This window comes from Clostridium sp. Marseille-QA1073, from assembly GCF_054863625.1.
Map to the genome: position 1 here is coordinate 1 of NZ_JBSVQM010000026.1, position 56,130 is coordinate 56,130.

A 56,130-nucleotide genomic window follows, 5' to 3' on the forward strand; every position below is an offset into this window, starting at 1 on the left:
AAATATTTCAACTAGTTAATTAATTATCGCTAAGTTTGTTAATTAACTAACTTAATTTAAGGGGGGTGGAAAAATGGCTGAAATTAAAACAAATATAACTAGAAAACCTAAAAAGAAAAAGGTAAATCAAATTCCTTTTGGAGTAGCACTTTTAATTGCTATTGGAGGAGTAGGATTCTTTATGGCTAACAATTCACCTAAATCTGCTCTTATGTGGGTTTTTGGTGTTACAGCGGGGTTTACACTTCAAAGATCAAGGTTTTGTTTTACAGCTTCATTGAGAGATCCAGTTCTAACGGGAGGAACTTCGTTAACTAAGGCAGTTGTAATCGCAATTGCTACTGCTACAGTTGGATTTGCTGCTATACAATATGCAGCAGCTTCAAAAGGAGCACCGGTGCCAGGAAATATATCACCTATAGGTGTACATGTAGCTGTTGGTGCTATTATGTTTGGGATAGGAGCAGTGATTGCAGGGGGATGTGCTTCAGGTACTCTAATGAGAGTTGGAGAAGGTTTTACAATGCAAATGTTATCGCTAGTATTTTTTATTATCGGATCACTATGGGGAGCAAAGAATTTTGGTTGGTGGTCAGATAGGTTTATGCCTGAAAAAGGTGTATTTTTACCGGATGTAATGGGATGGCCATTAGCAATATTTTTACAATTTGCACTATTACTAGGAATTTATATATTTGCAGACTGGTTTGGAAATAAGAAATCAAATGAGTAATCAAAAATTACAATAAATTTTAAGTAAATTAATAATTAAAGGGAGGAATTTATTATGGCAGAATTAAGATTAGATTGTTTAGGTGAGGCTTGTCCAGTACCGCTAATTAAAACTCAAAAGAAAATGGACAATATGAAAGTAGGAGAGGTTGTTATAGTTGAAATAGATCATAGCTGTGCTATGAAAAATATACCAGAGTGGGCAAGAAAAGAAGGACATAATGTTGATATAGAAGAAGTAGATGACGGTCAATGGGAAGTTTATATTGAAAAGACAAAATAGTTTTCCCTTAAAAATTAATATGGGGTGAATTTTATGGATATTAAAAAGAACGTTTACTATAAAAAATTTTTAAAAGACCCATGGTCATATACTGCTGGAGCAGTTGTTTTAGCACTTATAAATATTGCAATGTTTGCGTCTACTGGTAAGGCGTGGGGGGTAACAACTCCACTTTCTTATTGGGCAGCTTGGCTATATCAATTAATAGGTGGTCATCCAGAAAAATGGTTTTACTTTCAGCAAAAGGGTCATGCTGCAGCTTTAAGTGCAGGTTTTTTAAATGATCCTCATTCTATTTCTAACATTGGAATTATAGTTGGTGCATTTTTAGCTACATTGCTTGCATCTCAATTTAAAATAAAGAAAATAAAATCATGGAAACAAGTAATAGCAGCAGTATTAGGTGGACTTCTAATGGGATATGGCGCAAGAATTTCTTTTGGATGTAATATAGGAGCGTTATTTAGTGGAATTGCATCTATGTCTCTTCATGGTTGGATGTATTGGATATTTATATTTATTGGCGCATGGATTGGAAGTAAACTATTAGTTAAATATTTTATGTAACATATTGTGGTGGCTTAATGCCACCATATGTTTTAACTATCTATATAATAAGTAGAATTTATAGGCAGTGGGGAGGAATTTATAGTGGAGAAAAAACATGAATATTATGATGTAGTAATCATTGGTGGAGGAGCCTCTGGTTTAACTTCAGCAATATATTGTGGAAGAGCAAGACTTAAAACTCTTTTAATAGAAAAATCCTTAGTTGGTGGACTAGCTACTTATACAAATGAGATGGCAAATTACCCAGGTTTTCCAGAAGGAACCACTGGAACAGAACTTATGAATCTTTTTCATAAACAAGCTAAAAATTTTGGAGTTAACTTTAAACTAACAGATGTTAAAGCTGTTAATCTTCAAGGAAAGGACAAATTAGTAGAAACTTTTAGAGTAACTTACCATGCTAAAACTGTTATCATATCTACTGGAGGAAAGCCAAGACTAACTAATGCGGTTAATGAAGAAAAATTCCTATATGACAAAGGTATATCTTTTTGTGCTACTTGTGATGCAGCATATTATACAGATAAGACTGTTATGGTTATTGGAAGTGGCGATGCAGCGATAGAAGAAGGAATGTTTCTCACTAAATTTGCAAAAAAAGTTATAGTCTCTGTAATTCATGATGAAGGTATTATGGATGCAAATAAAATAGCTCAAGAACAGGCCATGAAAAATCCCAAAATGGAATTTATGTGGAATACTATAGTAAACTCTTTTGAAGGAGAAGATAGATTAAATAAAGTTATTTTAAAAAATACTAAGACTGGGCATTTATCAAATGTTTCAGTAGATGGATGTTTCTTATTTATAGGTTATGTGCCTAACACTGAGATATTTAAAGAGCAAATTACTTTAACTAAACAAGGTTATATTACGACAAATGAAAAAACGGAAACAAATATTGAAGGTGTATTTGCAGTAGGGGATGTTAGAGATAAATTTCTAAAGCAAGTTGCTACAGCAGTTGGAGATGGTGCTATAGCAGGAGTTGGGGCAGAAAAATATATCGCAGAATCAGAAGTGTTTGAAAGTGAAATTATGCAGAGTGAAAAAATAGGATTAATATATTTATGGTCTCCAATTGATGAAGAGAGTCGAACATTGCTTACTGAAATAGAAGAAGTAGAAAAAGAAATGTCAGACATAGTTAAAGTAAGCAAAATTGACGTTTATAAAAATGCAAGTCTTGCTTCAAGGCTTGGTACTGTAGAAGCACCTCTTTTAATATATACTAAAAATGGAGAGATTGTAGCACAGGATAAAAATATAACTAAAGAAAATATTGTTGATATAGTTAAAGAATATATAGTTTAAAAGTTTTGAAGGTAATTAGTATAATATGTAAACGTAATAGACTCATAATTATGGAATTTCATAGTTATGAGTCTATTTTATATATCTTTTCTAAGAAGTTTTATTATAGTTTAAAAGTATATATTAATTTAAGAATAATAATATTGTTAATTTTTTGTATTTAAAATTAAAGATTTGTAAGCAAGATATTATTTTTATGGATATATACTAAATTTGATACATATAATTAAATAAATATAAATAGGTAGTAATTTACTTTTATGATAATTTGTGAAGCTTTTCTGTAATAAATAATAGAAGAAAATATATAAATTTTTAAGGATAAATTGGAACTTATAAATACTAATAAATGATAATTTTATGAGAAAACTGAAAAATATAAAATTAAGATTTAAGTAAAAACCATATAAAATTGTTTAGAAATAATTTTAATTAATGTATATAAAACACCTGTAATTGATGATTTTTGCTCTGTAAAGATAGAAAATTTACTAGTTACATCAACCACCTAAAATATAAAATTCTAAAGTTTTATTTTAAACTCTGAGGGAAATAAAATGTATCCCTTCAGAGTTTCAAATATATTTTACTTTAAAGAGGGGGTAAAAAAATGAAATTAAAAAAATGGCTTAGTATTTTGACAGCTATTGTGATGGCAGGATCTGTACTAGCATTTTCTGGTTGTAGTAAAGACTCTGATAGTGGGGAAAAAACAGAGCCCAAAAATACAACAGAAGTAACTGAAGGTAAAAAAGATGAGGAACAATATTTAAAAACTATATTATTTGACCCTCAAACATTTGACCCTAATGAATGTCAAGATACATCTTCCCATACAATACTTGCGGCAACTCAGGAAGGGTTAGTTAGGGCAAAAGTTGTAGATGGGAAGGATGTACTAGAACCTGCAGCAGCAGAAAGCTGGTCCGTTTCTGATGATGGGCTTATTTATACTTTTAAAATAAGAGACATGAATTGGAGTGATGGAGTAAAACTTACTGCTCAGCACTTTGTGGATTCTTATAGAAGAATATTAGATAAAAACAATGCATTTCCTTATGCGTATTTTTTATATGATATAAAAGGTGCAGAAGCATATAATAAGGGAACAGGGAAAGTGGAAGATATAGGGGTTGAAGCTAAGGATGATAATACCTTAGTTATAACACTTGAAAGACCAACTGTTTACTTTGAAAAGAAATTAGTCCATTCATCTTTCTATCCAATTAGACTTGATATTATTGAAAAAGGCGGAGAAAATTGGAATACAGATTATACAAAACAAGTTTATTCTGGACCTTATAAAATAACAGATCTAATTAAAAATAATTCATTAGTTTTAGAAAAAAATGAAGATTATTGGGATGCAGAAAATGTATTTATAGAAAAAGTTGAAATGAACAAAATTGATGAATTTTCAACTCAAGCTCAATTGTTTGAAGCTCACGATTTAGATGTCACAGGTTCTACACAAGAGTATATCAAAAAGTGGACAGAAATGGCTGAAGAAGGTAAATTCCAAGCAGCAACAGGAGAATCACCAGGTAATTGGTATTTCGGATTTAATGTTAAAGGCGGTCCAAGTGGAATAATGAGTAATAACAAAATAAGGCAAGCGGTATCATTAGCAATAGATAGAGAAGATTATGTGAATACACTTAGTGGAAGATTTACTCCTGCTTATGCTTTTGTTCCAAAGGCTATAGATATAGGGGAGGATAACTATAGAGAAAAGGCTACAGAGTCATTGAAAGAAATGTCAGATGAATATAAAAATAATCCTGAAAAATTACAAGCATTATTTAAAGAAGGACTTAAAGAGTTAGGAAAAGACACTAAGGATTTAAGTCAAATAAAACTTAAATATCTTGCACGTGGAACTACAAGTGCTTCTAAACAAGAGCATGAATGGTATCAACAACAACTTGAAAAGAATTTAGGTGTAAAAGTAAATGTTGAAGTCGCACCTGACTATGGAATTTGGAAAAAAGCAGTAGCTGATTCAGATTACGATATTTCATTCTTTGGATGGAGTGCAGATTTCAATGATCCAATAAATTTCTTAGATATGTTTGAAACTAATAATGGTAATAATGATATAAAATTCAGCAATGCAGAATATGACAAGATATGCAAAGAACTTTTAACAGAAACAGATCAAGGCAAGAGATTAGAAAAACTTCAAAAGCTTGAAGATATATTAGTGAAAGAGGAAGCTGCAGTATCACCACTATATTATACAGATACAAGGAGATTTACACAAAATTATGTTAAGAATTTTATGACTCCTAAATTTGGACCAGATTACGAGTGGAGATGGGCATATACTGAAGGTAGAAATTAACAATATATATGCACAGGGTCTAAAAAGTCCTGTGCATTAATTAAATAAGGAGGGTGCTTTATGATTCGTTATACCATTAGAAGGTTTTTAGAGATGCTGCTTATACTATTTATAATAGCAACAGCCACATTCTTTCTGCTTGAAGCAATTCCTGGAGATCCACTTATGCAAAAAGTTGAAAGATTGCCAGATAATATAAAAGAAGCAATGTATGAAAAATATGGATATAATAAGCCTGCTGGTGAGAGATATTTAAAAACTATGAATGGAATATTACATGGAGATTTTGGACAATCAATAGTTTATCCAGGGCAGACTGTCAAATCTATAATAAAAGAAAAACTTCCTGCATCTGCAAGACTTGGTATACAACAAGTTGTAGTAGGACTTAGCTTAGGACTTATATTAGGAATTCTTGCTGCAATGAATAGGGGAACATGGATCGATCGTACCATAGTTACCCTAGCAATACTATTTATATCTGTTCCAAGTTTTATTTTTGCGCTAGGGCTTCAAAAAATATTTGCAGGAAATTTAAAATGGTTTCCAATAATAGGCTGGCCTAAAGGCAAAGACTTATGGTTTGGAGGATGGAAATACACAATTTTACCTACACTTTCTGGATGCTTTGGATATATTGCATCTTATTCAAGACTTTTAAAGACCTCTATGTTAGATGTAATCAATCAAGATTATGTATTAACGGCTAGATCTAAGGGATTATCAAATAGAAAAGTAGTAACAAGACATATACTTAGAAATTCTTTTATACCATTAGTTACCTATTTACCTATGACATTAGCATTATGTATAACAGGCGCTTTCTTTATTGAAAGAGTGTTTTCAATACCAGGACTAGGGCTTTACTATATAACAGCAGTACAAGCTCAAGATTTACCAATGGTTATGGGACATACCATAATCATCACAGCAATGTATATTATATGTATATTTATAACAGATATTTTATACACTGTGGTAGATCCAAGAATTAGAATTACTGGTGGAAAGAGATAGGGAGGGGAGCTGTATGGCTGAATTTAAGGCTGATGATTTTAAAGTAATTGGATGTGAAAATGCAGACAATGATGTCATTAATAGACCTAATATAAGTTATTTTCAAGATGCTTGGAGAAGACTGAAGAAAAATCCTGTGGCAATGACTTCTTTAGCAGTGTTAATACTTTTAATGATTATGGTTATAGTAGGACCATATATCAATGGAAAAGAATTCATAAAAATGAATAGTGAATTAGGAGACTTACCTCCTTCTGCAAAACATTGGTTTGGTACAGATAGAACAGGAAGAGATTTATTTTCAAGAGTTTGGTTTGCTGGCAGAATATCTATTGCCATAGGGGTTGTAGCAACTATAATACAAGTAGTTTTAGGATCACTATATGGCGGAATAATGGCATATTTTGGCGGATGGGTTGATGAAGTTATGATGAGAGTAATAGAGGTAATAACAAGTGTTCCAGAGCTATTGTTAATAATTCTTATGACGATGGTATTCGGTAATGGTTATATACCATTAACTATTGCTTTAACCATTACTTCATGGTGTGGTACAGCTAGGCTTATAAGAGGGCAGTTAATGCAGTTAAGAGAGTGTGAGTATGTTTTAGCAGCACAGGTTTTAGGAGCATCTCCTAGGAGAATTATAGTAAAACATTTTATTCCTAATACCATAGGAGTATTGATACTAAATATAGCATCTAGTATACCATCATATATTTTTGCAGAGGCAGGTCTTAGTTTTCTTGGTATAGGACTTCAAGCTCCAAATACAAGTTGGGGTTCACTTATAGCTTATGGAAGAGATGTTATGGCATTTTATCCAACGCAACTCTTATTTCCATCACTTGCACTATGTATTACAGTACTTGCCTTTAACTTGCTTGGTGACGGTCTTAGAGACGCACTTGATCCAAGACTTCGTCAATAATAGGAGGGGAAATTATGAAAAAACAATTGGAAGTTAAGAACTTAAGAGTATCATACCACACCTATGCTGGGGAAGTTCAATCAGTTAGAGGTATGTCCTTTGATGTAGACAAAGGAGAATGTATTGCAATAGTTGGAGAGTCAGGATGCGGTAAAACGGTTACAGCAAAATCTATAATGGGTTTAATTCAATCTCCGCCAGGAGAAATAAAAGAGGGCAGTGAAGTTATTTATAAAGGTAAAAATATATTAAATTTTTCAGAGAAGCAATGGCAGGATTTTAGAGGTGAAGAATGCAGTATGATTTTTCAGGACGCATTGACGGCTCTAAATCCAACTATGAAAGTAGGAAAGCAAATTGCTGAAAATTTAATGATTCACAGAAAATTAAGTAAGGCAGAAGCATTGAATGAAGCTAGAAGAATGTTAGAGTTAGTAGGTATACCTAATGCAGATAAGAGAATTAACCAATATCCCCATGAGTTTTCCGGGGGGATGAGACAAAGGGCTATGATTGCAATAGCACTTGCCTGCAGTCCTAGTATACTTATAGCAGACGAACCAACTACGGCTTTAGATGTTACCATACAAGCTCAAATAATAGATATTTTAAAAAATCTGCAACAAAAACTAGGAATGTCTATTATATTAATTACTCATGATCTTGGGGTAGTGGCAAATTTAGTTAATAGGATATTTGTTATGTATGCTGGTAAATTAGTGGAGAAAGGAAGCTATAAAGAGATATTTTATAATCCTAAGCATCCTTATACTTGGGCATTGCTTAAAGCGGTACCAAGGCTCGATAGTGAAAACGATGAAGAGTTGGTATCAATACAAGGTACACCGCCAGATTTAATCAAACCTCCTAAAGGATGTGGATTTGCCTCAAGGTGTAAATATTGTATGAATATATGCTTAAGGGAAGAACCGCCATTAACAGAGTTTGAGAAAGAACATACTGCTTCATGTTGGATTTATCATCCAATGGCTCCTAAAGTAGAGAATGGTTTTAAAGTGGAGGTGTCTATTAGTGGAAGCAAAGAATAATTTAATAATGGAGGTTAGAAACCTTAAGAAATATTTTAAAGTAGGTAAAAACGCTATTTTAAAAGCAGTAGATGATGTAAGTTTTGATATATATGAAGGTGAAACTATAGGACTTGTTGGAGAATCAGGATGTGGAAAAACAACCTGCGGAAGAACCTGTACAGGAATGTATAATAAAACCGATGGAAGTGTTATCTATAAAGGAAAAGATGTACACAAAATAGCAGGAAAAGAAAAGAAGCTTTTTGCTAAAGAAGTACAAATAATTTTTCAAGATCCTTATGCTTCTTTAAATCCAAGGATGACTGTTGGAGATATAATAGCTGAAGGTATAGATATACACGGATTAGCAACAAATTCTAATGAAAGAACAGAAAGAGTAAATGAGCTATTAGGATTAGTTGGACTTAATAAAGAACATGCTAATAGATTTGTTCACGAATTTTCAGGAGGCCAAAGACAAAGAATAGGTATAGCAAGAGCCTTAGCAGTAGAACCTAAATTTATAATGTGTGATGAACCAATATCTGCTTTAGATGTATCTATACAGGCACAAGTTGTAAATCTTTTAAAGAGATTACAAAGGGATATGGGGCTTACCTATTTGTTTATTGCTCACGATTTAGCTATGGTTAAGCATATATCAAATAGAATTGCAGTTATGTATCTTGGAGCTGTTGTGGAGTTTACAGCCAGCAAAGAGTTATATAAAAATCCAGTTCATCCATATACTCAAGCACTATTATCTGCCATACCAATACCAGATCCTCTTGTGGAAAGGTCAAGAGAAAGAATTATGCTTGAGGGGGATGTACCTAGTCCTATCAATCCGCCACAAGGATGTAAATTTGCGAAAAGATGTAAATATGTGAAAGATATATGCAGGAATGAAGCGCCAAAACTTAAAGAAGTAGCTCCAAACCATTTAGTGGCATGTCATTTATACTAGTTATTAACTAATAAATAATTAATAAATATGTTGGAGTATTTTATGTGAAAAGGATGGAGATAAGATTCTATTATGAGTAAAATTATGAGCTATTTTAAAGATATAATTAAATCACTTATGGTGGGTATAATTGTTTCTTTAGTATTAATAATAATATCTGGCTTATGCTCTATTTTAGTAAATGGAAACAATATTAAAATCACCTTAGATATTATGAAAAACACCTTATTTATTATAGGAGCATTTGGATTATTGATATTTTCAGGATTTATACTAAAACGAGATTCTAGGAGACCATTAATATATGAGAAACAATGGAAAGAAAAGTTTAGGATAATTCAATTTCAAAATGTATTAATGTTCATAGCTATAATGATTTTATGCTTTGGAATAATATTAGATAGAATTATTTATTATTTTTAATTTTGTAGTTCAATTCATGTGAAGTCCATAACTAGTCAATATATTAACTGGTTATGGTTTTTACATGAATTATTACAAATATGATTATTTTATTATTCATTAATTTGGCAATGCAGTAAATTTAAGTTAGTACAATTATAAACTTATAATTAAATAAAAAATTAAATTGCATATTAATTAAAACTATGTAAATTCATTGAGTTTTAAGGCCCAGAAGAATTATTTTCTTAGAATTTTAGGAAGTTCTTCTAATAATTTTTCTCTTGTAAAAGCATCTTCAGAATTCCACTTCATATTATCAACAAGATATACATATCCATCTTTAGCAGCAGGTAAATTGTACCACATAGCACTATTCAGCAATTCTTGCTATGGTTTTTATAGATTAACACTATTAAGTATTAATATGAAGATTCAATTTTCTGCATAGAACGATATTAACTTCAGTGATATTTTACTATATTATTGGTTAGAATGAGAAATTTTTTATTGGATATATTGGATAAAATCCTTGATAAGATTAAAATAAGTATCTAAGAATATATAGGAGTGTAATTATTCTTTTTTTAAAAAAAGCGAAAAAGATCAGAAATTTACTTTTAAAGAGTAACTATAAAATAATTGAAATTGTGAATAGAGTTGATTATTCAAATACTAGTTTTAGCAAATATATAATTATAATTTCGTATCTTAAAAATGATAGAGCATTCTTTAGTTTAAAATAAATAATATTTATATTATTTTATCTAATTAATAAAAAAAGATCCTAAATACAAAAATTTAGGATCTTTTTTATGTTATCTTCTTTTCCTATTAATCTTAAAAGATAAATAAATAAGTTTATTAAATCAAGGTAAAGTTCTAGAGCAGCAATTACAGCAAATTTATTTAGATTTTCTTTATCAAATTCATAAGAATCTTGATGTATAAGCTTAATTTTTTGCATATCATATGCAGTTAAGCCGCAGAATAAAAATAATCCTATGTAACTTATTGAATTATAAAGTCCAGTTGAACCTATAAAAAAGTTTGCAATACTTGCTACAATAATTCCTACAAGTGCCATAATACAAATTCTACCGATAGTTGATAAATCTCTTTTTGATGTTAAACCGATCATACTACAACAGAAAAACATTATCGCAGCTATAATAAACACCGTTATAATAGAACTTAAGTCATAAAGAGCAAATATTGTTGCAAAAGTTATTCCACTAACAGCTGAATATAATAAAAACAATGCAAGAGCTGTATTAGTAGAAATATTTTCTAACTGTTTGTTTATTATTACAACTAATCCGATTTCTATAGCACATACTACAAAAAGTGAAGCACCACTAGAATATATTAAATTCATACAAGCTTCACTAGTTGATACTAAATATGCAATAGCAAAAGTTACAACTAACCCCATAGTCATGTAAAGAAATGTTTTACTAATAAATTTGTTTTCACTTTTTTTGTAAGAAACTTCTGTCATAAAAATCTCTCCTTAATATAAATTATATTGAAAAAACAACTAATTGATATGCTTGTTCATTTGTAGAATATTTCCATCGTAAGAATTAATTATAGCTAGATCACTATTTAATTCCTTTTTTATTTGACATTAAATATACCTCTTACATTTGAACAGTTATTTTTTATATACTTAAATTAATTTTACCATTTCTTACATAAAATTTCAATGTTATATAAATTTTTAAATTTATAAACAAATTTTTTCGCTAAATTTTGACTAAATAATACTATAGTAATTGTATAAACTTTGTCAATATAATAGGGAAAATATGATGATTATAGTAAGAAACTTAAAACAATTTAAAATTTATTGAAAAAATCCTTGATAAATTTTAAACTTTTAATTATAATTATAAACGATAAATGTATAAAAAATATTTGAGACATAAAATTATGTGAATTTTTTTTAAACAAAAAAATGAACTATGGATAATTTACTTTAAAATTTATTGAAAACATAATTTTTTCACAATTATGAAATTTATTTTTAGCATTTTTATTTATTCATATTAGGTATTACAATACAATAATACAAATAGTTTATATTTTAAATTTTATATTCTAAAAATTTTTTAATTAAAATTATACTCATATTATTATGAAATTATATTTATAATAATACTTTATACCATTTAATTGAAAGAAATGTTTTTTTTCATATTATGTATACAAATTATTAACAAATTATTAGAATTCTTATAAAATATTGAATTATTTTATTTATACTAATATAATGTATTTATACAAAAATTTTAATTGTGAAAAATATGTAAAATATTTTCATTTAAGTTGACGATTTTTGTTGACAAAAGGAGGAATTTGAATTGACTTTTTTAAGCGGGATTATGAAACTTTCGCCAATTGCAGTTTTAGTAGGTTTGATGATGGGCGGAATGGATGTCTTAATAGCGGCTCCACTTGCAACTTGCTGGGCTGCAATTATGGCATATGTAACAGAAAAAATCAAATTTAATGAGATTGTAGACTGCTCAGTTGAAAACGTTAAATCTATGCAATTAGTATTCTTTATACTAATGTTTGCGTATGCGATGGCAGCAGCGTTTATGGCGACTGGAGTTGGCGCAGCTATAGTTAATGTAGCTTTAAAACTTGGACTAACAGCAAGAACTGTTGCTGTTACAGGATTTGCGGTTACTGGAATATTGTCAATAGCAACAGGAACATCTTGGGGAACTTTTGCAGCATGTGCACCAATTTTTCTATGGCTTTCTCACATAGTTGGAGGAGATATTCTAGTAACAGTAGCTGCTATAGCAGGAGGAGCTTGTTTTGGAGATAATATAGGATTAATATCTGACACAACAGTTGTTAGCTCTGAGATTCAAAAAGTAGAAATAATTGATAGAATAAAAAGACAAGTTGGCTGGGCTGGTTTGTGTTTCGTTATCGGAGCTATAGGTTTCTACATATTAAGTGTAGTTCTAAATCTTCCAAATGATTCAACTGTTAATGCAGCTTCTGCAATAGATGCAATTCCAAAAGAGGTTTGGGCTACTTTAGGACAAGAAAGACCAGCAGCAGTAGATTTGTTAAATCAAGTTAAAAATGGAGTACCTTTATATATGGTAATACCATTAATCCTTGTTATAATAGCAGCTGCTAAAGGAATATCTACATTAGCATGTTTATCTATAGGTATAATATCTTCATTTATTCTTGGATCATTTGCAGGAACTACTGCATTACCAGAGTTCTTAGAGTTAGTAAAAGGTGGTTTTTCTGAAGCTGGACAAAGTGTAATCGTTATGATGATGTGGGTTGGTGCATTTGGAGGTATAATGGCAAAAATGAAAGCATTCGAGCCAATATCAAAGCTTGTTATACGTATCTCTAAAAATGTTAGACAACTTATGTTCTGGAATGGATGTTTATCAATACTTGGTAATGCATTGCTTGCAGATGAAATGGCCCAAATTGTAACTATAGGACCTATAATTAAAGAATTAGTAGATGATAATGTTGAAGGTAGTGAAGAAGCTATATATGAGTTAAAAATAAGAAACTCTATATTCTCTAGTTCATTAGGAGTTTTTGGATCTCAATTAATTCCATGGCATGTATATTTAAGCTTTTACGTAGCTATTTCAAATGCTGTATACCCATTGTATACATTTACACCATTTTCATTCATTAAATATAATATAATGGCAGTGGTTACAGTAGTATCATTATTATTACTTACTTTAACTGGACTTGATAGAATTATTCCTAAATTTGGATTACCTAGAGAGCCAGAAGTTAGACTTAAGAAGAAAACTAATATTAAATATGACGATAAATCTTGTGATGAGCCAATGAGAGCATCATCATAAAACAAAAGCCCATCTATATTTAAATAGATGGGTTTTTATTTAATTCACAACTTAAAGTAATTCACAATGCACAGTTCACAATTCACAATTATGGATATTTCTCAATGGAAACTGAGAAATTTTGAATTGATTCTTTGTAGCGGCGAACAGTGTTCGCCACATAACTAGAAATTACATTACTAGTCAAAAATCAATTTTAAGAAATTATTTTGCCTAAAAATAATTTCATCCTTAATTGTGAATCATTTTTATTAAGGCGCTCTATAAATAATATTTAAAATATCAGTTTCTTTATCCACCATAACCTTAGCATCGACCTCATACAAAGATTTTATTAGTTCCACAGTTAGAACTTCCTTTGGAGTTCCATAGCTAACAATTTTTCCTGATTTCATAGCATAAATTTTATCACAATATAAAGCCGCAATATTTAAATCATGGATAGCAGATATAACTGTGATACCAAGTTCTTTTACAGTAGCCATGAATTGAAGCTGATATTTTATATCTAAATGATTTGTAGGTTCGTCTAAAATAAGACATTCTGTTTTTTGTGCTAAAGCCCTTGCAAGGATTATTCTTTGCTTTTCTCCTCCCGATAAACTTGAAAAGCTTCGATTAGCATAACTTGACATACCTACCTTAGCTAAAGACTCTTCCATAATTTTGTAGTCTTCAGCATTATCTTTTTCTATAAACTTTTTATGTGGTGATCGTCCCATTAAAACCATATCTGAAACAGAAAAATCAAAATTATAATTATTATGTTGAGACACCACAGCCATTTTTTTTGCACTTTCCTTCATAGAAAAATCTTTGATATTTTTATTATCTAAAAATATAGCGCCTGCAGAAGGTTTTAAAGTTCGATATATACATTTTAAAAGTGTACTTTTGCCACTACCATTAGGTCCTATAATGCCTACAAATTCTTTTTTGTCTGCATGAATGTTTAATCCCTTTAAGATATGATTTTCTCCTAAATAAGCTTCTAAATTTAAAATTTTTACTTCCATTAAGCATTACCTCCAAATCCATATGACTTACTTACCATAAGATATATAAATACTGGAGCACCTATCATGGAAATTAATATTCCTATTGGGAGTTCATTTCCAGGTATTATAATTCTAGATAAAACATCTGCCCAAACCATAAATATAGCTCCTATCAATGCTGATAATATAATAATTCTTTTGTGATCTGTTCCAAATAGCATTCTTGTAAGATGTGGGATAATAAGTCCTACAAATCCAATCATTCCTGATGAGTATACTATAAAACCAATTATTATAGATATGATGATTAGATAAAGTTGGCGATACTTATGTAAATCTGTACCTAAAGTTATAGAAACTTCATCACCAAGTAACATCAAATTAAGTGTTCTATATTGGGTAACAAAAAATAATGTAGCCAATATTACAAGTGGAAAAATTATTATTATATTTTCCCATTTTGCACCGGCAAGACTTCCCATTAACCAATAGGCTATAGTTTGAGCAGCATCTTTATTATTAGAAAAATATACAATAAAACTTGAAAATGCTGAGCACACAGTACTTAATGCCATACCAGCTAAAAGAAGTTTTGTTGAATTAGCTCTTCCATTTACATTTGCAAGGGTTAATACCAGTATTGATATTGCAAAAGCACCTATAAAAGCGCATATACCTACATAATTACTGCCAAAAAAGATACCTACCCCAAGCATAATAGCTAATGTAGCTCCTAGAGATGCACCAGAAGAAATTCCTAATATATAGGGATCTGCTAAAGGATTTTTTACAATTGCTTGCATAATTACTCCGGATATTGAAAGACCTATACCTACAGCAACTGCTAAAATAATTCTTGGAAGCCTTATAAACCAAACAATATCATATACAGGGCCACTTGATAAAAGCTCCGGATTTCCAATGCTAAATAGTTTGTACATTATAATCTCATATACATCTTTTACGGAAATATCTACAGAACCCATAGTTACAGTTATTAGAATAGAAAAAATTAATATAATTACAAGTATAATGGAAACACCTATATAAGCAGGTGTTCCATTAAGTAATCCGTTTTGTGTATTATTTTTATAATTTTTTTTCATTTTATTTATTTCCATATAACTCAGGATATAATCCTTTTGAAATTGTTTTTATACCATCTAGTGTTCTGATACCACTAGAATAAACTTCACTTAACATTATAGGATTAACACGTTTTGATTTTATAGCAGAAACGCTTGAAAGTGCAGGATTGTCAATAATAGATTTTAATGCAGAATCTCTATCAATTTCTTCTCCATAATAAACAGTAAAAATTACATCGGGGTTAAGTTTTACTAAATCTTCATTTCCTATTTTACCATTAGATTTTGCAACTAAATCTGCTCCGACTTGTTTTGCTATGTCTCCACCTATACTATCTTCACCATAAATTCTATATACGCCATCTTTTTGTACTTCTAAAATTACTGCTTTAACAGATTCTTTTCCCCTAACAAAATCTTTAGCCTTGTCTATTTCGCTTTTCATTGTATTAACTATTTCATTAGCTTTATCTTCTACATCAAAAATTTTACCCATGTTTAAAATATCATCATATTCATTTTGTAAAGTATTTGGACTAATAACACCACTGTTTTGAGACATATATGTATTTACATTTCTTTCATGCCAGAATCCTACATCACCAAGTTTTTTCTCACCAAATAGAGAATACCAGCTCAATATGAAATCAGGTTGTAATCCAATAACTTCTTCTTTAGTAGGTACTTTATCATAATATTTTATTTTGCTAAAAGCATCTTTATATTCATCTTTAACATCATGATCTAATCCAGCAGTAGCAATAATTTTATCTTGTAATCCTAATGCAAGTAATGTCTCTATTGAATTTTGATATACTGCAACAACCTTTTCAGGTGATTTTTCAAATGTAACTTTTACAGGTTCTTTAGCATAATTATAAGTTGTAATTGTAACAGGATAATGTGATGAGTGTTTGTTACTATCTTCTACCTTATTTTCTGTCTTAGGTGTAGTTTCTGTATTTTTATTGCTACATCCAGTTGCTCCCAATACCATGAGCCCCACTAAAATTGTACTTATTATTTTTTTCATTTAATTTTTCTCTCCCTTGTACATTTATTAATATTTTTAATGAGTACCTTCTACTACTTCTATATGATGCTTTTCAAATATTGTCTTTATTTCTTTAGTTCTTTGACTTTCACATTTAACAACACAAACACCAAAATGAAGTTTTTCTACTCCTGCTTGTTTCAATTTTTCAGCAATATTCATTAAATTTTTATCAGAATTATTCGAACAGGCATCGCAGGTAAAGAAGGATATAAGTTCTAAATTTTCGTTTTTATATGTACTAAAGTGTTTTTCTCTATTATTTAAAGCTTTAAAACATCCCATGGTTGTACATATTCCATTAATCTTTTCACATACCCCAATAGCTATTTTCATCTTTCCCTCCTATAAAATAAACTGTTTCCTCATAAATAATAGCCCTTTAACAACAGTTAAAGGGCTATTTATTCAAAAAATATTTTTTAAACATTTATACCACCCCATCGCTCGTAGAGTTATCAGTACATTAAAATAGGCAGGTCTTCTGGCTTAAGCATCAACATTCCTACAGCCTTCCCAGTTTCCCAGTGGCATAATTGCAGGAACTCATCTATTACAGTGGCGAGACCGCGTGGGATTTTAACCCATCTTCCCTTTTAATCAATAGATATTAAATATCTATTAAACCTACTTCACAATTATTCGATTTTACACACTCATTTTAGCATTAATAATTACATTAAGCAAATATTTTTCGACATTTTATCATAAAAAATTGTTAAATAATATTAAATAATTAAAAGTGAGTAATTTATATTATTTAATTTAATTATGATTTTAATATAATAATGATTTATGTTAATTTATAGAGTTAATAGATTAACTGAGAAAATAGAAGTTATGTTTACAAAGTGAGGTAAATACACTGATGAGATATGAATGTGATAGCTAATAATAAATGTTTTACAATTAGAGATGTAGCATATTAGATTTAAGAATATATTAAAGAAAATTACAGGCGATGAATATCATCACCTGTGGCTAACTACAAGTTAATACAATTTTAATATCCTATTAATAATTGATTCATTAGCATCTCTTGATAATTGAATAGGAAGGGATTCCTGATTTTCATATTTTATAGATACGATTAGTATAATAGTATTTGCAAATTTTTCTCGATTGACTATTACTTTTTCACTAGTTTTAAAATTTACTTCTATTTATTTTAATAATTCTTGTAGATATTTTTCAGCTTTTTCATGATTAGCTTTTGTTACATCGAGAGGTAAGTTGAATAGAGCATTAGCACCATTATAATCAGCATTAGGAGTGATTTCACCAGTTTCTTCATTATAGTTAAAAGCATTTACATCATAGAAACTGCTAGTGCTTATACAAAGATAAAGTCCTCTGTCGGCAAACATTTCAACATCGTCACATTCAATTAATCTATACATAACTCCATCAATTACAAATTCGCTATATCCGCCATTCATAGAGGCTATGTTAACTAACCATGGCTTTTGGCCTTTTATTAGAGAAGAGATAAAAAATGGAACTTTACCATACTCTTCATCTCGGGTGTCAGGCATTTTACTACCATCTTGCTTTGCTATTGACACTACGGCGTAGGTTCTATCTGGACGTATATCCTCTGTATAATTTTCAAAGTCGCTTAAACCTTTACCTGATACGATTCCAAGCAAATTAAAATTATATCCACCTGAAACAATTGATTCATTTATTTTAATTGCATTTTTGCTTTCAAATGCATGAGCAAGTTTTTGATCTCCAAGATGCTCAGCAACTTGTTTTGAAGTGAGAAGATGTAAGGCAGCAAATGCTGTTATAGACATTGCAAGGGTAAGTACAGTAGCGATTAGTGCAACGGATATCCTTTTTTTATAAACTGGTTTCATAATATTACTCTCCTTTAATTGATTTATAATTTTTTGGTTTAAATCTTCACTGGGTTCAACTGTTGGAGAAAGAGCTTGCTTCAACAGTTGATCTAATTTCTCAGAGTTCTTCATATTTACTAACCTCCATTAAATTGTTTTTTAAGACTCTTCGAGCCTTATGAAGCCTGCTTTTTACGGTGCCAAGCGGAATCTTCAGTGCTGATGCTATTTCTTCGTTTGACATTTCAGCAGTATAGTACATATACAAAGGGATTTTTAATTTACTATCCAGCTTATCTGCTGCAGTCCGTATCATAATGCATAGTTCATTGGATATAACTATATTTTCAGGGGTTAGTGTATCCTTGAATACGTAACCATTGTTTATATCTTCACTAAGTTTCTCTATTGGAGCTATTTTTTGTCGCCGGGCATATTTACGGCGATTGTTTTTCCATAGCCCTATTGCAATGGAAATGAGAAATCCTTTAGGATTATTATCTTTATCAATTTTATGGCACAACTCCATCGCTTTCAGAAATGTTTCTTGATATAGGTCATCTGTATCAGGCTGGTTTTTCGTAAGATTGTAACAAAAGCTATAGATGGCTTTACCATGCAACTCAATAAGATTATTTAAATCTGCAATGTTCACGTAAATCCTCCTTTCAGTATAATTAAACTCTCCTTTCTAAATATGCTTTCATATATATATTGTCGCGACATAATAAAAGGTTCATTTTTATGTTTGGAATTAGAAATTTTGTATATTATTCCTTGGTAAAGTATTCTATAAAATTTTCATTGGAGTTGAGCAAAGGATATGTGTTTATCAAAGGTTATATATGATGTCAAATATAAGCATAACATTGTATGGGGGTTAATCAAGTTCTTTATATTATGTTAAATATAGAAAATAGCTAAATAAGAAGAATTTAAAAAATGAAGTAAAAAATTAAATGCTTTTAGAAGAAAATATGAGGAATTACAATTGTAAAAATGACTATAAAGATATAACTATAGATATACCACTCTTAAATTTAATCTATATCTGAAAATAATTAACACTTATTATTATTGTTACTAAAACTACTAAATTCAAAATTCACAGTTCATAATTGTGGATATTTCTCAGTGGTAACTGAGAAATTTAGAATTGATTAATCGTAGCGGCGAACAGTGTTCGCCATATATTATTGAATAAATATTAAACTATGAGACGTATTAAAAAGAACTGGCGAACACTGTTCACATCTACAATAAAACGCTAGCAATTGTATTACTAGCTAAAAAATCCATTAAAGAAAATATTTTGATTAAAAATAATTTCCACCTTAATTGTGCATTGTGAATTGTGAATTGAAATACTCAAGGGTATAGCTATATTTGCTATATATTAATTTCTAAGGTAGTTTATCTATATTTAGTGTTATCTATAAGAGGTCTAAAGTAAGTGAAATTTTAACAATAGGACATTTTTATGTTACTGAATACTCAGATTGAAACGTTGGAATACTAAAACAAAATATGAAAAAATGGAGGGGTAATAATGACATTATCTGAAAAAGAAGAAACACAAGTAAGAAAGGCAAATAGATTGATAAATGAAAAATCACCATACCTATTACAGCATGCACATAACCCTGTAGACTGGTATTCATGGGGGGAAGAAGCTTTTGAAAAGGCTAAGAGGGAAAATAAACCTATCTTTTTGAGCATAGGTTATTCTACCTGCCATTGGTGCCATGTTATGGAGGGAGAAGCTTTTGAGGATGAGGAAGTAGCAAAGGTATTGAATGATAATTACGTTGCTATAAAGGTTGATAGGGAAGAGAGACCGGATATAGACAGCATATATATGAATTTTTGTCAGGCTTATACTGGTAGTGGTGGATGGCCACTTAATATAGTAACAACTCCAGATAGAAAGCCTTTTTTTGCAGGTACATATTTTCCTAAAAAAAGTAGATTTGGTATAAAAGGAATTATTGAAATTTTAAATTCTATAAATCAATTATGGAGAGAAGACAATAAAAAGATATTACAAGCTAGTGAAAACCTATTGAATTATATGAGAAATCATTCTAGTAATATAGAGGAAGGAAATTTAAGTACAGAGGTTATAGATAAAGCCGTAGAAGAATTGAAAGAACATTTTGAAGCAGAATTTGGTGGGTTTGGAAAAGAACCTAAATTTCCAACTACTCATTATATATTATTTTTATTAAGATATTATGAAAAAAATAGTGATGAGGAAGTTCTAAAAATTATAGATAAAACTTTAGAGGGAATGTATAAAGGGGGTATTTTTGATCATGTAGGATTTGGATTTGCTAGATATGCTACAGATATAAGATGGTTAGTGCCTCACTTTGAAAAGATGTTATATGACAATGCTCTTTTAGCCATGGCCTATGCAGAAGCTTATAAAATGACTGGAGAGGAACTTTATAAGAAAGTAGCAGATAATATATTTACTTATGTTTTAAGGGATATGGCCTCTTCAGAAGGGGGATTTTACTCTGCAGAGGATGCTGATTCTGAAGGAGTAGAAGGCAAATTTTATTTATGGGATTTAGAAGAAATAGAAAATATATTAGATGAAGAAGAAGTTAGTTTATACTCTAGGCTTTATGATATAACAACCGATGGAAACTTTGAAGGAGCTAATATACCAAACCTTATAAATACAAATTTAAAAGAATTAAGTCCATACAGAGAACAATTAGAGACTATAAGAAAAAAGCTTTTTAATTATAGAGAAGAAAGAATTCATCCATATAAGGATGATAAAATATTGACTTCTTGGAATGGACTAATGATAGCTTCATTAGCTTTAGGTGGAAGACTACTAGATAATGAAGAATATATAGAGTTTAGCGAAAAAGCATTGAACTTTATTTTAAATAATTTAATAGATGAAAAAGGACGCCTATATACTAGATATAGAGATAAACATAGAGCACACAAAGGTATCATTGATGACTATTCTTTCTTAATTTGGGCTATTATAGAATGTTATGAAAGTACTTTTAAAATAGAATATTTAGAAAGTGCAATAAAATTAAGTGATGAAATGATAGAGCTGTTTTGGGATGAAGAAAATGGGGGATTCTTCTTATATGGTAGTGATGATGAGGAATTAATTGTAAGACCTAAAGAAATCTATGATGGAGCTATACCTTCCGGAAATGGAGTAGCCTCATTAGCTCTTTTAAAGCTTTATTATATTACAGGGAAGGATAAATATATAAGTATAGTAGATAAAAACTTTAAAGCTTTTGGAGGAAAAATAAAGGAAAATCCTATGTATTATTTATTTTCGGTAATAGCTTATATGTATAGAGAATATAGTGTAAGAGAAATAACTATTGTAGGAGATAAGAAAGAAGAAATTGATAGTATTTTAAAGGAGATAAGTAATAAATATAATCCTTTTACTTTAGTAACTTTAAGAGGAAAAGAAAGCAATATGATTTTAGATTCAAAAAAGATGATAGATAATAAAACTACTATTTATGTATGTGAAAATTATAATTGCAAAACTCCTATAACAGATATAAATGAATTAAAAAACATATTAAATAATTAAAAATATCAAAACTAAAAAGCCCCAATATTGGGGCTTAAATTATTTTTTTTCGACAACTTCTGTAAATTGTGCTTTAGGCGATTCATGGTTTAGTGATTCAAATATAAAACCTTGAGCTTTTAATCCCTCAATTATTTCAGGAAGAGCTTCAGGTGTAGTATCTTTTGGATCTAAATCATGCATTAATATATTGGCATGCTTAACATATTTAGCATCTTCTAATACTCTATTAACAATTACATTTTTATCTTGTCTAAAAGTTGCTGCATCCATTGAATCTACATTCCAATCATAGAAGGTGTAGCCTAAATCAGTCATATGTTGGGCTAATTCCTTCATGAAATTTGCACCATTATTATAGTTTAAACTTATTGTATTATTTGAACCACCTGGAAATCTTAAAATTTTAGAAGGTTCTTTCCCTGTAATTCTTTTAAGTTCATTATCAAGCTTTTGTACGTCTTCTACAAAACTCTCTTTTGTACGATAAACTTTACTATAATTATGTGAAGAAGTATGATTTGCTAAAACATGTCCACGATTAACGATCTCTTTATATAAATCATCCATACCATCTTTATGATTTACAAAAAATGTAGCCTTAATGTTATACTTATCTAATGTGTCTAAAATATTTCTAGTATGCTTAGAAGGACCATCATCAAAAGTTAAATAAGCAATTTTAACTTTTGAAAGTGCTTGTTCATAATTTTTTTGTTTATTTTGTACTTCAATTTGTAAATTTTCATTTTCTTTTGCTAGAGTTTCTTTAGAAGCTTTTATTTCTTCAATTTTATTATGTAATCTTTTATTTTGAGATACGGCCATTATAACTCTTGCTTGACTAAAAATAGTAACAGATAGGGTTAATAATATGAAAGATAATAGCAATATTTTTTTTATGTTAAAGCCTGTACTCTTTTTCCCCATAACGCATCCTCCTTAATATTTAATTTGAACTCTTTGGAAGAGATTTAATTTTATTTTCTAATTCAGTTTTAGATTGACTTAATTTATTATTTTTAGATTTTAAATCAGTAGCTTCTTTTTCCAGTTTTTCTATTTCCGTTTTTAATTTATCATTTTTTTCATTATATTTTTTTATTTTAGAATTAGTAAATGGAAATAGTAATAATAGGATAGCACATAAAATAGCTACAATTATTCTTCTACGTTTAGAAGATTTTTTTCGTCTAGATGTTCTACGTGATGATACCTCTAACATAACAACTCTCCTTTTAATTTATAGTTTGTACATATTTAAGAATATTCAAAAAGTAATTAGCCAGTATGCTAATCTATTTTCTTTAATAACTAAGTAAAGAAAACTCAGTTAATTATTTGATATAGTAAAATATTCGTTTATCTTTAATCAGTTATTTTATTTCATAGGTCTCAATCAACATTTAGTATAAATAAATCTTGATTGCTATGGTTTACAAATTAGTTACAAGCACCAAAATTACTAACTTTATATAAGAATCATTTTAAAATTTTATAAAGTTTTATATAAATGTATTCTCTTAAAGACATATGCATTTTTAAGAGCTTATATCCTAGATTTTTAATATAAATATTTAAGATAAATCATCAAACTTTTACATAAAATTAAAATTAATAATTTAATTTTAATTTTATGTAAAATACTAACATTCTATTGGTAATTATATCATATAAAGTAGAATTTTATAAATTAATAATTAAAATAAAAATAGCACTATAGTGCTATTTTTATTTTAATTATTGTTCTTTTTCAAAACTTCCACAATCAGTAGCTTCAACTACGTGAGCTTTAGGTTCATGCTTAACAATGTGAATTCTATTTAATGTGCAATAGTTATCTTCTTTATAATGATATTTACACTCACTCACTATACATCCTATACTTGAATTTATATCCATAATAATATCTCCTTTATCATATTTAAAATTTAATTACTAATAGTTTTTAATTATTGTTCTTTTTCAAAGCTTCCGCAATCTGTACATTGTATAGTTTTTGCATTATTTTCATGCTTTACAACTTCTATTTTGTCTAATGTACAATAATCATCTTCTTTATAGTGATATTTACATTCACTAACTATACACATAATACTTTCATTTTTCATAATTACACCCTCTTTCTAAATTCAAATATTGTTATGTTCATAATCATAGTGTGTGTATTTAAAAAAGCATTTATTCTTTTAAGTTCATCTTTAAAATTAATAAAATATGTAATTGTAGCCATATACATTATTTTACATATTATAGAAAAGAGATTAAATTCAAAGAAGGTGAAAAAAATGGAAAAATATTTAAAAAAATTAAGTGAAGTTAAGGTTGGAACTGTAGTAGTAATTTCAGAAATTTTGTCAAAGGGGCTGTCTAAACAAAGATTATTAGACTTAGGTTTTGTTCCTAATACAGAATTATATGTATTAAGAGAAGCACCCTTAGGTGAGCCAACCGCTTATTTTATAAGAGATACCTGTATAGCTTTAAGAAGAGAAGAGGCAGAAAATATATTAGTATGTGAAGAAAAGCTTTAGGAGGTATATTATGGGATTAACCTTTGATTCTACTAAAAAGAAAAATTTAGAGGATATTCAAATAGTTAATAAGAAAAAGAATAACCAAAGTGTTATTGCATTAGCAGGCAATCCCAACACAGGAAAAAGTACAGTTTTTAATGCTCTCACAGGACTTCGGCAACATACAGGTAATTGGCCAGGAAAAACAGTAGTTAATTTTCAAGGTAGTTTTAATTATAAGGAGAAAGAATTCATTTTAGTAGACTTACCAGGAACTTATTCCCTTTTAGCTAGTTCAACAGAAGAAGAGGTAGCTAGAGATTATATTTGCTTTGGAAATGCAGATTTAATCGTTATAATTTTAGATGCTACTTGTATTGAGAGAAATTTAAACTTGTTACTTCAAATATTAGAAATTACTCCTAAAGTCTTAGTTTGCTTAAATCTTATGGATGAAGCAAAAAAGAAGAATATAAAAATAGATATAGATGAATTAAGTAAAAAACTAAAAGTACCTATAATACCTACTTCTGCAAGAAGTGGAATAGGCATAGGAGATTTAAAAGAAGCTATATATGAAAATGTATTTAAAGAAGAATGGGAAGAAACTTTAAAAATAAATTATAGCGAAGATATTAATAATGAAATAGATAAAATATCTTCATTACTTGAAAAAAAATATAGTGGAATAAATTATAGATGGACTGCACTTAGATTGTTAGATGGAGATGAGAGTATAAAACAATCTATAAGAAAATATGTAAGTGAAGATTTTATTGTAGACGATAAAGAAATTGAAGAGGAAATCAAAAATTTTAGAGAAAAACAAAATAATAAGATAAGGGACATAATTGTATCTGATATATATAAGCAATGTGAAAATATAGTAAGAGACTCTGTTAATAAAAGTAAAAATAAAATATTACAACAACAAAAAATAGATAATATATTAACTTCTAAAGCAACAGGTATTCCTATAATGCTTTTGATGTTAACTTTAATCTTATGGATAACTATTGAAGGAGCTAATGTGCCCTCGGAGCTTTTAGCTAAGATACTATTTTCTTTTGAAGATAAACTTATGAATTTACTTATTACAATAAAGTTGCCTATATGGCTTTGTGAAATCTTAGTTTTAGGAGTATATAAAACTTTAGCTTGGGTAGTTTCAGTTATGCTTCCACCTATGGCTATATTTTTTCCTCTGTTTACTATATTGGAGGATAGTGGATATTTACCTAGAGTTTGTTTTAACCTAGATAAAGCATTTAAAAAAGCTTGTTGTCATGGTAAACAAGTCTTAACTATGTGTATGGGCTTTGGTTGTAATGCAGCAGGAGTTATTGCTTGTAGAATTATTGATTCACCTAGAGAAAGATTAATAGCTATATTAACTAATAGTTTTGTTCCTTGTAATGGAAGATTTCCAACTTTAATAGCTCTCTCTATAATTTTTGTAGGAGGCACTTTTGCATCTGATAGCGCTAATTCTATAGTAGCAGCATTAATGGTAGTGGCTTTAGTTGTTTTAGGAGTGATGATTACATTAATAAGTTCCTTTATTTTATCTAAAACTATATTAAAAGGAATTCCTTCTTCCTTTACTTTAGAACTTCCACCATATAGAAAACCTCAAATAGGTAGAGTTATATATACTTCAATAATTGATAGAACTATATTTGTATTATTTAGAGCAATGGTAGTAGCTGCTCCAGCAGGACTTATAACCTATATATTAAGTAATGTAATGATTGGAGATATGAGTATAGTAGCGCATATCGCTAATTTTTTACAACCCTTTGGGAAACTAATAGGTCTTGATGGATATATATTAATGGCTTTTTTATTAGGACTTCCTGCAAATGAAATAGTTCTTCCTATACTTTTAATGGGATATCTATCAAATGGTGTTATGATTGAACATGATAGTATAGAGCAACTTAAGAATATATTAGTTAACAATGGTTGGACATATCTAACATTATTAAATACCATGTTATTTTCTTTATTACATTTTCCTTGTGGCACAACTATTTGGACTATTAAAAAAGAAACTGGTAGTAATAAATGGGCATTAGTATCATTTTTGATGCCTACTGCTGTTGCAATAGTAATTTGTTTTATTACTACACTTATAAGCAAAATAGCTTTTTAAGGTAATAATTAAAATAATATAAAACTTATACAATTGATAATTGACAATTGTTGTGACTTCTCCTTTAAAGGAGAAGTTTTCAATTTATTTTTAAATGGCTCTATTAATTTAATAGTTAATTATAAATTATTTAAATTTTAGTAGTTAAATAATTTATAATTATTTTCGATTTTACTTTTTACTTTAAGTAATCTTATTAATTTTTAATCTATACTAGGATATAATAAAGGTATATCTTAGGAAAGAGGGGTTTAGAAGTATGAAGTATAGAGAAATATATAAATCATGGATAGAAAGCGATTACTTTGATGAAGCTACAAAAAAAGAACTTATAGATATAGAAAGTAATGAAGAAGAAATAGAGGATAGATTTTATAAAGATTTAGAATTTGGAACTGCTGGTTTGAGAGGTAAGATTGGAGCAGGAACCAATAGGATGAACAGATATATAATTGCTAGGGCTTCACAAGGACTTGCGGATTATATAAATGATGTAGAAAATAAATCAGTAGATAAATCAGTAGCAATAGCCTATGATTGTAGACACTTTTCTAAAGAATTTGCAAGAACTGCTGCTAGTGTTTTAGCAGCTAATAACATAAAAGCCTATATTTTTGACTCTTTAAGACCTACACCAGAGCTATCTTTTGCAGTAAGGGTTTTAGGATGTACTGCAGGAATTGTAGTAACAGCCAGTCATAATCCAAAAGAATATAATGGATTTAAAGTTTATTGGAAGGATGGAGCACAAATATTATCTGATATAGCAGATGGAATACTAAATAAAATTAATCAAATAAATGATTTTAAAGCTATTCCTAGTATGGAAATTCAAAAAGGAACTGAAGAAGGACTTATTGTATTCTTAGAAAGAGATATAGATGATTTATATCTCCAAAAAGTAAAAGCATTATCTTTAAGTGAGGATATTGATAAAGATATAAATGTAGTTTATACACCTCTAAATGGTACAGGAATGGTGTTTGTACCTAGAGTATTAGAGGAGAGAGGATTTACCAATATTCATATTGTAAAAGAACAGAAGGATCCAGATCCAGATTTTACTACTGTAGGATATCCTAATCCAGAAGATGTGAATGCTTTTAAACTTTCTATTGAGCTTGGTAAAAAGGTTAATGCAGATTTATTGATGGCAACAGATCCTGATTGTGATAGGATAGCTATAATGGTTAAAGATAAAAACAATGAATATGTAGCTTTCAATGGAAATCAAAGTGGTGCTATATTAGTTAAATATATCCTTGAAGGGATGAAAAATAAAAATATACTTCCTTCTAATGGAGTTATAGTTAAATCTATTGTTACAGGAGATTTAGGTAAAGTTATAGCTGAAAGTTATGGTGTTCATACTGATGAAGCTCTTACAGGCTTTAAAAATATTTGTGGAAAAATCAATGAATATGAGGCAGAAGGAAATTATCAATATATTTTAGGATATGAAGAAAGTATAGGATATAATGTAGGCACATTTGTAAGAGATAAGGATGGAGTAACTGCATCTATGCTTCTTTGTGAAGCTGCTGCTTACTATAAAAAAAGAGGAAAAACATTAATTGATGTATTAAATGAAATCTACGAAGAGTTCGGATACTATAGAGAAAAACAAATTTCTCTTGTTCTTGAAGGGATAAGTGGACAACAGAGAATAAAAAGAATGATGGAAGAGTATAGAAGGGAATATCCTCATAGTATAGAAAATCTAAAGTTAATTGAAACAATAGATTATACAAATCCAGAAGAAACTAATATGCCATATTCGGATGTATTAAAATTTAAGTTTCATGATGGATCATGGTATGCAGTAAGACCTTCAGGTACAGAACCTAAAATAAAAATATATATTTACTCTAAAGGAGACAATTTAAAAGAAGCAGAAGATAAAATTAATATGATAAAGGAAGTTGTTTTAGAGAAAATAAATTCTATAGAATAGGTTTTACCTATTAAAAAAAGCGTGATAAAAATCACGCTTTTTTTAATCATGTCTGGGATTAGTCGAAACTACTTCTATTGCTCTAAGCACGGAAGTAGTTATTGCAACTATTTCTCCATGGTTAATTTCTGTTTGAGCCTTTGTATATAATTTACCTTTTTCAGAAACTACATAACGAGGCTTTACATAATTAAGTGAAAGTGCCATCATATCAGCTTTACACTTTTCACATTTACATATATCAGAATAACTCAGTAATAGTTTATCTAAAAGATTTCTAACTATTACTTCTGAATAATTTAAAAACTCCCGTGACATCTTAGTTAATATCTAGAAGGAATTAAAATTCCATCTTTTTAACATTGTCTGGTATTATTAAATCAGCTAATGTTGCATTTTTTACATCTTCAATTGTAGCTTCAGGTCCTAATTCTCTTAATACAAGACCTTCTTTAGTAACTTCCATAACAGCCATTTCAGTAATGATTAAGTTAACTTGATTAGCAGCAGTTAATGGTAGTGTACATTTCTTTAGAATTTTAGGATTTCCTTTTGCAGTATGTTCCATAGCAACTATAACCTTTTTAGCTCCAACTACAAGGTCCATAGCTCCGCCCATTCCAGGAACTTTTTTTCCAGGTATCATCCAGTTAGCAAGGTTTCCTTCTTGGTCAACCTCTAATGCACCTAGTACAGTTGCATCAACATGTCCGCCTCTTATTATTCCAAAAGATACTGAGCTGTCAAAAAATGCAGCACCAGGTAAAACGGTTACAAATTGACCGCCAGCATTAACTAAGTCTTTATCTTCTTTTCCTTCAGCAGGAGCAGGTCCTATTCCTACGAATCCGTTTTCAGATTGTAATGTTACATCTACTCCTTCTGGTATATAGTTAGCAACAAGAGTTGGAAGACCTATACCTAAGTTTACAACGTCTCCATCTTTTAATTCTTTAGCAACTCTTTTTGCGATTACTTCTCTTATCATGTTTTTATCCATATTATTTGTCCTCCTTTACGATGTAATCAACAAATATTGATGGTGTCATCACTATGTTTGCATCTAATTCTCCAGCTTTTACTAATTCTTCAGCTTCAACGATTACAACGTCAGCAGCTGTAGCCATTAATGGGTTAAAGTTTCTTGTAGATTCGTGATAGTATACGTTTCCTTTTTCATCAACTTTAGAACCAAATATTAATGCTACATCAGCTTTTAACGGAGTTTCAAGAAGATATTCAGCACCATTAACAGTTATTTTTTCTTTTCCTTCTTCAACAATTGTTCCAAGACCAGTTGGAGTTAAAAATCCACCAAGTCCAGCACCGCCACATCTAACTCTTTCAGCTAGTGTACCTTGAGGAACAAGTTCAACTTCCATTTCTTTTTCATTCATTTGTCTTCCAGTCTCAGGATTTGTTCCAATGTGAGAAGCAATTGTTCTCTTAACTTGCTTATTAACTATTAGTTTACCAATTCCTCTATCAGGGAAGCCAGTATCATTAGCTATAATAGTTAAATCTTTAACACCTTTTTCTACTAGCGCATCCACAAGTCTTTCAGGAGTTCCAACAGCTAAGAAACCACCAATCATTAATGTCATTCCATCTTGAATATGTGCTAGAGCTTCTTCTACAGTAACAATTTTTTTCATATTTCTACCTCCATTGAATTAAACTTTCTTTAAAAATTCATCAAATAAAAAATTTGTAGAATATTAGAACTATATAAACATTCTATATAGATTCGATAAATCCTCTTTTTATCTGAAATTTTATAAAAATTTTAATTATATTTATTTTATTTAAGAGTTTTATTGTAAAATTTAAAAATTTTGTAGAATAATTTTTTTATCTTAATGAAAAAGTTTTTGAATTTAAGGTAAAATATATAGTAAATACATTTGAAAATTTAGTGTGTAAGTTAATACAAATTTAATATACATATTTAAATTTATAATGTAGTTGAAAGTTTACAATTTGAAAAATAATGATATAATTGCTTAAAAATTAACTATGAATTTTAAATGACATAATGATTGTTCCCTTTTCATAATAAATTTATGAAACTAATTACAACTTTATTACAGAGGATGTGAAAATATTGAGTTTAAGATTTATATTTGGAGGAGCTGGTAGTGGAAAAAGCTATCGTTGTATTGAGGAAATAAAAAGAAAAAAAGAGGATGAAGTAGAGCATCCATTAATTTTATTAGTACCAGAGCAGATTTCTTTTAGAGCAGAAAAATGGTTAATAGAGAAAATAGGGGCTACGGGAATAAATAATGTATATGTACTTAGCTTTAAGAGAATGGCATATACCATTTTTAATGAGATAGGTGGAATTACTCATTCTCATATGAGCCCAACAGGTAAGGCAATGATTATAGATAGAATAATGAAGGAAGTGCATGAAGATTTAAAAATATTTTCTTTAGCTTCAAGGCAAAAAGGTTTTGTAGAAACTATTTCTGAAATGATAAATGAATTTAAAAGATACAGTGTTTCTGTAGAGACCTTAAATATATTAAAAGAAGACGTAAGTCATAGTTCGTTACTTACAGATAAACTTTCAGATATATCATTAATTTATAGTAAGTATGAAGAAATATTGAAAAGAGGATATTTTGATCCAGAAGACGATTTAACTATACTTTATGAGAAAGTAGATGAAAGTAAGTTATTTAAAGGAGCGGAGGTATGGATAGATGAGTTTTCAGGCTTTACTCCACAACAATATAAGATTATTGAAAGACTTCTTAAAAATTGCAGAAGGGTTAATATAACTCTTCCTTATGAAGGCAGCGATGCTAAAGGCATAAGAGAAGGAGAAATAGATAATACAGATGCTTTTTATACTGTGTATTATACAGAAAAAACTATATTGAAAATAGCAGGAGAAAATAATATTGGCTATGATAAACCATTAATTTTAAAGGGAAATCCACGAAATGAATATAACTATAGATTTATAAATTCAGAGGAATTGGGGTATTTAGAGAAGAATTATTTTGGGGCAAACTTCAAGCCGTATGAGGGTAATACAAAGGATATAAAGATTTTTAAAGCTTTAAATACATATTCAGAAGTTGAGTATGTGGCTAGAGAAATATTAACACTTTGTAGGGAAAAAAATTATAGATTCAATGACATAGCTGTAGTTGCTAGAGATTTAAATTCATATGAAGAAATAGTGAAAGTTATTTTTGATGAATATGAAATTCCACATTTTTTAGATAGAAAAAAAGATATAGATAATAATCCTATTATTATATTGATAAAATCTTCTCTTGAGATATTTACAAAGAATTTTAGTTATGAATCAGTATTTAGATATTTAAAAAGTGGACTTTTAGATTTAACTTATGATGAAGTTGATATTTTAGAAAACTATGTATTAGCTTACGGAATAAAAGGTAAGAAGAGATATGTAAATGATGATTATTGGAATGATGAGACAGTAAAAGAGATTAAAAATAAATTTATAAATCCACTTATTAACTTTAGAAATAAAATTACTAATAGAAGTTATGTCAAAGATATTTGTAAAGCAATTTTTGAATTTTTAGAGGAGATTGAAATTTATGAAAAGCTTACTATATGGATTGAAAGTTTTAAGGAAGATAAGAATTTAATAGCAGTAAATGAGTATAGTTCAATATGGAACTTGCTAATTGAACTTTTGGATCAATTTGTAGAGGTTTTAGGTGAGGAAATATTGCCACTAGACGAGTTTATAGATATTTTTTCCATTGGAATATCAACTCATGAGATAGGATTAATTCCTCCAGCACTGGATCAGGTTATAGTAGGTAATATAGACCGTATAAGAACTCATGAAATAAAAGCACTTTATGTTATAGGAGTTAATGATGGAGTATTTCCTAAAATTATAAATGAAGAAGGTATTTTTAGTGATATGGATAGAGCTGTTTTTGAAGGTAATGGTATTAAACTTGCCAATGACACTAAAGCACTAGCTTTTGCAGAACAGTATTTAATATATGCAACCTTGGCTGTGCCCAGTGAAAAGTTATGCCTTAGCTATCCTATTGCAAATTTTGAAGGTAAGACCCTAAGACCTTCTATAATTATTCCTAGAATGAAATCTATATTTAAAAATATTAAAGAAGAAAGTAATATATCAGAGTTATGGGAGCAGCATAATAGCATAGAAAAGGTGGCAGCGAAACTCCCTTCTTTTAATGAACTTATTATGGAAATAAGAAAATTTATTGATAATAATGAAATTTCTCCATTGTGGGAGGAAATATATAGATGGTTTATGGAAGAAGAAGAGTTTAGAGAAAAGAGTAAAACTATTTTTGAAGGTTTTTCTTATACAAATATTATCAATGCTATTAGTAGTGAAAAAATAAGAAAACTTTATGGCGGAAATAATTATTTTAGTGTTTCTAAAATTGAAAAGTATGCTCAATGTCCCTTTGCTTATTTTATTCAATATGGTTTAAAAGCAAAAGAGAGAAAAATATATAATTTTTCAGCACCAGATTTAGGAACCTTTATGCATAACGTATTAGATACTTTTTCAAAGAAAATTGAAAAGGATAATCTTAAATGGAGAGATCTAAATAAGGAATACTGTGAAAAAACTATAGAGTATATTGTGGAACTTATGGTTAGTGAAGATAGAAGCTTTATTTTAAATAGTTCTGCTAGATATAAGTATATAACTGAAAGATTAAAAAGAGTTTTAATTAGAGCTGTATTAGTAATTGTTGAACAACTTAGAGTAAGCGGATTTGAACCACATGGCTATGAAATTTCTTTTGGTCTTAAGGATACAGATTATCCGCCTATAGTACTTAAACTTTCAAGTGGAGAAACTGTAAGGCTGATGGGAAGGATAGATAGAATTGATAAATTCGTAAGTAATAATGAGGTTTATTATAGAATTATAGATTATAAGTCTGGTAATAAAGAATTTAAACTTAGTGATGTTTATTATGGACTTCAAGTGCAGTTATTAACCTATCTTGATGCAATTTTAAGTAATGAGGAAAAAAATAATACATTTTCAAAACCAGCAGGAGTGTTGTACTTTAAGATAGATGATCCTATTATTGCTATTAAAAAAGGAGCAAGCGATAAAGAAATAGAGGAAGAACTTCTAAAAGAATTAAAAATGAAGGGTCTTCTAATTAAAGACATAGAGATTTTGAGAGAAATGGATAACACTATGGATAATGGAAACAACTCTTCTGTAATACCAGTAGGAATTAAAAAAGATGGAGAACTTACAGCTGCATCTTCTGTTATATCTTATGAAGGATTCAATGCACTTAGAAATCATGTAAAAAAGGAATTAGTTAAAAGTTGTGAAGAAATGCTCAGTGGAGAAATTGGTATAAAACCTTATAAAAGAGGAGGGGAAAATCCATGTGATTTTTGTAAACTTTCCCCTATATGTCAATTTGATTTATCCTTTGAAGAAAATAAATTTAGATTAATAAAGGAAAAAAAGGATAAAGAAATATTAGAAATACTAGAAAAGAAAGGAGACAGTAGTAATGAGCAGTAAAGAAGAAACAAAAGTAAGTTGGACTAGAGAGCAGTTAGCTGCAATTAATACAAGAGGAGCAAATTTATTAGTTGCCGCAGCTGCTGGTTCAGGAAAAACAGCAGTTTTAGTTGAAAGAATCATAAAGATGATAACAGATAGAGATAATCCTGTTGATATAGATAGACTTTTAGTTGTTACTTTTACCAATGCCGCCGCCTCTGAGATGAGGGAAAGAATAGGAGAAGCAATTTCAAAAGAGATTCATAAAAATCCTAATTCTAAGGGCTTACAAAGGCAGCTAACTCTTTTAAATAAAGCAAGTATTACTACTATACACTCTTTCTGTCTTGAAGTAATAAAAACAAATTTTCATATGATAGATTTAGATCCGTCCTTTAGAGTTGCAGATGAGACAGAGGCAATTCTTTTAAAACAAGAAGCTTTAGATGAAGTATTTGAAGAGATGTATGATAAAGATGACAAGCTATTTCTAAAGCTAGTGGAATGCTATTGTAACAATAAAAATGATAGTCAACTTTTTGATATGGTATTAAATCTTTATAACTTTGCTATGAGTAGTCCTAGTCCTATAGACTGGCTTAAAGAAAAAGCTGATGTATTTAATGTAAGTGATAACTTTTCCTTTCAAGATTCAAAGTTAGGGCAAGCGCTGCTTAAAGATGTGAGAATAGAATTAGAGAGCATTGTAAGCTCTATGAATATTGCTAGGGAAATAGTTAATAATACTCCTTCTTTGTTAAGTTATCAGGAAAATATAATTCCAGAGTATGAAATGATTAAGAGATTATATGAAAGCTCAAGTTCCTTTGAAGATTTAAAGCTTAGCTTTGAAAATGTATCTTTTGGCAAGCTTACTACAATAAGAGGATGTAAAGATAAGATAGAGCAAGAAGAAGTGAAAAAAATAAGAGATAATGCTAAGAAAAAAATAGGTGAACTTTCAAATACGATAATTCAAGCTTCTTCAAAGAGGAGTATAGAGGACTTAAAATATTTATATCCTCTTATGGATAAACTTTCGGACCTTGTGATTAAAATGAAAGAGGTCTATGATAAAAAGAAAAAAGAAAGAGCATTAATAGATTTTAACGATTTTGAACATTTTGCCTTAGAGATTTTGACAGAAAAGAATGATGAAGGGGAAATAATTCCTTCTAAAGTTGCAGAAGAGTTAAGAGAGAAGTATGAAGAAATCTTAATAGATGAATATCAAGATTCTAACTATGTTCAAGAGTACATTTTAACTATGATTTCAAGAAATCCTCTAGGAGAAAATAATATATTTATGGTAGGGGATGTTAAACAGAGTATTTACAGGTTTAGAATGGCTAAGCCGGAACTGTTTCTTCATAAAAAAAATACTTATAGTGAAGAAGAAGATGCAGATGAAATAATAATAAAACTATATAAAAATTTTAGAAGTAGAGAAGAAGTTATAAATGGTACTAATTTTATATTTAAACATATAATGTCAAGTAATGTAGGAGAGCTTGAATATACAGAGGAAGAGGCTCTAAATTTAGGAGCGGATTATAAGCCTTTAGAAGATGATGGTATAGTAGGTGGACCTGTAGAAATAATGCTTTTTGAAAAAAATAAAGATATTGAAGAAATTGAAGAAGAAGACAGCGAATCATTAACTAATATTCAAATAGAAGCTAGAGCGGTAGGAAACAGAATTAAGGAGCTTACTAACATAGAAAAAGGTTTCAAAGTTTTTGATAAAAATACCAAAAATTATAGAAATGTAGAATATAGAGATATAGTAATATTACTTCGTGCTACCTCTGAGTACGCACCAGTATTTAGTGAGGAACTTAAAAATTTAGGTATTCCTGTATATGCAGATACTTCAGAAGGATATTTTAATACATTAGAAATTCAAATTATGATAAGTCTTCTTCAAATTATAGATAATCCAAGACAAGACATTCCATTATTAGCAGTACTTCGTTCTCCAATAGGTGGATTTTCAGCAGAAAATTTAGTAGATATAAGAATAAATAGTCCTGAAACTACAGTTTATGAAGCTATGAATAGTTATTTAAATGAGGAAGAAGATTTAAATCTTAAGAAAAAAGTTGAAAAGTTTTTAGAAAAACTAGTTCATTGGAGAAATAAAGCTTTAATAACTCCTATTGATGAGTTTATTTGGTATTTATATATGGATACAGGATATTATGGATATGTAGGTGCCATGCCAGCAGGAATTCAAAGACAGGCAAATTTAAGGATTTTATTTCAAAGAGCAAGACAATATGAAAATACAAGCTACAAAGGATTATTTAATTTTGTTAATTTTATTAATAAGTTAAAAGTAAGTAGTGGTGATTTAGGAACTGCTAAAACCATAGGAGAAAATGAAAATGTAGTTAGAATTATGAGTATTCACAAAAGTAAGGGATTAGAATTTCCTATTGTATTTTTAAGTGCTATGGGTAAAAATTTTAATCGTATGGATAGTAGGAAAAAGGTGTTATTTCATCATGATTTAGGCTTTGGACCTGAACTTGTTGATGTAGAAAAAAGAATCTCTTACTCTCCTACTATAAAGGAAATATTAAAAAGTAAAATCAATATAGAAAGTCTTTCCGAGGAGATGAGAGTTTTATACGTTGCATTTACAAGAGCTAAGGAAAAATTGATATTAACGGGTACTTGTAGGGATTTTGATAAGTCTATAGAAAATTGGACTTCGGTGGCAAGAAATAGTGAAAATAAGATTTTAGAAGGATATTTATTAAAAGGAAATAGCTATTTAGACTGGGTTATGCCTTGTATTATAAAGCATAAAGATGGTGAATCATTAAGAAATTATTTAAAGATTAACGAGGAATCGGTAAGAGTAGTCCAAGATAATTCTAAGTGGAATATAAAACTTATGAATTATAAGGATTTAGACATAGAAGAGGACGTAGCTAAGCTAGAGGCTATAGACATTAAAGAAAAGTTAAAGGAAATAGAATTAAAAGAAATTAATATTCATTACAGAGAGGAAATAGAAAAAAGACTTAATTTTAAATATAGATATGAAGCTTCTACAAAGATACCTACTGTACTTACTGTATCAGAATTAAAGCGTACGTATAATCAAAGCTTAAATGATGAATTTGTCAATACAAATTATATACCTACTATTGTTAGAAAGCCTATATTTCTAGAGGAGAAAAGAGGATTAACTCCTGCAGAAAAAGGGATTGCAATGCATAGTGCTATGCAGAGGTTAGATCTTAATAATATTAATTCAAAGGAAGACATAATATCTCAAATTAAAAATATGGTTATGAAAGAACTGATTACAGAAGAGCAAGCTAAGTCTATTAGAGTAGAAAAGATATTGAATTTTTTTAATACCAGCTTAGGTGAAAGAGTTTTAATAGCACATAACAAAACTAAAGTTTATAGAGAAACTCCTTTTAGTATTGAAATAAGTAGTACAGAAATAGATGAGAGCTTAGATAAAAAAATTTATGAAAAAGAAAATATAATAGTTCAAGGTATAATAGATGGATACTTTGAAGAAGATGGAGAAATAGTGCTATTTGATTACAAAACAGATTATGTGCCTAATGGTGATACTACTTCAATAGTAGAAAAATATAGAGTTCAAATTGATTATTATACTAGGGCATTAGAAAAGATATTAGGGAAAAAAGTTAAAGAAAGATATCTATATTTATTCTCTATTGGTAAGGAAGTAATACTTTAAATTTAAGTAGTCTTAATTAGTTATTTTATTTAAGATATGTCAAAGTGAAGAGTATAATTAGGGTTTTGAGACTGTCTATGAATAATTTTATAATTTCCCTTTCCGCAGTAATTAAAGAATTTTTAGAAATATATTTACAGTGGGAGGGGATATTTATGAAAAGAAAAGATTTATTCATTATTTTATTAGCAATATTAATGATAATTTTTATAGGAAGTCTAAACTATATAAAGTTAATAAAAGATAATAAAATAGCGCTATATCATAGTCATAAAATAAAGTCAGAGCTCCAAAAGCATATCTACAATGAAGAAAATAAATATAAATCTTATAATTTAAAATGTAAGTGTGATGATAATATGTTAGAAATACATTTATATAGCAGAAGATAAGGAATCTTAAAACAAACAAATTTAAATTAAAAATATGTTTAATTTAAGCTTGTTTTAGCAAATAATTATAATATAGAAAATCGTGATATCTAGTCACGATTTTTTTATGTCATAATTGTTTTAGAGTTATTTTTAATAATAAATTTATAATATAGATTTGATAAATATAAAATGGATGTTAGAATTTATTTAGAATAACATAATATCTTAAGAAAGAAGATATTATAACTTGAGATATAAGACGTTAATATAGTAACTTAATTTTGATGTAAAAAGAATGTTTGTTTTTAGGAGGAGATTTATATGAAAATATTACATACTGGGGATTGGCATATTGGAAAATTAGTTCATGGATATCATATGACTGAGGATCAAGATTATGCATTAAATTCACTATGTGATGTTATAAAAGAGGAGAAGCCAGATGTTTTAGTTATTGCTGGAGATATATATGATAGATCGAATCCTCCTGTGGAAGCGGTAGCACTTTTAAATAAATATCTTAATAAAATTCTTATGGAATTAGAAACTCCTATTATTGCTATTGCAGGAAATCATGATAGTGCAGATAGACTTCATTTTGGAAGCGATATATTTTCAAAAAATGGATTATATATAGAGGGTGTATTTAGAAAAGATATAAAAAGGATAATTTTAAAAGATGAACATGGTCCTGTAAATTTTTATTTAATTCCATTTGTTGAACCGGCCATAGTTAGAGAGGTTTTTAATGTAGATGTAAGAAATTATGAAGATGCTACAAAAATTATTTTAGATTATATAAAAGAGAATATGAATAAAGAAGAACGAAATGTATTAGTTGCTCATGGCTATGTTACAGGAATAAATGAACCGGAAACCTGTGAATCAGAAAGGGCATTATCTATAGGGGGAACTGACTACATAAAAGCCGAAATTTTTGAGGAGTTTCATTATACAGCATTAGGTCATTTACATAAATGTCAAAAGGTAAGTGATGATAGAATTAGATATTCTGGATCCCTTTTAAAATACTCTTTTTCAGAATGTAATCACAAGAAATCTGTTACTGTGGTTAGTTTAGATGACAAGGGGGAAGTTGAAATAAATTTAAGACCCGTAAGAACTCTAAGAGACATGAGAACAATAAAAGGAAATTTAGAAAATCTTTTAGATATGAAAGTGTATAAGGATACTAATTTAGAGGACTATATTCATGCTATTTTAACAGATGAAGGTGAACTTTTAGAACCGATGAGAAAATTAAAATCTATTTATCCTAACATCATGTCATTAGAAAGAGAAAATAGGATTAAGAGGTTAGGAGACATTAAAACTTCCGCAGGAGACGGTGCAAAATATAAATCTAAGATGGAACTTTTTGAAGAATTTTATATTTCCATAACAGGAAAAGAATTTACTGAGGAAAAAAGAGAAATTATGTCCTCCATTATGGAAGAAGTCCAAAAAGAAGAAAGGAGTAATTAGCATGAAGCCTATAAAACTTACTTTAAATGCATTTGGACCTTATAGAGATAAGACAATTATAGATTTTACATTACTTGAGAATAGAAATATATTTTTAATTACAGGAAATACTGGAGCTGGAAAGACAACAATTTTTGATGGAATAAATTTTGCGCTTTATGGAGACGCTAGTGGCTCAGAGAGAGATGGAAAAAGTCTTAGAAGTGACTTTGCAGATATAGATGAACTTACTTATGTAGAATTAGAATTTAAACTTAGAAATCATATATATTTTTTAAGAAGAGTACCACCTCAGCTCACTAAAAAGAAAAGAGGAGATGGCACAACAGAATTTAAGGGAGAGGCAGAGTTAAAGTGTTTAACCAATGATGAATTTAAAATTATAACTGGTCTTGACAAAGTTACTAAAAAAGTAGAAGAACTTTTAGGTATTAATAATAAACAGTTCAAGCAAATAATTATGATACCTCAAGGAGAATTTAGAAAACTTTTAACTGCTGATAGCAAGGAAAGAGGAGATATACTTCAAAAGATTTTTCAAACAGAGTGTTATAGAAGTATACAAGAAAAACTTAAAAGGAAAGTACAGGATATAAATAAAAATACATCTATAGCTAATGAAAGAAGAAATGTATATATAAAAAACATTGATGCTTATGAAAACACAGTTTTAAAAGAGCTAATGCTAGAGCAAAACCCTAATATAGATAAAATTCAGGAAAACTTAATTTTATTATTACATGAAGATAAAGGTTTAGAAAAAAATATATTAAAATCTATTAAAGAAATTGAAGAAAAGATAAGTGAAAAATCTAAAGAAATAGACAAGGCTGAAGAAGTAAATAATAAATTAAGAGAAAAAGAGGAAATAACCTTAAAAAAAATTCAACTTGAAAATGAAAAGAAAATCTATGAAAAATTAGAGAAAGATTTAAACAGAGCAAGAAATGCAGAAAGTATTAAACCTATAGAAGAAAATTATATTCAAAGAAAATATAGTGTAGATAATAGGATAAAAGAAATAAGTAATTTAGAGGATACACTAGTAGAATACGAAAAACAATTAAAAGTCTCTGAGGAAAAGTATAACCTTGAGAAATCAAAAGAAGAAGAAAAGAATTCTCTTATAGAATATGGCACAACACTTAAGTCTTATATAGATAAAGTAAAAAAAGTAGATGAGTATAAAACTTCTGCAAATAGTTTAAATATTATGTTGAAGAATATAGAGGATGAGTTAAAAAGTTCTAATGAGAAGTTAAAAAAGATTAAAATAGATGAAGTAAATATAAGAAAAAAAACAGAAGAAGGAACTACGGCTTCTATTGAAGTCGCCAATATAAATTCTCTATTAAAAGAAAAAGAATCAATTAGAAAAAAGTTATTAAATCTTCATGATGATAATAAAGAATTCTTAGCTTATAGTGCAAAATTTAAAGAGTTTAAAATAGAATATGATACTGTTGAACAAGAATTTAAAGCAGCTAAAGAAAAATTAAATATGTTACAAGAAAAATTCTTAAAAGGACAGGCAGCTATAATGGCTATGGCATTGAAAGATGGGGAAGAATGTCCTGTATGTGGAGGTACAAGTCATCCTAAAAAGGCAGTTAATAATGTGAATGTACCAAAAGAAGAAGAAATAAATCTAGCTAGAGATCATTTTGAGAAACTTGATATGAGATATAGAGAGGAATTAGAAAAATATAATAAATTACAAGAAAAAATTAAACTTAAAAAAGAAGAAATAGAAAAGAAAAAGCACGAAATAATGGAAGAAAAAATAGCAAATTTCGGTGAAGCAATAGAAAGTGAACTTACGGAATTAATAATTAGCAAAGGTAAGTCAATAAAAATTGAAATTGATCAGTTAAATAATAGATTTATAAAATTAAAAACTAAGTCAGAATTGTTGAATAAGCTAAAAATAGAAGAGGAAAATCTTATTAGAGAAAAAGAACAGTTAGAGAAAAAGATAAAAGTTTTAGAAGAAAGTAAAGTAGAAACTTATGGGGAAAATGAAAAGGTTAAAGAAAAATTAGAAGGAATCTTAAGAGAAGTACCTAGTGAAATACAAAGTGAAGAAGCATTAAATATTGTTATAAATGAAACTAGAAATAAATTTTTGATACTTAAAAAATCATTTGAGGAAGCAGAAGAAAATTATAATAAATATAAAACTTACTATGAGAAACTTAAGACCTCACAGGATGAAAAGATAAAAATATTAGAAGAAGAAAAAAAATTATTAGAAAAAAGCAATAATCAATATTTAGAAAGTATATTAAAAGGTGGATTTAATTCTGTAGACGAATATAAAGCTTGTAAGAAAAGTATTGAAGACATAACAAATTTAGATACAGCTATTCAAAATTATAAACAAGAGTTAAAATCTATAGTTGATAGATATGAAATAATAATTTTACAAACTAAAGAACTTCAAATTGTAGATATTGAAGAATTAAAAAAGGAACTTGATTTGCTTATATTAGAAAAAGAAAAGATTACAGAGGAAAGAAACAAAGTATTTGCTAGAATTAAAAATAATAGTGAAGTTTTAGAAAATATAAGAAAAATAAATGAAGAACTAAAAGATTTTGAAGAAAAATATAGAGTTATAGCAGATTTATCTAATGCAGCTAATGGATTTACCACCATCAAAACTACTTTTGAAAGATATGTGCTTGCCTCTTTTTTTGAAGAAATCATAGGAGCAGCTAATATTAGATTAAGAAAAATGACTTCTAATAGATATGAGTTAAATAGAACGGATGAAGGTAAAATTGCTAGTAGTCAAAGTGGGCTTGATATAGAAGTTTTTGATAACTACACAGGAAAGGCTAGGCCAGCAAAAACTTTATCTGGTGGGGAAGGATTTAAAGCCTCTTTGGCTTTAGCACTAGGACTTGCAGATGTAGTGGAGAATAATGCTGGTGGAGTAAATATAGACACTATGTTTATAGATGAAGGCTTTGGTACATTAGATCCAGAATCCTTGGATGTTTCTATAAATTGTTTATTAGAACTTCAAGATGCAGGTAAATTGGTAGGAATAATATCTCATGTACCAGAATTAAAAGAGAGAATAGAAGGTAGATTAGAAGTTATAGCTACTTCAAGAGGAAGTAGTGCAAAATTCAATATAAAATAAAATGTAGATTAAAGTGCATGAACACTATAAGTATTATTTGAAGCTTATAGTGTTTATTTTATTTACCTATTTGTTATATTACATATAAATATTGATACAATATAAATTTCAATAATATATATATTGCAATACGATGTATATTGTCTTATAATAATTCTTGAGGAGGTGTGAGGTGTTTTATGGATATAGAAATTTTTAAAGGCTCTATTGATATATTGATATTATGTACCTTAAGTTCAAAAACATCATATGGCTATGAGATAAGTAAAGAAATTAAAGAAAAAAGTGATAATACTTATTCAATAGGAGAGGGAACCTTATATACATCTTTAAAAAGATTAGAAAATAAAAAATTAATAAAATCTTTTTGGGAATTTAAAGATGACAGAAATAGAAAATATTATAATATTACAGAATTAGGAAAACAATATTTAAAAGAAAAAATTTTAGGGGTTAAAAATTTGAATATTTTAATGAATAAATTAATGGGGGGAAATTAATATGAATGAGTTTAAAGATTATGTAAATAAATTATTAAAAAAAACTAATCTTGAATATTCTGAACGGGAGGAATTGAAAAAAGAGCTAATAGAACATTTGAATAGCTCTAAAGATGATCATATGAATAATGGGTTATCAGAAAAAGAAGCTATAAGTAAATCAATTGAAAATTTTAAGAAGTCAGATTTTTTGAGCGAAGTAAATGACTTTACTACAAATAAAAAATTGTATGGTTTTAATCTTCTTTATTTTATAAAAATGAACTTAACATTAATTATTACTTATATGCTTATGCTTGTTTCTAGTATTGCTTTAACAGAAAATACTGTAAATTCTAATTTGATTTACTTTCTGATAATAACATTTGTTTTATTTATAAATTATGAATGTGCATGTATGAATTTTGAGAAAAAAGAGGACATAATTAAAAATATAATAATTATATCTTTTTCATTTTTTCTTGTTGAAAAAACAGGAGTGTCAGTTATAGCTTTTATTTATAGATCAATTTCTAATAATTTAGAGATGAATATTCTTGATTTATATGTATTCAATATTAGCAAATTATTTATATATTTAGGTATATCAATACTAACAATATTATTAGCTAAATACATTAAGAGGGATGTTAAAAATAATATCAAATTTTCAATTATAGATATAATTGTATTATTTTTAAGCATATTATTAAATATAATATATTTTCTTTTCCCTAATAGATTCTATTTATTAAATTTAGCTATATCAAAAGTTCTAAATATAAATATAGAAAGTTTTAATAAGAACTTTTCTATATATAATTATTAATAATTCAATTGTTATTGTCAATATTGGCTTATTAATATTGTTATTATTTATAATTTATAAATTTTTCATTAAAATTTTGAAAATTAAATTAGAATAGTTCTTTTCAGAATCTTAAATTTTATAGACAATATTATAAAAAGATGTTTTTACCGCATATCATATTTCATGGTAGTGCGGTTTTCTATTTTGCATATTACTATCGTATAAGAATACACTTAATTATATATAATGTTTAATGTTTTCGATATTTATAGTATTTTTAAACTTAGATATACGGTGTATGTTGACAGCAGTCGAAAAAAATGATATATTGTCCTTGATGGAATAAAATGTTAAAAGTACAATTATAAGGGGGAATTTGTAATGAGAGGAAAATTAATTTCTAAACTATTAATTGCATCAGTAGTAACTACTTCTTCAGCGGTTTTTTTACCTACAGTAGCTAGTGCAAGTACTTTAAAAGAGCCTGTGACTATTGAGTCACAATTAAGTGGTGAGATTAAGCCTATGACTGCATATGATTGGTGGGTCTATAATTTAGGTGTAAATCCATATAGTTCATCACAAATTAAAGGACCTATGAGTGGGGGATCCTTTAATACTGAATCAGCTTTTGGTACAAATCGAACTTATAAAATAAGTTGGAGTGGAGCAACTTCAGGCGCATCTTTCTATATAAAAGCTGTTGGACAAGATAGTGGTAATTCAGGTTCAGTTAGTTATAGTGGTGACTGTTATGGAGCTTCTGGAAGCACTACTTTAATAATTCCTTATTCAGGTGCAGGAATTATTAATTTATATGTAGTAGAATCTGGTGGTAAGACTATAAATATTGGTTCTTTACATGTAGATAGTAGATAATTATAATAGAACTATTACAATTTGCTATTACTAGAGTATCAGTTTAGCAATTATAGATTATTAACTAATATATTAATAAATATAATTTAAACACTATTATTTATACGTTGCTGATATTTTAATTATGTAATAAAAAGCTATAGACAAATTAGAGAATTTGTCTATAGCTTTTTTGCTCGTTATCAAAATCTAAATTTAAAGCTATTTTATATAAATACAACTTATAATTTTATTTATATTTATTCTTCTATTGAAGTTTAGTAAAATTTTATGCAATTACTTTAATCATACCATAAAAAATTCTAAATTTTTAGACTTGTATTAAATTTATGGATAATTTATAATTAAATTATAGCAATTTGAAAAATAAGGATATTTAGAGATTATATAATTCATATATAAATTACAACTTATTACATAAGGTCCTCATTACGAAAATCAATTAAACACAAGTTAGCAAAGAGTTTAAATTTTGTTTAATTTTTGTATGAAACAAAGCACTATTCCTTTAAGATATAGATAAATTAAGCATATAATTTTCGATAGAACTTTAGAGAAATATTTAAATTTCCTCTATCGCCTATTACAGTTTTTTGAATTTTAGATATAAGTATTCCATTTTGTGTTTTTATCAATAATTAAAAGATATATTAAATTCTTTAATATATGCTTTACAATTTATTTTGTTAATTAAATCTTTAGATAGAGCGTAATTAGACTTTCAGAAAATAAGTTTAACAATGACAATGAAATAATTAAATATATCGTAATATCGTAAAAAATTAAATTTAAAAGTTAAAATTGGTGAGAATTTTTATTAAGCTCACCAAAAAATTTAGCACAGATAGATAATTTTTTAACATTTATAAACATTACAGATATAAACTTAACTTTTAAAATTGAATCATAAAGGATATTTCTTCATACACATTTTTGCTATAAGGTATATTAAAGATTAAGTGAAGAAAATTCTTTTTGAAATAAGTTTGAAAAGCTTTAAATATAATGGTCATAAAGCTTTGAAAACGATTAAATTGCTATGTTATATAAGGGGGAGAAAAAATGAAAACTACTAAAGGTAAAGGTAAAAAAGGTACAGTTACAAAAAGAGTTGTATCAGCTACAACGGCAGTATCACTTTCACTAGGAATACTAGTTGCAGGTATAAGTCCTGCAGAAGTGAAAGCAGTACAATTAAAAAATACCAAAAATGTTCAAAATTTTTTAAGTCCAGCAGGAAAACGTAATGTTATGTATTATGGAGATTGGTCTATCTGGGGAGGTGAGGGAAATTTTTACCCTAAAGATATTCCAGCAGATCAAATAACACATTTAAATTTTGCATTTTTAGATTTTGACGCAGAAGGGAATTTAATATTTACGGATAAAGACGCTGCCACAGGTTCTCCAGCTGGAGAATCAAATGTTCAATGGGGAGATGCAAATGCAGGTATATTACCAGCATTACAAGAACTAAGAGCAAAGAATCCTAATTTAAAAATAGGAGTATCCTTAGGAGGATGGTCTAAATCAGGAGATTTTTCAGTTGTAACCGCAAGTCCACAAAAACGTGCAAAATTTGTAGAAAATGTTATAAAGTTTATTGAATATACAAATATGGACTTTGTAGATGTTGATTGGGAATATCCGGGCTCAGTCCGTCAACCAGATTTAGTTGATAATAAAAATGATGAAGGTACACCTAATGCTAAGCCACAGGATAAAGAAAATTATATATTATTGTTACAAGATTTACGTAATGCGCTAAATAAGCAAGGTGATAAATTAAATAAACAATATGAGTTATCAGTAGCATTGCCAGCTCCAAAAGCAACTCTTGATCTTGGAATTGACATTGATGCTTTATTCAATATTGTTGACTTTGCTAATATTATGACTTACGACCTAAGAGGTGCTTGGGATGATACAAGTGGTCACCTAACTGGATTATATTCAAATCCAAATGATCCACTTGCAGGAAAAGGATTAAGTGTTGATGAAAGTGTTAACTATTTAATTAGCCAAGGGGCAGAGCCAGAAAAAATAGTCGTTGGTGCAGCATTCTATACTCGTGGATGGGAAAAGGTAAGTAAAGGACCAGATGCTAGTACACCAGGATTATACGGCGAAGCATCTATAGTAGGAACTGATGCAGATCAATCTCCAAGTCGTGGAGCAGAAAATGAATCACCATTAATATCAGGAGATAGAGGACGCCGTGGCGGAGTATGGGCACATCGTAGCTTAGATAAATTAAAAGCAAAATATCCAGGAGTTAAAGAGTACTGGGACGATGTAGCTAAAGCACCATATCTTTATGATGAAAACTCAGGAGCATTCTTTACTTATGATAACGTACGTTCAATTACAGAAAAAACAAATTATGTTAATGAAAATAATTTAGGTGGAATGATATCATGGATGTCATCACAAGATGCTCCAACAAATTCTAGCAAACGGGATGAATTAACAAAAACCGCTAAAAAAGGTCTTTTCGGTGATGGGGAATTACCAACCTATGAAATAAAATATGCAGACTTAGATCTAACAGCAACAGTAGAACCATACAAAGAGTCATGGGGATCAAGTGGCGGATATCAAATAACTATTAAAAATAATGAAGTAGTAAATGAATCTGGTGAAGTATTAAAGGCTGTAGAAAGATCAGCAGAGACAATTAAATTTCCTAAATTATATATTAAGAATAATGGTGGAAACTTAACATCAGGTGATTATCAGGCAGGTACTGTAACAAATAAAGATGGCTATACAATAGTAGACCTTAAAGGCGTATGGGAAGGTAAAATGATAGACCAAGGCAAAAGTTATAGTTTTAAGCTAAAATCTACTGAAGCACCTCAAGATACTTCAGCTATTGAAAGTATAGAAATCACTCAACGCATTACACCAAATGGAGTGGAAATGGTAAGACAAACTATTTTTGGAGAGGCAACAGAACCTTCTGATGTAAATACTAAGCCTGTATTAAAGGGAATATCAAATAAAACAATAACTGTTGATGATAACTTCAATCCAATGGCTGGTATAACAGCTTATGATAAAGAAGATGGAGATTTAACAAATAAAATCTTAGTAAAAGGAACTGTTGATACAACAAAGGTTGGAACTTACAAATTAGTATATAGCGTTACTGATAGCAAAAATGAAACTACTACAGAAGAATGTACAATAACAGTAAAAGCAAAAGAAGTAAATACTAAACCTATATTAAAGGGAGTATCAAATAAAACAATAACTGTTGATGATAACTTTAATCCAATGACTGGTATAACAGCTTATGATAAAGAAGATGGAGATTTAACAAGTAAAATCTTAGTAAAAGGAACTGTTGATACAACAAAGGCTGGAACCTATAAATTAGTATATAGTGTTACTGATAGCAAAAATGAAACGACTACAGAAGAATGCACAATAACAGTAAAAGCAAAAGAAAGTAGTGTTGTTGACTTTGAAGTTGGACAAGGTATAGAATGGCCAGCACAAGTAAATGCACCATTTGTTGATATGGTTGCATGGGTAACAAAACCAGGTTATAGCAATAATGGAGCAGCAAATTTAGAAAGATTATCTCTTGATACAGGAGTTAAATTCTTCAATCTTGGATTTATACAAGCTACTTCAAACACTATTAAAGATGGAAAAGTTCAATGGGGTTGGGGTGGACACTCTGTTCTAAGTGAGGAACATAAAGATAATACACAGTATCAAGGAATTAAAAAATCAATACAAGAATTACGTGAACTTGGAGGAGACGTTGCAATCTCACTTGGAGGTTTAAACGGAACTCCATTCTGGGAAGTAACTCAAGATGTAGAAGTATTAACTAATACTTATATGGATATTGTTCAAGGTTACGGATTAACTAGGTTAGATTTAGATATTGAAGGATCTGCACAAGATAAAGGTAAAAATATTGCAAACGCTAAAGCGATTAAAAAGCTTCAAGATGCAACAGGAGTTGATATTGTTTTAACTGTCCCTGTATTACCAAGTGGATTAACTTGGAATCAACTTGATGTTTTAGAAGCATATCTTTCACAAGGTGTTGATGTTGAAGTTGTAAACATAATGACTATGTGTTATGGATCAGGAACTTTATTACCAGGAGAAAATTATGGAACAGGATCAATAAGAGCAATAGATAGTACGAAGAGTCAGTTAAAAGATTACTTTAAGAAATTTGCAAATATAGAATTAACAGATAGACAAGCCTATGGCAAAATAGGTACTACTTCATCAATAGGCTTTGAAGGAAGTGCACATCCTATATTTACAAAAGAATGGTCTAAGTTGGTTGTTGACCATGCTATTGAAAAAGAAATAGCTATGACATCATTTTGGTCAATGAATAGAGATGCTATGTTAGAAACAAATGCAGGAGTATCTAGTCAATATGAATTCACAGAAGTATTTAAGAAGTTTGAGGAAGATGGTGATGGAGGAACAACTCCTCCAATAAACACTGCACCAATATTAAAAGGAATAGAAAACAAAAAAGTATTTATTGGAGAAACCTTTGATGCTATGGAAGGTGTTACAGCAATTGATAAAGAAGATGGTAATTTAACAGATAAAATAATAGTTACAGGTAATGTTGATACTAACATTGCAGGAGCGTACACGTTAATTTACACCGTTGAAGATAGTGAAGGGCTAATTACCACAAAAGAACGTATAATAACAGTTAAAGAAAAACCTGACATTACAGATGATAATTTCGATCCAAACAAGATTTATCTAGAAGGAGATACTGTAATATATAAGGGTGAAAAATATACTGCTAAATGGTGGACTCAAGGAGGAGTTCCAGAAAACAATCCTGCATGGGAAAAGGAAGTTATCCCAAATGAAGATGGTAGTAAGGAATATATAGAAGGAAAAGCTTATGTAGAAGGAGATATTGTTTTATACCAAGGTAAAAGATATCAAGCTAAATGGTGGACAAAATCAATTCCAGGTAGTGATGACTCATGGGAGGCATTAGATAAAGATGAAAATGGCAGTATGGATTATGTAGAAGGGAAAGCTTATGTAGGTGGAGATATTGTCTCATACCAAGGCAAAATGTATCAAGCTAAATGGTGGACAAAATCAACCCCAGGTAGTGATGATTCTTGGCAATTAGTTAACTAAGTACTATTTTAAACAATTAAAATAAAAGGATGTCTTAAAAGTATGACTTTTAAGACATCCTTTAAATATTATTTTAATAATGTTTCTATCCCAACTCGATCTATAGTTTCATCAAATTTTTCATTTTCTAAGGCATTTGCACAATAAAAATCTAATATTTTTGAGATTACCTCTGGAATTTCTTCTAATTTAAATTTTTTATTTAGAGCAGTTCCAAGCTTTTGCTTTTTGCCGGATTTTCCTGCAAGATAAATCATTAAGCCTTCATTATCTATGGATATAGCATCAAATTTACATGCTTTGAAGCATTTACCACAATCTTTACACAGCTCATTGTTTAAAATTAGTTTATCTTTAATTTCTAAAGCTTTTTTCTTACAAATCTTAGTACAGGCACTACATAATTTACAATTTTCTTCATTAATTTTTATGGGACTTGTAGCAATAATTCCTATATCATATTGATTTGAAACTACACAGTTATTAGGACATCCAGATATACCTATTTTTACTTTATTAGGAAGAGATTTTGAATAATTTTTTTCATATAATTTGGATGTAAGGCTATAGGTATCTATAATACCATTAATACATATACTACCTCTACAACTAACTATATAGCTTAATCTTTTATTATTTATATTAATATGTAAGTCCATAGAAGCTATTTCTTTTCTTACTACATCTATATATTCGCTTTTAATATTAGGTATTTCAATACTTTGATAGGTAGTGAGAGCAATTTTACCACTGCCATATTTATGAGAAAGGTTTGCTAATTTATTCATTTGTTCATAAGTAAACATATTATCATAACTTATAACTCTTACAGAAAAAAGATTTTCATTTTTTTGACGTAAAAACCCCTTCCCTTTTATTTTTGCTAATTGTAATTTTGTTTGATTATTCATCTTATGATAACTCCTTATAAATTTTCTAACTTACGCATCTTAAAGAAAATAGATTAAAAGCTTTAACTAATAATTTTCTTTAAGATACATTAATTATATTATAAAGTATAAATTATTAACAACTAGGTGATGAAAATGGTATAATATCCTATGGACCTAATTTATTATAGGAGGAAAATTTATGCAATGTAACAATTGTGGAAGTGAAGTTAAAAATGAAGAAAGTTTTTGTAGTGAATGTGGTGCAAAAATATTAACTGAACAAGATTACATAGATATTTTTAGAAATAAGAATAATGAAATGATAGATGAATCTTACATAAAAGAAGAAAATGTAATTGATTATAATAAAGTCTTTGATACTATTACTAAAGAAGAAATAGAGGCATTTATAGGGAAAAAAAGTAACAGCTATTATTTAGATAAATGGGTTAATTTAAAACTTTCAAACAAATATGTTAGCTGGAACTGGTGGGCCTTTTTTTTGTCTTCTTACTGGTTATTATATAGAAAAATGTATCTATGGGGATTTATTACTATAGTTATAAATTTTGTTTCTATTGGTGGTGTTGTAATTGGAGAAACTATTATACCACCTCTAGTATTATGTATTATATTGGGCCTTTTTGGAAATAGCATATATTATAATCATGCTAAAGAAAAAATATATAAAGTTAAGAAAAAAAATCTGCCAAAAGAGAATGAACTTAAAATAATAAAAAAGCGTGGAGGAATTAATTTAGCAATTGCATTAATTATGTTTATATTAACATTGTTACTTTTTTATGCTAGCATAGTATTATTTATATCAATAGTATCAGAAATAGCAGGTTAGATATATAAAAAATAACTAGTTAATATGTGAACTATTCTTTATATGACTTAAGTCTTTATAAGATTTCATTAAAAATTATATTTTTAAAATAAATTAACTTATCAATAACTAATCATCTAATGAATTTTAAACTAGCAATTTTATTGTTAGTTTTTTTATTTAAATAATTTAATAGCATGATTATATGAAAGCATAGATTAGATTTAAAAGTAATACATATATAATGTACAGGTCTATTAACACAGATTATAAATATGATATAATAATTTGGTGTCTTGTCTAATTTAAGCTAAATTAGGTTAATTTTAGATATTTTACAGAGAAAGGAGGAAGAGTATGTATTGTTCACAGTGCGGAAAAGAAATTCAACAACATGTAAAATTTTGTCCTAATTGTGGAAAAGAAATTTTAAGTAATAATAATATAAATAATGAATTTTCACACTTTAAGGATGAAACTAATTATAATTATTCGGCAAATATGAATAACGATATTGGAGATAGTTTTAGTAGAGTATCAGAGAATGAGTTAAGAACTTTTATTGGTGAAAAAAACACAAATTATTACATAGAAAAATGGAATTTAATCAATCAAACTAATAAAAGCGTTAGTTGGAATTGGGCATCATTTTTCTTAGGATCATTATGGTTATTATATAGGAAAATGTATGTATGGGGAACTTTAATGATAGCAGTTTCTATGGCAATATCATGGATGGGAATACCTTTTGGATGGCTTTTATTAGCTATATTAGTGGGCATGTTTGGAAATAAGCTTTATTTAGAGGAAACTCGAAAGAAAATTATTGAAATCAAGACTATCACTAGTGATTTGAATAGCCAATATCAAATGATGAAATCAAAAGGTGGTACAAACTTAGCATTGCCGATAATAATAGCAGTTATAGGATTTGTAATAATAATATTTTTAATAATTTTAGGTGCAGCAATAGCTATGGAATTTTATTATATGTAATAATTAAGAAGGGTATTTACAAAAGTAAGATTAAGGTACATTTGTAAATACTCTTTTGATTTGATAAGATATTATTAGAAAATTCAGAATAAAATGAAAGGAGCTAAGGTTATGGATGAAAAAAAGCTTTTAAAAAGCTTATGTGAAGGACATGGACCTAGTGGTAGAGAGCATTGGTTATTTGAGAATATTAAAGAAGCTTTTTCAGAATTTGGTCAGGTTACTTTAGACAATTTAAATAATACTATTATCTATAAAAAAGGTAATGGAAAAGGGAAAATAATGCTTATGGCTCATGCTGATGAAATATTTATGGTAGTTACAGCTGTTAGTGAAAATGGATTTTTAGAGTTTAAAGGAAATGGTTTAGATCCTAAGGTTTTAGTTTCTCAAGAAGTTATAGTTCATGGAGAAAAACAGATATTGGGCATAATTGGAATAAAACCTCCTCATCTAATGAAAGAGGAGGATAGAAAGAAAGTAGTTAAGATTGATAATCTTCGAATTGATACAGGGCTTTCTACAGAGGAACTAAAGAAAGTAGTTAAACCAGGAGATTTTGTAACACTAAAAAGAGAAGTTAGAGAATTATTAAATGATAATATTGCTTCAAAGGCAAGTGATGATAGGGCTTCAATAGTTTCACTTTATACTTGTGCAAAAGAACTTAAAAATATAAACCATGATTTAGATGTTTATTTTGTTGCTTCAGCACAAGAAGAAGTAGGATGTAGGGGAGCTAAAACAGCTAGTTTTGGTATAAGACCAGATATAGGAATTGCAATAGATGTTGGATTCGATGATAGTAAACTTGGAGATAATGGCTGTGGAGTTAAACTAGGAGGTGGTCCTATGATTACTGTGGGACCTAATATACACCCAAGATTGAGAAAGCACCTTGTATCAATAGCAAAGGAATATAATATACCATATCAAGTTGAGATATGTCCTGGGTCTACTGGTACTGATGCTTGGTCTATACAAGTAACTGCTGATGGTATTCCTACTTTGCTTCTTTCAATTCCTCAAAGATATATGCATACTTCTGTTGAAGTTACAAATATGAATGACATTAAAAATACAGGAATACTTTTAGCAAAATTAATAGAAAAGTTAAAATATGAAGATTTGGAGGGAATATTATGTTTCTAACAGAGGAACTAAAAAAAGGTGGATTACTAGATAAACTATGTTCTGCACCAGGCCCTTCAGGTTATGAAGGTCAAGTTAGAGAAATTATAAAAAAGGAAGTAGAACCTTATGTAGATGAAATAAAAGTGGACAAGATGGGTAATATTGTAGCACATAAAAAAGGTAATGGCAAAAAGATAATGATAGCTGCTCATATGGATGAAGTAGGGTTTATTATTACTGGTTATAATAATGATGGTACTTTAAAGTTTAGAGCATTAGGTGGAATTAGTACTAATGTTATTCCTGCTAAGACAATACTAATTGGTGATGGAAAGTTACCAGGTATTATAGGTGCAAAGGCAATACATCTTCAGTCAAAAGAAGAGAAAGAGAAACCTTTTGGTTATGATGATTGTTGTATTGATATTGGAGCTATAGATAAGGAAGAAGCCAAAAAACTAGTTGAGCTTGGAGAATATGCAGTGTTTGATACTGAATATGATGAGTTTGGAGATAAACTACTTAAAGGAAAAGCTTTTGATGATAGAATGGGGTGTTTACTACTAATTCAAGCATTGAAAGAAAATTATAATGGAGATATCTATGGAGTGTTCAATGTTCAAGAAGAAGTTGGAGAAAGAGGGGCATATATCTCAGCTTTTAACTTACAACCGGACATTGCAATAGTTTTAGAGGGAACTATATGTGCAGATATGCCCAATGTCTCAAAGGATTTAAGAGCTACAGAAATAGGTAAAGGACCTGCTATTTCTATAATGGATAAAACTAGTATTTTTGATAGTAAGCTTGCAGATGATATTATGAAAGTAGGAGATGAAAAAAATATTCCTTATCAAAGAAGAAGAGCAATAGCTGGAGGAAATGATGCAGGAATAATTCATACAGTAGGAGAAGGAGTTTCTAAAATTGCTGCTATTTCCGTACCTTGCAGATACATTCATTCATCAGTATCTGTAGCTTCACAGGAAGATTATATAAATGCTTTAAAATTATTAAAAGAATATTTAAAAACATTATAAGGAGGATAGATTTATGGACATATTATTAGAAAAGTTAATAAAAGCTTTTGGTACAAGTTCTCATGAAGAAGGCGTAAGAAATGTTATCTTTGATAAACTAAATGAATTAGATATAAATTATGAAGTCGATAAAATGGACAATGTTATAGTTAAAATGGGTGCCAAAGTACAATGTGAAGAAGATAAGCTTATGTTTGTTTCTCATATGGATACAGTAGGATTAATTGCAACAGTTGTTGATGATAAAGGATTTGTGAAAGTTGGGAATTTAGGAGACTTTAAAGTTAATAACACTGTTGATAGTTTAGTAGTTTTTGAAAATGGAACTATAGGAAGAGTTTGTAGTGATAAAAAATCATCAGAGATAGATGATGTATATATAGATTTAGGAGTAAATAGTAGAGAAGAAGCATTAAAAAAAATAAAAGAAGGAGATGTAGCAGTATTTAAAGGTGAAATAGTAAAAATAGGAGACAATATATCAGCTCCAGCATTAGATAATAGAATTGGATGTTATATGTTGTTAAAAATAATAGAGGAATTAGCTAAAGATAGAGAAAAACTAGGTGAATTAAATAAAGAATTTTCTTTTGTATTTTCTACTCAAAATACACTAGACGGTAGAGGAGCAAGAGCGGCAGCATACTCTATAAATCCTATGTATTGTATAATTGTAGATGCTGAAGAATCCAGTGACAATTTAGAAGGAAAGGGAAGATTTAAGCTAGGAAATGGTGTAGGACTTCATGTTTTTGATGGAAATCTAATAATACACCATGAAACTAAAGAGATGCTTGAAAATGCTTGCAAAAAAGCTAATATTGAACCTCAGTATGTATTTAGTGAGAAAGGCACAGATGGTGGTAGAATTCATATAGAAACAAATGGAATAAAAACGGGAGTACTTTCTGTCCCTGTAAGATATAAAAATAGTATAGCAGAAATGGCAAATATTAAAGATATTGAAAAAGGAATAGAAGT

45 protein-coding genes and 1 riboswitch are annotated in these 56,130 nt (G+C 28.8%); of the genes, 29 read left to right on the forward strand and 16 right to left on the reverse strand.

The window, feature by feature from the left end; all coding sequences use genetic code 11:
* Window positions 1-73: 73 nt before the first annotated feature.
* The 10 genes from ACY1IQ_RS17885 (at window position 74) to ACY1IQ_RS17930 (ending at window position 9,612) form a co-directional block, all read left to right on the forward strand.
* A complete protein-coding gene (locus tag ACY1IQ_RS17885) occupies window positions 74-733 on the forward strand; it encodes a YeeE/YedE thiosulfate transporter family protein (RefSeq protein WP_461615254.1) in 660 nt (219 codons plus the stop codon).
* A gap of 54 nt (window positions 734-787) precedes the next feature.
* A complete protein-coding gene (locus ACY1IQ_RS17890) occupies window positions 788-1,015 on the forward strand; it encodes a sulfurtransferase TusA family protein (protein ID WP_039636350.1) in 228 nt (75 codons plus the stop codon).
* Window positions 1,016-1,048: 33 nt separating this feature from the next.
* A complete protein-coding gene (locus ACY1IQ_RS17895; protein WP_461615255.1) occupies window positions 1,049-1,582 on the forward strand; it encodes a YeeE/YedE thiosulfate transporter family protein in 534 nt (177 codons plus the stop codon).
* Between the two features lie 84 nt (window positions 1,583-1,666).
* A complete protein-coding gene (locus tag ACY1IQ_RS17900; RefSeq protein WP_461615256.1) occupies window positions 1,667-2,899 on the forward strand; it encodes an FAD-dependent oxidoreductase in 1,233 nt (410 codons plus the stop codon).
* A 610-nt stretch (window positions 2,900-3,509) separates the two neighbouring features.
* Complete coding sequence (locus tag ACY1IQ_RS17905; protein ID WP_461615257.1) at window positions 3,510-5,243, forward strand: peptide ABC transporter substrate-binding protein; 1,734 nt, start codon at window positions 3,510-3,512, stop codon at window positions 5,241-5,243.
* 60 nt (window positions 5,244-5,303) lie between these two features.
* Window positions 5,304-6,260, forward strand: a complete 957-nt coding sequence (locus tag ACY1IQ_RS17910) for an ABC transporter permease (protein ID WP_461615258.1) — start codon at window positions 5,304-5,306, stop codon at window positions 6,258-6,260.
* Between the two features lie 13 nt (window positions 6,261-6,273).
* Complete coding sequence (locus ACY1IQ_RS17915) at window positions 6,274-7,191, forward strand: ABC transporter permease (RefSeq protein ID WP_461615259.1); 918 nt, start codon at window positions 6,274-6,276, stop codon at window positions 7,189-7,191.
* Window positions 7,192-7,205: 14 nt separating this feature from the next.
* Window positions 7,206-8,240 carry an ABC transporter ATP-binding protein gene (locus ACY1IQ_RS17920; RefSeq protein ID WP_461615260.1) on the forward strand — a complete coding sequence of 345 codons (1,035 nt, stop codon included), beginning with the start codon at window positions 7,206-7,208 and terminating at the stop codon, window positions 8,238-8,240.
* A 7-nt stretch (window positions 8,241-8,247) separates the two neighbouring features.
* Window positions 8,248-9,189, forward strand: coding sequence for an ABC transporter ATP-binding protein (locus ACY1IQ_RS17925; protein ID WP_461615296.1), 942 nt, complete (start codon window positions 8,248-8,250; stop codon window positions 9,187-9,189).
* Between the two features lie 84 nt (window positions 9,190-9,273).
* The gene (locus ACY1IQ_RS17930) at window positions 9,274-9,612 is read left to right on the forward strand and encodes a hypothetical protein (protein ID WP_461615261.1); all 339 of its coding nucleotides are present in this window, start codon (window positions 9,274-9,276) and stop codon (window positions 9,610-9,612) included.
* A 219-nt stretch (window positions 9,613-9,831) separates the two neighbouring features.
* Here ACY1IQ_RS17930 and ACY1IQ_RS17935 read toward each other — a convergent pair whose 3' ends face one another.
* Both ACY1IQ_RS17935 and ACY1IQ_RS17940 read right to left on the reverse strand, forming a co-directional pair.
* Window positions 9,832-9,960 (reverse strand): hypothetical protein, encoded by a 129-nt coding sequence (locus ACY1IQ_RS17935; protein ID WP_461615262.1) that lies wholly within the window; start codon window positions 9,958-9,960, stop codon window positions 9,832-9,834.
* Between the two features lie 418 nt (window positions 9,961-10,378).
* On the reverse strand, window positions 10,379-11,092 hold the full coding sequence (locus tag ACY1IQ_RS17940; RefSeq protein ID WP_461615263.1) for a Bax inhibitor-1/YccA family protein: 714 nt from the start codon (window positions 11,090-11,092) through the stop codon (window positions 10,379-10,381).
* Window positions 11,093-11,957: 865 nt separating this feature from the next.
* Here ACY1IQ_RS17940 and ACY1IQ_RS17945 point away from each other — a divergent pair.
* Complete coding sequence (locus tag ACY1IQ_RS17945) at window positions 11,958-13,466, forward strand: Na+/H+ antiporter NhaC family protein (protein WP_461615264.1); 1,509 nt, start codon at window positions 11,958-11,960, stop codon at window positions 13,464-13,466.
* Between the two features lie 251 nt (window positions 13,467-13,717).
* Here the strand turns inward: ACY1IQ_RS17945 and ACY1IQ_RS17950 are convergent, their stop codons facing one another.
* The 6 genes from ACY1IQ_RS17950 to ACY1IQ_RS17975 all read right to left on the reverse strand — a co-directional run bounded on the left by ACY1IQ_RS17950 (window position 13,718) and on the right by ACY1IQ_RS17975 (window position 19,105).
* Window positions 13,718-14,482: an ABC transporter ATP-binding protein gene (locus ACY1IQ_RS17950; protein WP_461615265.1), complete on the reverse strand. Its 765-nt coding sequence runs from the start codon at window positions 14,480-14,482 to the stop codon at window positions 13,718-13,720.
* Window positions 14,482-15,570, reverse strand: a complete 1,089-nt coding sequence (locus tag ACY1IQ_RS17955) for a FecCD family ABC transporter permease (RefSeq protein WP_461615266.1) — start codon at window positions 15,568-15,570, stop codon at window positions 14,482-14,484. Before ACY1IQ_RS17955 ends, ACY1IQ_RS17950 begins: the two co-directional genes overlap by 1 nt.
* Window position 15,571: 1 nt before the next feature.
* Window positions 15,572-16,585, reverse strand: coding sequence for an ABC transporter substrate-binding protein (locus tag ACY1IQ_RS17960; protein WP_461615267.1), 1,014 nt, complete (start codon window positions 16,583-16,585; stop codon window positions 15,572-15,574).
* A 36-nt stretch (window positions 16,586-16,621) separates the two neighbouring features.
* A complete protein-coding gene (locus tag ACY1IQ_RS17965) occupies window positions 16,622-16,942 on the reverse strand; it encodes a CGGC domain-containing protein (protein WP_461615268.1) in 321 nt (106 codons plus the stop codon).
* Between the two features lie 121 nt (window positions 16,943-17,063).
* Window positions 17,064-17,252: riboswitch (cobalamin riboswitch) on the reverse strand.
* Between the two features lie 517 nt (window positions 17,253-17,769).
* Complete coding sequence (locus tag ACY1IQ_RS17970; RefSeq protein WP_461615269.1) at window positions 17,770-18,582, reverse strand: hypothetical protein; 813 nt, start codon at window positions 18,580-18,582, stop codon at window positions 17,770-17,772.
* A complete protein-coding gene (locus ACY1IQ_RS17975) occupies window positions 18,569-19,105 on the reverse strand; it encodes an RNA polymerase sigma factor (RefSeq protein ID WP_461615270.1) in 537 nt (178 codons plus the stop codon). The genes ACY1IQ_RS17970 and ACY1IQ_RS17975 overlap by 14 nt, the downstream gene beginning before the upstream one ends.
* A gap of 894 nt (window positions 19,106-19,999) precedes the next feature.
* On the opposite strand from ACY1IQ_RS17975, the gene ACY1IQ_RS17980 reads away from it, so the two are divergent.
* Complete coding sequence (locus ACY1IQ_RS17980) at window positions 20,000-22,042, forward strand: thioredoxin domain-containing protein (protein ID WP_461615271.1); 2,043 nt, start codon at window positions 20,000-20,002, stop codon at window positions 22,040-22,042.
* A gap of 39 nt (window positions 22,043-22,081) precedes the next feature.
* Here ACY1IQ_RS17980 and ACY1IQ_RS17985 read toward each other — a convergent pair whose 3' ends face one another.
* The 4 genes from ACY1IQ_RS17985 to ACY1IQ_RS18000 form a co-directional block, all read right to left on the reverse strand.
* Complete coding sequence (locus ACY1IQ_RS17985) at window positions 22,082-22,972, reverse strand: polysaccharide deacetylase family protein (RefSeq protein ID WP_461615272.1); 891 nt, start codon at window positions 22,970-22,972, stop codon at window positions 22,082-22,084.
* 19 nt (window positions 22,973-22,991) lie between these two features.
* Entirely contained in the window at window positions 22,992-23,267 is a 276-nt protein-coding gene (locus ACY1IQ_RS17990) for a hypothetical protein (protein ID WP_461615273.1), read from the reverse strand.
* Window positions 23,268-23,782: 515 nt separating this feature from the next.
* Complete coding sequence (locus tag ACY1IQ_RS17995; protein WP_461615274.1) at window positions 23,783-23,944, reverse strand: DUF1540 domain-containing protein; 162 nt, start codon at window positions 23,942-23,944, stop codon at window positions 23,783-23,785.
* A gap of 50 nt (window positions 23,945-23,994) precedes the next feature.
* Window positions 23,995-24,156, reverse strand: a complete 162-nt coding sequence (locus ACY1IQ_RS18000) for a DUF1540 domain-containing protein (protein ID WP_461615297.1) — start codon at window positions 24,154-24,156, stop codon at window positions 23,995-23,997.
* A 174-nt stretch (window positions 24,157-24,330) separates the two neighbouring features.
* On the opposite strand from ACY1IQ_RS18000, the gene ACY1IQ_RS18005 reads away from it, so the two are divergent.
* The 3 genes from ACY1IQ_RS18005 to ACY1IQ_RS18015 all read left to right on the forward strand — a co-directional run bounded on the left by ACY1IQ_RS18005 (window position 24,331) and on the right by ACY1IQ_RS18015 (window position 28,667).
* Window positions 24,331-24,576, forward strand: a complete 246-nt coding sequence (locus ACY1IQ_RS18005; protein ID WP_461615275.1) for a FeoA family protein — start codon at window positions 24,331-24,333, stop codon at window positions 24,574-24,576.
* Between the two features lie 10 nt (window positions 24,577-24,586).
* Window positions 24,587-26,713, forward strand: a complete 2,127-nt coding sequence (gene feoB, locus ACY1IQ_RS18010; protein WP_461615276.1) for a ferrous iron transport protein B — start codon at window positions 24,587-24,589, stop codon at window positions 26,711-26,713.
* 259 nt (window positions 26,714-26,972) lie between these two features.
* Window positions 26,973-28,667 (forward strand): phospho-sugar mutase, encoded by a 1,695-nt coding sequence (locus ACY1IQ_RS18015; RefSeq protein WP_461615277.1) that lies wholly within the window; start codon window positions 26,973-26,975, stop codon window positions 28,665-28,667.
* Between the two features lie 42 nt (window positions 28,668-28,709).
* Here ACY1IQ_RS18015 and ACY1IQ_RS18020 read toward each other — a convergent pair whose 3' ends face one another.
* The 3 genes from ACY1IQ_RS18020 to atoD are packed head-to-tail and all read right to left on the reverse strand — an operon-like array spanning window position 28,710 to window position 30,322.
* A complete protein-coding gene (locus ACY1IQ_RS18020) occupies window positions 28,710-28,985 on the reverse strand; it encodes a late competence development ComFB family protein (RefSeq protein WP_461615278.1) in 276 nt (91 codons plus the stop codon).
* 22 nt (window positions 28,986-29,007) lie between these two features.
* Window positions 29,008-29,667 carry a CoA transferase subunit B gene (locus ACY1IQ_RS18025; protein ID WP_461615279.1) on the reverse strand — a complete coding sequence of 220 codons (660 nt, stop codon included), beginning with the start codon at window positions 29,665-29,667 and terminating at the stop codon, window positions 29,008-29,010.
* Between the two features lies 1 nt (window position 29,668).
* Window positions 29,669-30,322, reverse strand: coding sequence for an acetate CoA-transferase subunit alpha (gene atoD, locus ACY1IQ_RS18030; RefSeq protein WP_461615280.1), 654 nt, complete (start codon window positions 30,320-30,322; stop codon window positions 29,669-29,671).
* Window positions 30,323-30,762: 440 nt separating this feature from the next.
* On the opposite strand from atoD, the gene addB reads away from it, so the two are divergent.
* From addB to ACY1IQ_RS18075, 9 genes are all read left to right on the forward strand, one after another.
* A complete protein-coding gene (gene addB / locus ACY1IQ_RS18035) occupies window positions 30,763-34,209 on the forward strand; it encodes a helicase-exonuclease AddAB subunit AddB (protein WP_461615281.1) in 3,447 nt (1,148 codons plus the stop codon).
* A complete protein-coding gene (gene addA / locus ACY1IQ_RS18040; RefSeq protein ID WP_461615282.1) occupies window positions 34,199-37,921 on the forward strand; it encodes a helicase-exonuclease AddAB subunit AddA in 3,723 nt (1,240 codons plus the stop codon). Before addB ends, addA begins: the two co-directional genes overlap by 11 nt.
* 155 nt (window positions 37,922-38,076) lie before the next feature.
* Entirely contained in the window at window positions 38,077-38,313 is a 237-nt protein-coding gene (locus tag ACY1IQ_RS18045) for a hypothetical protein (protein ID WP_461615283.1), read from the forward strand.
* 303 nt (window positions 38,314-38,616) lie between these two features.
* Window positions 38,617-39,780, forward strand: coding sequence for an exonuclease SbcCD subunit D (locus tag ACY1IQ_RS18050; protein WP_461615284.1), 1,164 nt, complete (start codon window positions 38,617-38,619; stop codon window positions 39,778-39,780).
* Between the two features lies 1 nt (window position 39,781).
* The gene (locus tag ACY1IQ_RS18055; RefSeq protein WP_461615285.1) at window positions 39,782-42,931 is read left to right on the forward strand and encodes an AAA family ATPase; all 3,150 of its coding nucleotides are present in this window, start codon (window positions 39,782-39,784) and stop codon (window positions 42,929-42,931) included.
* A gap of 179 nt (window positions 42,932-43,110) precedes the next feature.
* Entirely contained in the window at window positions 43,111-43,431 is a 321-nt protein-coding gene (locus tag ACY1IQ_RS18060) for a PadR family transcriptional regulator (protein WP_461615286.1), read from the forward strand.
* Between the two features lies 1 nt (window position 43,432).
* Window positions 43,433-44,239, forward strand: coding sequence for a permease prefix domain 1-containing protein (locus ACY1IQ_RS18065; protein ID WP_461615287.1), 807 nt, complete (start codon window positions 43,433-43,435; stop codon window positions 44,237-44,239).
* A gap of 363 nt (window positions 44,240-44,602) precedes the next feature.
* Entirely contained in the window at window positions 44,603-45,100 is a 498-nt protein-coding gene (locus ACY1IQ_RS18070; RefSeq protein WP_461615288.1) for a hypothetical protein, read from the forward strand.
* Between the two features lie 1,062 nt (window positions 45,101-46,162).
* Window positions 46,163-50,254, forward strand: coding sequence for a glycosyl hydrolase family 18 protein (locus ACY1IQ_RS18075; RefSeq protein WP_461615289.1), 4,092 nt, complete (start codon window positions 46,163-46,165; stop codon window positions 50,252-50,254).
* A 68-nt stretch (window positions 50,255-50,322) separates the two neighbouring features.
* On the opposite strand, the gene ACY1IQ_RS18080 is transcribed toward ACY1IQ_RS18075, so the two are convergent.
* Window positions 50,323-51,165 (reverse strand): 4Fe-4S binding protein, encoded by an 843-nt coding sequence (locus tag ACY1IQ_RS18080; protein ID WP_461615290.1) that lies wholly within the window; start codon window positions 51,163-51,165, stop codon window positions 50,323-50,325.
* Between the two features lie 181 nt (window positions 51,166-51,346).
* On the opposite strand from ACY1IQ_RS18080, the gene ACY1IQ_RS18085 reads away from it, so the two are divergent.
* The 5 genes from ACY1IQ_RS18085 to ACY1IQ_RS18105 all read left to right on the forward strand — a co-directional run.
* Window positions 51,347-52,000 (forward strand): DUF2628 domain-containing protein, encoded by a 654-nt coding sequence (locus ACY1IQ_RS18085; protein ID WP_461615291.1) that lies wholly within the window; start codon window positions 51,347-51,349, stop codon window positions 51,998-52,000.
* Between the two features lie 336 nt (window positions 52,001-52,336).
* Window positions 52,337-52,975 (forward strand): zinc-ribbon domain-containing protein, encoded by a 639-nt coding sequence (locus ACY1IQ_RS18090; protein WP_461615292.1) that lies wholly within the window; start codon window positions 52,337-52,339, stop codon window positions 52,973-52,975.
* Between the two features lie 111 nt (window positions 52,976-53,086).
* Window positions 53,087-54,127, forward strand: a complete 1,041-nt coding sequence (locus ACY1IQ_RS18095) for a M42 family metallopeptidase (protein WP_461615293.1) — start codon at window positions 53,087-53,089, stop codon at window positions 54,125-54,127.
* Window positions 54,118-55,149 carry a M42 family metallopeptidase gene (locus tag ACY1IQ_RS18100; RefSeq protein WP_461615294.1) on the forward strand — a complete coding sequence of 344 codons (1,032 nt, stop codon included), beginning with the start codon at window positions 54,118-54,120 and terminating at the stop codon, window positions 55,147-55,149. Before ACY1IQ_RS18095 ends, ACY1IQ_RS18100 begins: the two co-directional genes overlap by 10 nt.
* A 13-nt stretch (window positions 55,150-55,162) precedes the next feature.
* Window positions 55,163-56,130: zinc-binding metallopeptidase family protein (locus tag ACY1IQ_RS18105; protein ID WP_461615295.1), on the forward strand; the 968-nt coding region annotated here is incomplete at its 3' end.

Coding starts and splice junctions, on each gene's coding strand:
- ACY1IQ_RS17925 (WP_461615296.1), top strand. CDS start 8,248: ATGGAGGTTAGAAACCTTAAGAAATATTTTAAAGTAGGTAAAAACGCT.
- ACY1IQ_RS18060 (WP_461615286.1), top strand. CDS start 43,111: ATGGATATAGAAATTTTTAAAGGCTCTATTGATATATTGATATTATGT.
- ACY1IQ_RS17995 (WP_461615274.1), bottom strand. CDS start 23,944: ATGGATATAAATTCAAGTATAGGATGTATAGTGAGTGAGTGTAAATAT.
- ACY1IQ_RS17950 (WP_461615265.1), bottom strand. CDS start 14,482: ATGGAAGTAAAAATTTTAAATTTAGAAGCTTATTTAGGAGAAAATCAT.
- ACY1IQ_RS17905 (WP_461615257.1), top strand. CDS start 3,510: ATGAAATTAAAAAAATGGCTTAGTATTTTGACAGCTATTGTGATGGCA.
- addA (WP_461615282.1), top strand. CDS start 34,199: ATGAGCAGTAAAGAAGAAACAAAAGTAAGTTGGACTAGAGAGCAGTTA.
- ACY1IQ_RS18050 (WP_461615284.1), top strand. CDS start 38,617: ATGAAAATATTACATACTGGGGATTGGCATATTGGAAAATTAGTTCAT.
- ACY1IQ_RS17960 (WP_461615267.1), bottom strand. CDS start 16,585: ATGAAAAAAATAATAAGTACAATTTTAGTGGGGCTCATGGTATTGGGA.
- ACY1IQ_RS18065 (WP_461615287.1), top strand. CDS start 43,433: ATGAATGAGTTTAAAGATTATGTAAATAAATTATTAAAAAAAACTAAT.
- ACY1IQ_RS18025 (WP_461615279.1), bottom strand. CDS start 29,667: ATGGATAAAAACATGATAAGAGAAGTAATCGCAAAAAGAGTTGCTAAA.
- ACY1IQ_RS17930 (WP_461615261.1), top strand. CDS start 9,274: ATGAGCTATTTTAAAGATATAATTAAATCACTTATGGTGGGTATAATT.
- ACY1IQ_RS17955 (WP_461615266.1), bottom strand. CDS start 15,570: ATGAAAAAAAATTATAAAAATAATACACAAAACGGATTACTTAATGGA.
- ACY1IQ_RS17935 (WP_461615262.1), bottom strand. CDS start 9,960: ATGTGGTACAATTTACCTGCTGCTAAAGATGGATATGTATATCTTGTT.
- ACY1IQ_RS17970 (WP_461615269.1), bottom strand. CDS start 18,582: ATGAAGAACTCTGAGAAATTAGATCAACTGTTGAAGCAAGCTCTTTCT.
- atoD (WP_461615280.1), bottom strand. CDS start 30,322: ATGAAAAAAATTGTTACTGTAGAAGAAGCTCTAGCACATATTCAAGAT.
- ACY1IQ_RS17910 (WP_461615258.1), top strand. CDS start 5,304: ATGATTCGTTATACCATTAGAAGGTTTTTAGAGATGCTGCTTATACTA.
- ACY1IQ_RS17985 (WP_461615272.1), bottom strand. CDS start 22,972: ATGGGGAAAAAGAGTACAGGCTTTAACATAAAAAAAATATTGCTATTA.
- ACY1IQ_RS17895 (WP_461615255.1), top strand. CDS start 1,049: ATGGATATTAAAAAGAACGTTTACTATAAAAAATTTTTAAAAGACCCA.
- ACY1IQ_RS18100 (WP_461615294.1), top strand. CDS start 54,118: ATGTTTCTAACAGAGGAACTAAAAAAAGGTGGATTACTAGATAAACTA.
- ACY1IQ_RS18095 (WP_461615293.1), top strand. CDS start 53,087: ATGGATGAAAAAAAGCTTTTAAAAAGCTTATGTGAAGGACATGGACCT.
- ACY1IQ_RS18015 (WP_461615277.1), top strand. CDS start 26,973: ATGAAGTATAGAGAAATATATAAATCATGGATAGAAAGCGATTACTTT.
- ACY1IQ_RS18075 (WP_461615289.1), top strand. CDS start 46,163: ATGAAAACTACTAAAGGTAAAGGTAAAAAAGGTACAGTTACAAAAAGA.
- ACY1IQ_RS18055 (WP_461615285.1), top strand. CDS start 39,782: ATGAAGCCTATAAAACTTACTTTAAATGCATTTGGACCTTATAGAGAT.
- ACY1IQ_RS18080 (WP_461615290.1), bottom strand. CDS start 51,165: ATGAATAATCAAACAAAATTACAATTAGCAAAAATAAAAGGGAAGGGG.
- ACY1IQ_RS17920 (WP_461615260.1), top strand. CDS start 7,206: ATGAAAAAACAATTGGAAGTTAAGAACTTAAGAGTATCATACCACACC.
- ACY1IQ_RS17990 (WP_461615273.1), bottom strand. CDS start 23,267: ATGTTAGAGGTATCATCACGTAGAACATCTAGACGAAAAAAATCTTCT.
- ACY1IQ_RS17965 (WP_461615268.1), bottom strand. CDS start 16,942: ATGAAAATAGCTATTGGGGTATGTGAAAAGATTAATGGAATATGTACA.
- ACY1IQ_RS17940 (WP_461615263.1), bottom strand. CDS start 11,092: ATGACAGAAGTTTCTTACAAAAAAAGTGAAAACAAATTTATTAGTAAA.
- ACY1IQ_RS18005 (WP_461615275.1), top strand. CDS start 24,331: ATGGAAAAATATTTAAAAAAATTAAGTGAAGTTAAGGTTGGAACTGTA.
- ACY1IQ_RS17885 (WP_461615254.1), top strand. CDS start 74: ATGGCTGAAATTAAAACAAATATAACTAGAAAACCTAAAAAGAAAAAG.
- ACY1IQ_RS18020 (WP_461615278.1), bottom strand. CDS start 28,985: ATGTCACGGGAGTTTTTAAATTATTCAGAAGTAATAGTTAGAAATCTT.
- ACY1IQ_RS18085 (WP_461615291.1), top strand. CDS start 51,347: ATGCAATGTAACAATTGTGGAAGTGAAGTTAAAAATGAAGAAAGTTTT.
- ACY1IQ_RS17980 (WP_461615271.1), top strand. CDS start 20,000: ATGACATTATCTGAAAAAGAAGAAACACAAGTAAGAAAGGCAAATAGA.
- ACY1IQ_RS17915 (WP_461615259.1), top strand. CDS start 6,274: ATGGCTGAATTTAAGGCTGATGATTTTAAAGTAATTGGATGTGAAAAT.
- ACY1IQ_RS18070 (WP_461615288.1), top strand. CDS start 44,603: ATGAGAGGAAAATTAATTTCTAAACTATTAATTGCATCAGTAGTAACT.
- ACY1IQ_RS18045 (WP_461615283.1), top strand. CDS start 38,077: ATGAAAAGAAAAGATTTATTCATTATTTTATTAGCAATATTAATGATA.
- ACY1IQ_RS18090 (WP_461615292.1), top strand. CDS start 52,337: ATGTATTGTTCACAGTGCGGAAAAGAAATTCAACAACATGTAAAATTT.
- ACY1IQ_RS17890 (WP_039636350.1), top strand. CDS start 788: ATGGCAGAATTAAGATTAGATTGTTTAGGTGAGGCTTGTCCAGTACCG.
- feoB (WP_461615276.1), top strand. CDS start 24,587: ATGGGATTAACCTTTGATTCTACTAAAAAGAAAAATTTAGAGGATATT.